At 61.8% G+C, this 56090-nt stretch carries 59 protein-coding genes (2 of these 59 running past the window's edge); 34 read left to right on the top strand and 25 right to left on the bottom strand.

Annotation, left to right across the window (positions count from 1 at the left end):
• The 16 genes from nuoF to SM766_RS08260 form a co-directional block, all read left to right on the top strand.
• Nucleotides 1-1072: the 3' portion of an NADH-quinone oxidoreductase subunit NuoF gene (gene nuoF / locus SM766_RS08335; protein ID WP_065273122.1), read on the top strand. Its footprint begins 227 nt before the window's first position; only the last 1072 of its 1299 coding nucleotides appear in the window; the start codon falls outside the window, past its left edge; the stop codon is at nt 1070-1072.
• A gap of 145 nt (nt 1073-1217) precedes the next feature.
• Nucleotides 1218-1571 carry a hypothetical protein gene (locus SM766_RS08330; protein WP_065273123.1) on the top strand — a complete coding sequence of 118 codons (354 nt, stop codon included), beginning with the start codon at nt 1218-1220 and terminating at the stop codon, nt 1569-1571.
• An 89-nt stretch (nt 1572-1660) separates the two neighbouring features.
• On the top strand, nt 1661-2071 hold the full coding sequence (locus SM766_RS08325) for a DUF5333 domain-containing protein (RefSeq protein ID WP_065273124.1): 411 nt from the start codon (nt 1661-1663) through the stop codon (nt 2069-2071).
• A gap of 3 nt (nt 2072-2074) precedes the next feature.
• Nucleotides 2075-4090: an NADH-quinone oxidoreductase subunit NuoG gene (gene nuoG / locus SM766_RS08320; RefSeq protein WP_368947489.1), complete on the top strand. Its 2016-nt coding sequence runs from the start codon at nt 2075-2077 to the stop codon at nt 4088-4090.
• Entirely contained in the window at nt 4087-4476 is a 390-nt protein-coding gene (locus tag SM766_RS08315) for a YNQ4 family lipoprotein (RefSeq protein ID WP_274831825.1), read from the top strand. Before nuoG ends, SM766_RS08315 begins: the two co-directional genes overlap by 4 nt.
• Nucleotides 4477-4482: 6 nt before the next feature.
• The gene (gene nuoH / locus SM766_RS08310) at nt 4483-5520 is read left to right on the top strand and encodes an NADH-quinone oxidoreductase subunit NuoH (protein WP_065273127.1); all 1038 of its coding nucleotides are present in this window, start codon (nt 4483-4485) and stop codon (nt 5518-5520) included.
• Nucleotides 5521-5522: 2 nt separating this feature from the next.
• Nucleotides 5523-6017, top strand: a complete 495-nt coding sequence (gene nuoI, locus SM766_RS08305) for an NADH-quinone oxidoreductase subunit NuoI (protein WP_065273128.1) — start codon at nt 5523-5525, stop codon at nt 6015-6017.
• Nucleotides 6018-6024: 7 nt separating this feature from the next.
• A complete protein-coding gene (locus tag SM766_RS08300; RefSeq protein ID WP_065273129.1) occupies nt 6025-6432 on the top strand; it encodes a carboxymuconolactone decarboxylase family protein in 408 nt (135 codons plus the stop codon).
• Nucleotides 6429-7031, top strand: a complete 603-nt coding sequence (locus tag SM766_RS08295) for an NADH-quinone oxidoreductase subunit J (RefSeq protein ID WP_065273130.1) — start codon at nt 6429-6431, stop codon at nt 7029-7031. The genes SM766_RS08300 and SM766_RS08295 overlap by 4 nt, the downstream gene beginning before the upstream one ends.
• Nucleotides 7032-7035: 4 nt before the next feature.
• Entirely contained in the window at nt 7036-7341 is a 306-nt protein-coding gene (nuoK, locus tag SM766_RS08290; protein ID WP_005624625.1) for an NADH-quinone oxidoreductase subunit NuoK, read from the top strand.
• A gap of 6 nt (nt 7342-7347) precedes the next feature.
• Nucleotides 7348-9453, top strand: coding sequence for an NADH-quinone oxidoreductase subunit L (gene nuoL / locus SM766_RS08285; protein WP_368947488.1), 2106 nt, complete (start codon nt 7348-7350; stop codon nt 9451-9453).
• On the top strand, nt 9453-11000 hold the full coding sequence (locus SM766_RS08280) for an NADH-quinone oxidoreductase subunit M (protein ID WP_368947487.1): 1548 nt from the start codon (nt 9453-9455) through the stop codon (nt 10998-11000). The genes nuoL and SM766_RS08280 overlap by 1 nt, the downstream gene beginning before the upstream one ends.
• 14 nt (nt 11001-11014) lie before the next feature.
• Nucleotides 11015-12454 (top strand): NADH-quinone oxidoreductase subunit NuoN, encoded by a 1440-nt coding sequence (gene nuoN / locus SM766_RS08275; RefSeq protein WP_065273133.1) that lies wholly within the window; start codon nt 11015-11017, stop codon nt 12452-12454.
• A gap of 70 nt (nt 12455-12524) precedes the next feature.
• The gene (locus tag SM766_RS08270) at nt 12525-13274 is read left to right on the top strand and encodes a biotin--[acetyl-CoA-carboxylase] ligase (RefSeq protein ID WP_368947486.1); all 750 of its coding nucleotides are present in this window, start codon (nt 12525-12527) and stop codon (nt 13272-13274) included.
• Between the two features lie 13 nt (nt 13275-13287).
• The gene (locus SM766_RS08265; protein WP_274828795.1) at nt 13288-14076 is read left to right on the top strand and encodes a type III pantothenate kinase; all 789 of its coding nucleotides are present in this window, start codon (nt 13288-13290) and stop codon (nt 14074-14076) included.
• Nucleotides 14066-15736, top strand: coding sequence for a ribonuclease J (locus tag SM766_RS08260; RefSeq protein ID WP_368947485.1), 1671 nt, complete (start codon nt 14066-14068; stop codon nt 15734-15736). Before SM766_RS08265 ends, SM766_RS08260 begins: the two co-directional genes overlap by 11 nt.
• Before the next feature lie 86 nt (nt 15737-15822).
• Here SM766_RS08260 and SM766_RS08255 read toward each other — a convergent pair whose 3' ends face one another.
• The 8 genes from SM766_RS08255 to SM766_RS08220 form a co-directional block, all read right to left on the bottom strand.
• Nucleotides 15823-15996, bottom strand: a complete 174-nt coding sequence (locus tag SM766_RS08255) for an RSP_7527 family protein (RefSeq protein ID WP_274831831.1) — start codon at nt 15994-15996, stop codon at nt 15823-15825.
• Between the two features lie 221 nt (nt 15997-16217).
• The gene (locus SM766_RS08250) at nt 16218-17723 is read right to left on the bottom strand and encodes a DEAD/DEAH box helicase (protein WP_368947484.1); all 1506 of its coding nucleotides are present in this window, start codon (nt 17721-17723) and stop codon (nt 16218-16220) included.
• A 201-nt stretch (nt 17724-17924) separates the two neighbouring features.
• Nucleotides 17925-18818, bottom strand: a complete 894-nt coding sequence (locus SM766_RS08245; protein ID WP_368947483.1) for a glycosyltransferase family 2 protein — start codon at nt 18816-18818, stop codon at nt 17925-17927.
• 178 nt (nt 18819-18996) lie between these two features.
• On the bottom strand, nt 18997-20604 hold the full coding sequence (locus SM766_RS08240; RefSeq protein ID WP_065273138.1) for a peptide chain release factor 3: 1608 nt from the start codon (nt 20602-20604) through the stop codon (nt 18997-18999).
• Between the two features lie 166 nt (nt 20605-20770).
• Entirely contained in the window at nt 20771-21520 is a 750-nt protein-coding gene (locus SM766_RS08235; RefSeq protein ID WP_368947482.1) for a hypothetical protein, read from the bottom strand.
• Nucleotides 21521-22177: 657 nt separating this feature from the next.
• A complete protein-coding gene (locus SM766_RS08230; RefSeq protein ID WP_368947481.1) occupies nt 22178-23044 on the bottom strand; it encodes a hypothetical protein in 867 nt (288 codons plus the stop codon).
• A 58-nt stretch (nt 23045-23102) separates the two neighbouring features.
• Nucleotides 23103-23369, bottom strand: a complete 267-nt coding sequence (locus tag SM766_RS08225; protein WP_368947480.1) for a hypothetical protein — start codon at nt 23367-23369, stop codon at nt 23103-23105.
• Between the two features lie 206 nt (nt 23370-23575).
• Nucleotides 23576-24589, bottom strand: coding sequence for a Hint domain-containing protein (locus tag SM766_RS08220; RefSeq protein WP_368947479.1), 1014 nt, complete (start codon nt 24587-24589; stop codon nt 23576-23578).
• 215 nt (nt 24590-24804) lie between these two features.
• On the opposite strand from SM766_RS08220, the gene SM766_RS08215 reads away from it, so the two are divergent.
• From SM766_RS08215 to SM766_RS08200, 4 genes are all read left to right on the top strand, one after another.
• Nucleotides 24805-25584 carry an SDR family oxidoreductase gene (locus tag SM766_RS08215; protein WP_274868058.1) on the top strand — a complete coding sequence of 260 codons (780 nt, stop codon included), beginning with the start codon at nt 24805-24807 and terminating at the stop codon, nt 25582-25584.
• Between the two features lie 4 nt (nt 25585-25588).
• Entirely contained in the window at nt 25589-26716 is a 1128-nt protein-coding gene (locus SM766_RS08210) for a DNA alkylation repair protein (RefSeq protein WP_368947478.1), read from the top strand.
• 171 nt (nt 26717-26887) lie between these two features.
• A complete protein-coding gene (locus tag SM766_RS08205) occupies nt 26888-28261 on the top strand; it encodes a sodium:proline symporter (RefSeq protein ID WP_368947477.1) in 1374 nt (457 codons plus the stop codon).
• Nucleotides 28262-28324: 63 nt separating this feature from the next.
• The gene (locus SM766_RS08200; protein WP_065273144.1) at nt 28325-29434 is read left to right on the top strand and encodes an ABC transporter ATP-binding protein; all 1110 of its coding nucleotides are present in this window, start codon (nt 28325-28327) and stop codon (nt 29432-29434) included.
• A gap of 21 nt (nt 29435-29455) precedes the next feature.
• Here the strand turns inward: SM766_RS08200 and SM766_RS08195 are convergent, their stop codons facing one another.
• The gene (locus tag SM766_RS08195) at nt 29456-29848 is read right to left on the bottom strand and encodes a GFA family protein (protein ID WP_368947476.1); all 393 of its coding nucleotides are present in this window, start codon (nt 29846-29848) and stop codon (nt 29456-29458) included.
• A 195-nt stretch (nt 29849-30043) separates the two neighbouring features.
• Here SM766_RS08195 and SM766_RS08190 point away from each other — a divergent pair, with 195 nt between their 5' ends.
• Nucleotides 30044-30655, top strand: a complete 612-nt coding sequence (locus SM766_RS08190; RefSeq protein ID WP_368947475.1) for a hypothetical protein — start codon at nt 30044-30046, stop codon at nt 30653-30655.
• Here the strand turns inward: SM766_RS08190 and SM766_RS08185 are convergent, their stop codons facing one another.
• Complete coding sequence (locus SM766_RS08185) at nt 30656-31342, bottom strand: helix-turn-helix transcriptional regulator (protein ID WP_368947474.1); 687 nt, start codon at nt 31340-31342, stop codon at nt 30656-30658.
• Between the two features lie 33 nt (nt 31343-31375).
• Nucleotides 31376-31696 (bottom strand): hypothetical protein, encoded by a 321-nt coding sequence (locus SM766_RS08180; RefSeq protein ID WP_065273148.1) that lies wholly within the window; start codon nt 31694-31696, stop codon nt 31376-31378.
• A 221-nt stretch (nt 31697-31917) separates the two neighbouring features.
• On the opposite strand from SM766_RS08180, the gene SM766_RS08175 reads away from it, so the two are divergent.
• The 13 genes from SM766_RS08175 (at nt 31918) to SM766_RS08115 (ending at nt 43925) form a co-directional block, all read left to right on the top strand.
• On the top strand, nt 31918-32133 hold the full coding sequence (locus tag SM766_RS08175) for a twin-arginine translocase TatA/TatE family subunit (RefSeq protein ID WP_274828764.1): 216 nt from the start codon (nt 31918-31920) through the stop codon (nt 32131-32133).
• Nucleotides 32134-32139: 6 nt separating this feature from the next.
• A complete protein-coding gene (gene tatB, locus SM766_RS08170; protein ID WP_274831848.1) occupies nt 32140-32613 on the top strand; it encodes a Sec-independent protein translocase protein TatB in 474 nt (157 codons plus the stop codon).
• Complete coding sequence (gene tatC / locus SM766_RS08165) at nt 32610-33533, top strand: twin-arginine translocase subunit TatC (RefSeq protein WP_274831849.1); 924 nt, start codon at nt 32610-32612, stop codon at nt 33531-33533. The genes tatB and tatC overlap by 4 nt, the downstream gene beginning before the upstream one ends.
• A gap of 109 nt (nt 33534-33642) precedes the next feature.
• Nucleotides 33643-34794: an MHYT domain-containing protein gene (locus SM766_RS08160; RefSeq protein ID WP_368947473.1), complete on the top strand. Its 1152-nt coding sequence runs from the start codon at nt 33643-33645 to the stop codon at nt 34792-34794.
• Between the two features lie 393 nt (nt 34795-35187).
• Nucleotides 35188-36042: an FAD binding domain-containing protein gene (locus SM766_RS08155; RefSeq protein WP_368947472.1), complete on the top strand. Its 855-nt coding sequence runs from the start codon at nt 35188-35190 to the stop codon at nt 36040-36042.
• 11 nt (nt 36043-36053) lie between these two features.
• Entirely contained in the window at nt 36054-36545 is a 492-nt protein-coding gene (locus SM766_RS08150) for a (2Fe-2S)-binding protein (RefSeq protein WP_368947471.1), read from the top strand.
• Entirely contained in the window at nt 36542-38956 is a 2415-nt protein-coding gene (locus SM766_RS08145; protein ID WP_368947470.1) for an aerobic carbon-monoxide dehydrogenase large subunit, read from the top strand. The genes SM766_RS08150 and SM766_RS08145 overlap by 4 nt, the downstream gene beginning before the upstream one ends.
• A 43-nt stretch (nt 38957-38999) precedes the next feature.
• Entirely contained in the window at nt 39000-39866 is an 867-nt protein-coding gene (locus tag SM766_RS08140) for an AAA family ATPase (protein WP_368947469.1), read from the top strand.
• Nucleotides 39863-41050: a vWA domain-containing protein gene (locus SM766_RS08135; RefSeq protein ID WP_368947468.1), complete on the top strand. Its 1188-nt coding sequence runs from the start codon at nt 39863-39865 to the stop codon at nt 41048-41050. The genes SM766_RS08140 and SM766_RS08135 overlap by 4 nt, the downstream gene beginning before the upstream one ends.
• An 8-nt stretch (nt 41051-41058) precedes the next feature.
• Nucleotides 41059-41913, top strand: a complete 855-nt coding sequence (locus tag SM766_RS08130; protein WP_368947467.1) for an XdhC family protein — start codon at nt 41059-41061, stop codon at nt 41911-41913.
• A 104-nt stretch (nt 41914-42017) separates the two neighbouring features.
• Nucleotides 42018-42470, top strand: coding sequence for an SRPBCC family protein (locus tag SM766_RS08125; protein WP_065273159.1), 453 nt, complete (start codon nt 42018-42020; stop codon nt 42468-42470).
• Nucleotides 42471-42674: 204 nt separating this feature from the next.
• Nucleotides 42675-43517, top strand: coding sequence for an ATP-binding protein (locus tag SM766_RS08120; protein WP_274831858.1), 843 nt, complete (start codon nt 42675-42677; stop codon nt 43515-43517).
• Between the two features lie 3 nt (nt 43518-43520).
• The gene (locus SM766_RS08115) at nt 43521-43925 is read left to right on the top strand and encodes a GFA family protein (protein ID WP_368947466.1); all 405 of its coding nucleotides are present in this window, start codon (nt 43521-43523) and stop codon (nt 43923-43925) included.
• Nucleotides 43926-43956: 31 nt separating this feature from the next.
• Here SM766_RS08115 and SM766_RS08110 read toward each other — a convergent pair whose 3' ends face one another.
• The 14 genes from SM766_RS08110 to alr all read right to left on the bottom strand — a co-directional run.
• Nucleotides 43957-45162 carry a peptidoglycan DD-metalloendopeptidase family protein gene (locus SM766_RS08110; RefSeq protein WP_368947465.1) on the bottom strand — a complete coding sequence of 402 codons (1206 nt, stop codon included), beginning with the start codon at nt 45160-45162 and terminating at the stop codon, nt 43957-43959.
• Nucleotides 45163-45323: 161 nt separating this feature from the next.
• The gene (locus tag SM766_RS08105; RefSeq protein ID WP_065273163.1) at nt 45324-45971 is read right to left on the bottom strand and encodes a protein-L-isoaspartate(D-aspartate) O-methyltransferase; all 648 of its coding nucleotides are present in this window, start codon (nt 45969-45971) and stop codon (nt 45324-45326) included.
• Nucleotides 45968-46753 (bottom strand): 5'/3'-nucleotidase SurE, encoded by a 786-nt coding sequence (gene surE / locus SM766_RS08100; RefSeq protein WP_368947464.1) that lies wholly within the window; start codon nt 46751-46753, stop codon nt 45968-45970. Before surE ends, SM766_RS08105 begins: the two co-directional genes overlap by 4 nt.
• Before the next feature lie 362 nt (nt 46754-47115).
• Nucleotides 47116-47766: an SDR family NAD(P)-dependent oxidoreductase gene (locus SM766_RS08095; protein ID WP_368947463.1), complete on the bottom strand. Its 651-nt coding sequence runs from the start codon at nt 47764-47766 to the stop codon at nt 47116-47118.
• A 54-nt stretch (nt 47767-47820) separates the two neighbouring features.
• Nucleotides 47821-48087, bottom strand: a complete 267-nt coding sequence (locus SM766_RS08090) for a hypothetical protein (protein ID WP_065273165.1) — start codon at nt 48085-48087, stop codon at nt 47821-47823.
• 121 nt (nt 48088-48208) lie between these two features.
• A complete protein-coding gene (locus tag SM766_RS08085) occupies nt 48209-48751 on the bottom strand; it encodes a DUF2199 domain-containing protein (protein ID WP_274828742.1) in 543 nt (180 codons plus the stop codon).
• A gap of 148 nt (nt 48752-48899) precedes the next feature.
• Nucleotides 48900-50357, bottom strand: coding sequence for an amidophosphoribosyltransferase (purF, locus tag SM766_RS08080; protein ID WP_370570395.1), 1458 nt, complete (start codon nt 50355-50357; stop codon nt 48900-48902).
• Nucleotides 50358-50575: 218 nt separating this feature from the next.
• Nucleotides 50576-51253 (bottom strand): Hint domain-containing protein, encoded by a 678-nt coding sequence (locus SM766_RS08075; RefSeq protein WP_368947462.1) that lies wholly within the window; start codon nt 51251-51253, stop codon nt 50576-50578.
• 399 nt (nt 51254-51652) lie between these two features.
• Entirely contained in the window at nt 51653-52207 is a 555-nt protein-coding gene (locus tag SM766_RS08070) for a CvpA family protein (protein WP_065273168.1), read from the bottom strand.
• Between the two features lie 42 nt (nt 52208-52249).
• Nucleotides 52250-53617 (bottom strand): DNA repair protein RadA, encoded by a 1368-nt coding sequence (radA, locus tag SM766_RS08065; protein ID WP_368947461.1) that lies wholly within the window; start codon nt 53615-53617, stop codon nt 52250-52252.
• Nucleotides 53618-53892: 275 nt separating this feature from the next.
• Nucleotides 53893-54342, bottom strand: coding sequence for a paraquat-inducible protein A (locus SM766_RS08060; protein WP_368947460.1), 450 nt, complete (start codon nt 54340-54342; stop codon nt 53893-53895).
• 198 nt (nt 54343-54540) lie between these two features.
• Nucleotides 54541-55287, bottom strand: coding sequence for an ABC transporter ATP-binding protein (locus SM766_RS08055; protein ID WP_347509983.1), 747 nt, complete (start codon nt 55285-55287; stop codon nt 54541-54543).
• Nucleotides 55284-56066, bottom strand: a complete 783-nt coding sequence (locus tag SM766_RS08050; RefSeq protein ID WP_065273172.1) for an MlaE family ABC transporter permease — start codon at nt 56064-56066, stop codon at nt 55284-55286. Before SM766_RS08050 ends, SM766_RS08055 begins: the two co-directional genes overlap by 4 nt.
• Nucleotides 56063-56090, bottom strand: the 3' end of a protein-coding gene (gene alr / locus SM766_RS08045; RefSeq protein WP_368947459.1) for an alanine racemase. 1010 nt of this gene lie beyond the right edge of the window; 28 of the gene's 1038 nt are visible here — the last part of the coding sequence; the start codon falls outside the window, past its right edge — the gene reads right to left on this strand; the stop codon is at nt 56063-56065. The genes SM766_RS08050 and alr overlap by 4 nt, the downstream gene beginning before the upstream one ends.

Raw genomic sequence — 56090 nt, 5'->3', positions numbered from 1 at the left:
CCCGGCCTATCTGGTGATCAACGCGGATGAATCCGAACCCGGCACCTGTAAAGACCGCGAAATCATGCGTCACGATCCGCATACGCTGATCGAAGGTGCGCTGATTGCCTCTTTCGCAATGAACGCCCACACCTGCTACATCTACCTGCGCGGCGAATACATCCGCGAGCGCGAGGCCCTGCAGGCGGCCATCGACGAATGCTATGACAAAGGTCTTCTGGGCAAGAACGCTGCCGGATCCGGCTGGGACTTTGACGTCTTCCTGCACCACGGTGCCGGTGCCTATATCTGCGGCGAGGAAACCGCCCTGATCGAAAGCCTTGAAGGCAAGAAGGGCATGCCCCGCATGAAGCCACCGTTCCCGGCGGGCGCGGGTCTTTATGGCTGCCCGACCACGGTGAACAACGTCGAATCCATCGCCGTCGTTCCCACCATCCTGCGCCGCGGCGCTGAATGGTTTGCGGGCTTTGGTCGCCCCAACAACGCGGGCACCAAGCTGTTCGCGATCTCGGGCCACGTCAACAACCCCTGCGTCGTCGAAGAGGCGATGTCGATTTCCTTCGAGGAACTGATCGAAAAGCATTGCGGCGGCATTCGCGGCGGCTGGGACAATTTGCTGGCGGTGATCCCGGGTGGTTCCTCGGTGCCTTGTGTGCGCGGTGAAAACATGCGCGATGCGATCATGGATTTTGATTACCTGCGCGGTGAGCTGGGTTCCGGCCTTGGCACTGCGGCGGTCATCGTGATGGACAAGCAGACCGACATCATCAAGGCGATCTGGCGTCTGTCCAAATTCTACAAGCACGAAAGCTGCGGCCAGTGTACACCCTGCCGCGAAGGTACCGGCTGGATGATGCGCGTGATGGATCGTCTGGTCAAAGGCCAGGCGGAACCGGAGGAAATCGACATGCTGTGGGATGTGACCAAGCAAGTTGAAGGCCACACCATCTGCGCCCTTGGCGACGCGGCTGCATGGCCGATCCAAGGCCTGATCCGCAACTTCCGCGAAGAGATCGAAGACCGCATCAAGGCGCAAAAGTCGGGCCGCATGGGCGCGATGGCGGCTGAATAATAATAAAAGACAGGCAGATAGCAGATCCCATGATGAGCAATTTTACCCTCACAATGACATCCGGCCAGGCAGGCGTTTCTGCCCGGGCGGCTGTGCTTTGTCTGGGGGCATGGGGTCTGTGCAGCTGCGACGGGGAGGGGGCACGATGAACCGGAAACTGAAATCCGCAGGTGTCCTGTTGCTGTCTGCGGCAGTGCTGGCTGGCTGTGGCAGCTCTTTCAGCGACCGCACGCTTTATGATGGCGTAGCGTTCAAGGCGAAGGCGAAACCGGTGGACAAGAAGGTCACGCGGGCCGATTTCCGTGTCGAGGTCTCCAAGGCGTCGCAATCCTTCAAGGGCGCGCGTATGGCTGCGCATCACGCTGGCGTCACCTATTGCCTGAGTGAAGCCGGTTACGGCACCTCCGACATCATCTGGGACGTGGATCCCTACGACCCCGAGGCCGAGCTGCGCCTTGATGGCGACACCGCGATTTTCCACGGGACCTGCGACACGTGATCGGTATGGCCTCATATCCTGGCCCGGCGTTATTGCATAACGACGCAGGCTCCCCGTTCCATTGGCGCTCCGCAAAGAAGGAGAGTCATGTGAAACGGGTTGTTCTGTCATTTGTGTCCGCTGTCGCGCTGGCGCTGGTGCCATCGTCGCTGCTGGCGAAGCCGCCGCTGCGCTCGGTCGCGGAAATCGAAGAACCGCTGTTTGCCGTCGCTGTCGCCAAAGAGATCGCCGATCACTGCGACAGCCTGAGTGCGCGATTCTGGAAGGGCGCCGGAGAGTTGCGACGCCTGCGCGCGCGGGCCAATGACCTTGGCTATTCGGACACTGAAATCCGCGCCTACATCGGCTCGGACACGGAAAAGGCCCGGATGCGGGCAAAGGGAGAGACGCTGTTTGCAAGCCGTGGCGTCTCATACGGAAAACCGGAATCCTTCTGTGCGTTCGGACGTACGGAAATTAAGAACAACAGCGCGATCGGCGTTTTACTGAGGGCGAAATAGACCATGTCTGACCTCCGCAAGATCAACATTGACGGAACCGAGATTGAGGTGGACGGGGCCATGACCCTGATCCAGGCGTGCGAGGAGGCCGGGGTAGAGATCCCGCGTTTCTGCTATCACGAACGCCTGTCCATCGCCGGCAACTGCCGTATGTGCCTGGTCGAAGTCGTTGGCGGCCCGCCCAAGCCCGCAGCCTCCTGCGCCATGCAGGTCCGCGATCTGCGCCCCGGCCCCGAGGGTCAGGCACCGGTGGTAAAAACCAATTCACCGATGGTGAAGAAGGCCCGCGAAGGCGTGATGGAGTTCCTCCTGATCAACCACCCGCTCGATTGCCCGATCTGCGACCAGGGCGGCGAATGCGATCTGCAGGATCAGGCGATGGCCTATGGCGTCGACTTCTCTCGCTTCCGTGAAGCCAAGCGTGCCGTGGATGATCTGGATCTGGGACCGCTGGTCGGCACCGCCATGACCCGTTGCATTTCCTGCACCCGCTGCGTGCGTTTCACCACCGAAGTCGCCGGCATCACCCAGATGGGTCAGACCGGTCGCGGCGAAGATGCGGAGATCACCTCCTACCTGAACGAGACGCTGGATTCGAACCTGCAGGGCAATATCATCGATCTTTGCCCGGTTGGTGCGCTGACTTCGAAACCCTATGCGTTTACCGCCCGCCCCTGGGAGCTGACCAAGACCGAAACCATCGACGTGATGGACGCGCTTGGCTCGAACATCCGCGTGGACACCAAGGGCCGCGAAGTCATGCGGATCCTGCCGCGCAACCATGACGGCGTGAACGAAGAGTGGATCTCTGACAAGACCCGTTTCGTCTGGGACGGTCTGCGTCGCCAGCGTCTGGACAAGCCCTATGTGCGTGTTGATGGCAAACTGCGCCCCGCCACATGGCCCGAGGCGCTGGATGCCGTGGCAACTGCAATGAAGGGCAAGAAAGTTGCCGGTCTGATCGGCGATCTGGTGCCGGTCGAGGCGGCCTTTGCTCTGAAACAACTCATCGAAGGTCTGGCCGGTTCGGTGGAATGCCGCACCGACAATGCGCGCCTCGCCATCGGAAACCGTTCGGCCTATGTGGGCACTGCGGCGATTGAGGATATCGACGCGGCGCAGGCGATCCTGCTGGTCGGCACCAACCCGCGCGACGAAGCGCCGGTTCTGAACGCCCGTATCCGCAAGGCCTGGCTGAAGGGTGCCAATGTGGGGCTGATCGGCGCCGCTGCGGATCTGACCTATGATTACGAACACATCGGCACCGACCGCGCTGCGTTGGACGCTGCTGTGGCAAACGCCCATGACATTGCGGATAAGGCGCCGGTCATCATCGTGGGGCAGGGCGCCCTGCGTGAGGCGGACGGTCTGGCCGTGATGGCCAAGGTTCAGGAGCTCGCCGCCAAATCCGGCGCCAAGGTTCTGGTACTGCACACCGCCGCAGCCCGTGTTGGCGCGATGGACATCGGCGCCGTGACCGAAGGCGGCATGGCCGCAGCCATCGATGGCGCCGAGGTGATCTACAACCTGGGGGCGGATGAAGTCGAAATCGATCCGGGTGCCTTCGTTGTCTATCAGGGCAGCCACGGTGACCGCGGCGCACACCGCGCCGACGTGATCCTGCCGGGCGCAGCCTATACCGAAGAAAACGGTCTTTTCGTCAATACCGAAGGTCGGCCGCAGCTGACCTTCCGCGCGGGGTTCGCACCGGGCGAGGCGAAGGAAAACTGGGCCATCCTGCGCGCGCTGAGCGCTGAGCTGGACGCGAAACTGCCTTACGACTCGTTGGCGCAGCTGCGTCAGGCGATGGTCGGCGAAGTTCCGCATCTGGCGAAGGTGGGTGAAGTTATCGAAAACGAGGTTGTCGCGCTCGACGGCGAACCGCTGGGCAAGGCCGACTTCCTGCCTGCGGTGAAGGACTTCTACCTGACCAACCCGATTGCACGTGCATCGCAGCTGATGGCCGAACTCTCGGCCGCAGCAAAAGCCCGTAAGACAGACAAGATCGCGGCCGAGTGATCCGCGCGGCGCTCATATCGTCCTTGCTGCTGGGGGCCTGCGCGCAGGTGCCCGGTACCGGCGTGGCAGACGGGTCCACCCCTGAATACAAAGGGGTCGAGACCAGCCTGCTGAACGGCGATCTGGTGCGTTTCAACGTTGCTATGTCCGGTGCCCGCTCCGAGGCGGACCTGGATGACTATGCCGAATGTGCGGCCGCGCAATATGCGCTGATCCGGGGCTACGGCTTCGCGCGTCACGTGCGCACAAAAATGAAACAAGAGGGTGGCGTTCAGACTGCAGATGCTGTCTACACCATCTCGCCCTCCCTCCCGCGCGGTCTGCGCACCATCGACGCTGAAGTCGTGGTCGCCGACTGTGAGGCAAACGGAATACCCACGGTGTGAGGACCTATGGCTGAATTCTTTAACACCCCAGGCGGCATCGCCATTCTGATACTGGCGCAAGTGCTTGCAGTTGTTGCCTTTGTCATGATTTCGCTTTTGTTCCTCGTCTACGGGGACCGCAAGATCTGGGCGGCGGTGCAGATGCGCCGGGGCCCCAACGTGGTGGGCGTCTACGGCCTGCTGCAATCGGTGGCCGACGCGCTGAAGTACGTCGTCAAAGAGGTCGTCATTCCGGCGGGGGCGGACCGCAGCGTCTTCATTCTGGCGCCGCTGACATCCTTCGTCCTGGCGATGATCGCCTGGGCGGTGATCCCGTTCAACGATGGCTGGGTCCTTTCGGATATCAACGTGGCGATCCTGTATGTCTTCGCGGTGTCCAGCCTTGAGGTTTACGGCGTCATTATGGGTGGCTGGGCCTCGAACTCGAAATATCCGTTCCTTGGCTCCCTGCGCTCTGCCGCGCAGATGATCTCTTACGAGGTGTCGATTGGCCTGATCATCGTTGGTGTGATCATCTCGACCGGTTCGATGAACTTCAGCGAAATCGTGCGCGCACAGGATGGCAACGCAGGCCTGTTCAACTGGTACTGGCTGCCGCACTTCCCGATGGTCTTCCTGTTCTTCATCTCGGCGCTGGCTGAAACCAACCGGCCGCCGTTCGACCTTCCCGAAGCGGAATCCGAACTGGTTGCGGGCTATCAGGTTGAATATTCGGCAACGCCGTTCCTCTTGTTCATGGCCGGTGAATATATCGCCATCTTCCTGATGTGCGCGCTGACCACGCTGCTGTTCTTTGGCGGCTGGCTGTCCCCGATCCCGGGTCTGCCTGATGGCGTCCTTTGGATGGTTGGAAAGATGGCCTTCTTCTTCTTCCTCTTTGCGATGGTAAAGGCGATCACCCCGCGCTACCGCTATGACCAGCTGATGCGCCTTGGCTGGAAGGTCTTCCTTCCCTTCTCGCTGGTTTGGGTGGTCTTCGTCTCCTTCGCTGCAAAATTCGACTGGTTCTGGGGTGCCTTCGCACGCTGGACAACTGGGGGCTGATCATGACGCAGATCGATTACACCCGCGCCGCCAAATACTTCCTGCTGCAGGATTTCTGGCAAGGCATGAAACTGGGCCTGAAGTACTTCTTCGCGCCCAAGGCCACCCTCAATTACCCGCACGAAAAGGGGCCGCTGTCGCCCCGCTTCCGCGGTGAGCACGCGCTGCGTCGTTATCCCAACGGCGAAGAACGTTGCATTGCGTGCAAACTCTGCGAGGCGGTTTGCCCCGCTCAGGCGATCACCATCGATGCCGAACCGCGTGAAGACGGCAGCCGCCGCACCACGCGTTACGACATCGACATGACCAAATGCATCTACTGCGGTTTCTGTCAGGAAGCCTGCCCGGTGGATGCGATCGTGGAAGGGCCGAATTTCGAATTCGCCACCGAGACCCGCGAAGAGCTGTTCTACGACAAGGAAAAGCTGCTTTCGAACGGGGAGCGCTGGGAAGCCGAGATCGCCCGCAACCTGGAAATCGACGCCCCGTACCGGTGAATGAGAGATGAGCGAAACCAAGAACCCCTTTGAGGCCATGATGGCCCAGGCCCACGAGATGGCCCGGGCTCTCAATCCCGGCCTTGAGCATTTCTCGCCCAAGGGGTTCGAGGCGCTTTGGCCGACCATGCCCAAAGAGGCGATGGAACTGATGTTCGGCAGGACCGTCAACAAGGACGGTCTGGACGCCAAGACCCGGCTGCTTCTGACGCTGGCCGGGCTGACCATGCAGGGCGCGCAGGCGGATACCGCCGTGCGCCAGACCGTGCGCCACGCTTTGGAGGCGGGCGCGAAGAAACAAGAGATCGTTGAAACGATCGGACAGATGTCGGTCTTTGCCGGCATTCCGGCCATGACCCGCGCGCTCGAGCTGGCGCAGGAGGTCCTGGACGACAAAAGGGACGATGAGACATGAGCGTTTTTGCCTTCTACCTCTTCGCCATCAGCGCCATCACCGGCGGGCTGTTCACTGTGATCAGTCGCCAGCCGGTACACTCGGTGCTGTGGCTGATCCTGGCCTTTATTTCCTCGGCCGGGTTGTTCGTGCTGCTGGGGGCGGAGTTCGTCGCCATGCTGCTGGTCATCGTCTACGTGGGGGCGGTCGCTGTTCTGTTCCTCTTCGTGGTGATGATGCTGGATGTGGATTTCGCCGAGCTGAAAGCGGAGATGGCGAGGTACATGCCGGTCGCGCTGCTGATCGGCCTTGTCATCCTGATGCAGTTCGTCATGGCCTATGGCGCCTGGGAAAGCGCGCCGCTGGCATCCGAGCTGCTGGCGCAGCCGACTCCGACGGATACCCACAACACCGAGGCGCTTGGCCTCATCATTTATGACCAATATTTCCTTCTGTTCCAGTTGGCGGGCCTGATCCTGCTGGTGGCCATGATCGGCGCCATCGTGCTGACCCTGCGCCATCGCAAGGACGTGAAGCGTCAGGACATCGTCGCACAGATGATGCGTGACCCGGCCAAGGCGATGGAACTCAAGGACATCAAACCGGGGCAGGGGCTGTAAGGCAATGATCGGACTTGAACATTATCTCACCGTCGCGGCGACACTGTTCGTCATCGGCATCTTCGGACTGTTCCTGAACCGCAAGAACGTGATCATCCTGCTGATGAGCATCGAATTGATGCTCCTCGCGGTGAACATCAACCTTGTGGCCTTCTCCAGCTTCCTTGGGGATCTGGTGGGGCAGGTCTTTACCCTGTTCGTGCTGACCGTGGCCGCCGCTGAGGCCGCCATTGGCCTGGCGATCCTGGTTTGCTTCTTCCGCAACCGCGGCACCATCGCCGTGGAAGACATCAACGTGATGAAGGGCTAAAGCGTTATGGAAACCATCCTTCTCTTTGCCCCGCTGGTCGGGGCGGTGATCTGCGGCTTTGGCTGGAAGTTCATCGGCGAAAAGGCCGCCACCATCACGGCGACGGGCCTGCTGTTCTTCTCGGCGATCCTGTCCTGGATTACCTTCCTGTCCTTTGACGGGACCACGCAGCACATCGAAATCATGCGCTGGATCGAAAGCGGCTCGCTTTCGACCTCCTGGGGCATCCGGCTGGACCGGCTGACTGCGATCATGCTGATCGTGGTGACCACGGTTTCCAGCCTCGTGCACCTCTACTCCTTCGGCTACATGGCCCATGACCCGCAGTGGAAAGACGGCGAAAGCTACAAGCCGCGCTTCTTTGCCTACCTGTCCTTCTTCACCTTCGCGATGCTGATGCTGGTGACCTCGGACAACCTGGTTCAGATGTTCTTTGGCTGGGAAGGCGTCGGCGTTGCCTCTTACCTTCTGATCGGTTTCTACTACCGCAAGCCTTCGGCCAATGCCGCTGCGATGAAAGCCTTCATCGTCAACCGTGTCGGTGACTTCGGCTTTGCGCTGGGTATTTTCGGCCTGTTCTTCCTGACCGACAGCATCAGCTTTAACGACATCTTCGCGGCCACGCCCGAGATTGCCGAAACACAGCTCAGCTTTCTCTGGGGCGAGTGGAACGCGGCAAACCTGATCGCGATCCTGCTGTTCATCGGTGCCATGGGTAAATCGGCGCAGCTGATCCTGCACACCTGGCTGCCGGACGCGATGGAAGGCCCGACGCCTGTGTCGGCCCTGATCCACGCCGCAACCATGGTGACCGCTGGTGTCTTCCTGGTCTGCCGCATGTCGCCGCTGATGGAAGTGGCGCCGCAGGCGACTATGTTCATCACCGTGCTGGGTGCCACGACGGCCTTCTTTGCCGCCACCGTGGGTCTGGTTCAGACCGATATCAAGCGCGTCATCGCCTATTCCACCTGTTCGCAGCTTGGCTACATGTTCGTGGCCGCAGGCGTGGGCATGTATTCGGCAGCGATGTTCCACCTGTTCACCCACGCCTTCTTCAAGGCCATGCTGTTCCTTGGCGCGGGTTCCGTGATCCACGCAATGCACCATGAACAGGACATGACGAACTACGGTGGTTTGCGCAAAAAGATCCCCTATACCTTTGCTGCGATGATGATCGGTACGCTGGCCATCACCGGTGTTGGTATTCCGCTGACGCATTTCGGTTTCGCTGGCTTCCTGTCCAAGGATGCGATCATCGAAAGCGCCTATGCAGGTGGATCCATGTATGGCTTCTGGCTGCTGGTAATCGCTGCTGCGATGACCTCCTTCTACAGCTGGCGCCTGATCTTCCTGACTTTCTATGGCAAGCCGCGTGGCGACAAGCACACCCATGATCACGCGCATGAAAGCCCGATGGTCATGCTGATCCCGCTGGGTGTTCTGGCGCTGGGTGCGGTCTTCTCAGGCATGGTCTGGTACAACAGCTTCTTTGGTCACACCAATCAGGTCGGCAAGTTCTATGGCATTCCCTACGCTGAGGCTTCGGCTGAAGGCCACGGCGACGCCCATGGCGAAGCTGCAAACGGTCATGGTGCTGCAACCGATGGCCATGGCGATGCTGCCAAGGGTGAGCATCACTATGTCTTCACCGGCAACCCGGGTGAGGGGGCTCTGTACATCGCGCCGGACAACCATGTCCTGGACGATGCCCACGCGGCACCGTGGCAGGTCAAGACCGCGCCCTTCATTGCGATGCTGGGCGGTCTGATCCTGGCGCTGTGGTTCTATATCTGGAACCCCTCGCTGCCCGCACGTCTGGCCGAGCAGCAGCGTCCTCTGTACCTGTTCCTCCTGAACAAGTGGTACTTTGACGAGCTGTACGATGCGATCTTTGTCAAACCCGCCCTGGCGATCGGCCGCTTCTTCTGGAAGAAGGGCGACGGCAAGACGGTTGACGGTTTCCTGAACGGTGTGGCTCTGGGCATCGTGCCCTTCTTCACCCGTCTCGCTGGCCGGGCCCAGTCCGGCTTCATCTTTACCTATGCCTTTTGGATGGTGCTGGGCATTGCCGCCCTTGTCACCTGGATGTCGATCGGCGGAGGAGCGCACTGATGGACAACATCCTTTCTATTATCACCTTTATCCCGGCATTTGCGGCGGGCCTGATGGCCCTGTTGCTCCGGGGAGAGGATGAAGCGGGTCAGCGCAACGCCAAATGGATCGCGCTTCTGGCGACAACGATCACCTTCCTGGCGTCGGTCTATATCTATGTGAACTTTGACGCCACCAACACGGGCTTCCAGTTCGTGGAAGAGGCCGACTGGATCTTTGGTCTGAAGTACAAGATGGGTGTCGACGGTATCTCGGTACTCTTCGTGCTGCTGACCACATTCGTGATGCCGCTGACCATTCTGGCCAGCTGGAATGTCACGGTCCGCGTCAAGGAATACATGGTGGCCTTCCTGTTGCTTGAGACCCTGATGCTGGGCGTCTTCATGGCGCTGGATCTGGTGCTCTTCTACCTGTTCTTCGAAGCGGGCCTGATCCCGATGTTCCTGATCATCGGTATCTGGGGCGGCAAGGAGCGGATCTACGCCTCCTTCAAGTTCTTCCTCTACACCTTCTTCGGTTCGGTCCTGATGCTGGTGGCCATGGTGGCGATGTACGCTGACGCGGGCACCACCGACATCGAGACCCTGCTGACCCACAGCTTCTCGGCCGCGAGCTTTGACGTGCTGGGTATCCATGTGGTGGGCGGCATGCAGACGCTGATGTTCCTGGCCTTCTTCGCCTCCTTCGCGGTGAAGATGCCGATGTGGCCGGTACACACCTGGCTGCCGGATGCGCACGTTCAGGCGCCGACCGCAGGCTCGGTCGTGCTGGCAGCGATCATGCTGAAGATGGGCGGCTATGGCTTCCTGCGCTTCTCCCTGCCGATGTTCCCGGTCGGATCGGACGTGATGACTGATCTGGTGCTCTGGATGTCCGCTATCGCGGTTGTCTACACCTCGCTGGTGGCGATGGTGCAGGAGGATATGAAGAAGCTGATCGCCTACTCGTCGGTCGCGCACATGGGTTTTGTGACCATGGGTATCTTTGCGGCCAACCAGCAGGGCGTAGACGGTGCGATCTTCCAGATGCTGAGCCACGGTTTCATCTCGGCTGCGCTGTTCCTTTGCGTTGGCGTGATCTACGACCGTATGCATACCCGTGACATCGACGCCTACGGCGGCCTTGTGATCCGGATGCCTGCCTATGCGCTGGTCTTCATGTTCTTCACCATGGGCAACGTCGGCCTGCCGGGCACTTCGGGCTTCATTGGTGAATTCCTGACCCTGATGGGCACCTTCCAGAAGAACACCTGGGTTGCGGCTGTTGCTGCCACTGGCGTGATCTTCTCGGCGGGCTATGCGCTGTGGCTCTATCGCCGTGTGGTCTTTGGCGATCTGATCAAGGAGAGCCTCAAGACCATCAAGGACATGGATGCCCGCGAGCGGTTCATCTTTGCGCCGCTGGTGGTGATGACGATCCTTCTGGGCGTCTACCCGTCGCTTGTCACCGATATCATCGGCCCGTCGACTGAGGCTTTGATCTCGAATTTCAACCATTCTCTGGCTGCCGCTGACACCTCGTCGGCGACCCAGATTGCTTCGCACTAAGGGAGCCAAGGCAGATGATCCAAGCTGATCTCTCCGTCGTCCTGCCAGAGATTATTCTGGCTGTTTACGCAATGCTGGCGCTGCTGGCGGCGGTTTACACGGGCAAGGACAAGCTGGCCGCGACGCTGGTCTGGTCCACCGCAGCCCTGATGGTCGCCCTGGCGGTCTGGATCGCAACCGGCGGCAATGGCACGCACGAGGCCTTCGGCGGTATGTTCGTCGATGATGGCTTTGCCCGCTTTGCCAAGGTTCTGGTTCTGATCGGCGCCGCAGCCGTGCTCGTGATGGGACAAGAGTACATGTCGCGCCGCGGCATGCTGCCCTTTGAGTATCCGATCCTGGTTGCGCTCAGCACCGTGGGGATGATGGTCATGGTGTCGGCGGGCGACCTGATGGCGCTTTACATGGGGCTGGAGCTGCAATCGCTCGCGCTTTATGTGGTTGCAGCCTTGCGCCGCGACAGCGTGAAATCGACCGAAGCGGGCCTCAAGTACTTCGTGCTGGGCGCACTGTCTTCCGGTCTGCTGCTCTATGGCGCCTCGCTGGTCTACGGTTTTGCCGGTACCACGAAATTCGCCGGTATCATTCAGGTGGCAGAGCATAACCACATGTCGCTGGGCATGCTGTTCGGCCTCGTCTTCCTGATCTCGGGCATGGCGTTCAAGGTCTCGGCCGTTCCGTTCCACATGTGGACCCCGGACGTTTACGAAGGTTCGCCGACGCCGGTTACCGCCTTCTTCGCCACCGCGCCCAAGGTTGCTGCGATGGGTCTGTTCGCCCGTGTTCTGCATGATGCATTCGGCGGTGCGGTTACCGACTGGCAGCAGGTCATCGTGGTTCTGTCGGTTCTGTCGATGTTCCTCGGCGCCATTGCCGCCATTGGACAGACCAACATCAAACGCCTGATGGCCTTCTCCTCGGTCGCGCATATGGGGTATGCGATGATCGGTCTGGCAGCGGGTACCGAACAGGGGGTAACCGCGATGCTGGTTTACCTGGCCATCTACGTCACCATGAACATCGGCACCTTCTCCTTCATCCTGATGCTGGAAAAAGACGGCACACCGGTCACCGATATCAACGCTCTGAACCAGTTCGCATCGCGCGAGCCGGGCAAGGCGCTGGCGGTGCTGATCCTGATGTTCTCGCTGGCCGGTGTTCCGCCGATGCTGGGCTTCTTTGCCAAGCTGGGCGTGTGGCAGGCGGGTGTTGATGCGGGCCTGATGGGGTTGGTTGTGGCCTCGGCTGTCGCCTCGGTTATTGGTGCCTTCTACTACCTACGTATCGTGTTCTACATGTACTTCGGCTCCGGCGAAGGTGAGGTCGAGATCAAAGGATCTCCGGTGCTGACGCTGGCGCTGATGGGATCGGCTGCGCTGATGCTGATCGGGGTGGTCTACCAGTTCGGTATCGACGGGGCAGCGGCTGCTGCCGCCGCAACGCTTGTAAATTGATCTGTCGTTCAGACAGTGTCGGAAGGCCCGGTCACATGACCGGGCCTTTTGTGCGTAAAGGTGGAGGCGTTTGATGACCTGGCCGACGGGATATGGGAAACGGGTTCTGCCCGAGGTGGACAGCACCCTGGACGAGGCAGCGCGGATCGTCGGTGAGCTTCAAGGCCCCGAGTGGATCCTGGCGCTGCGTCAGACCAAGGGACGCGCCCGCCGTGGCCGCGACTGGAAAGATCCCAAGGGCAATTTCGCAGCCACGCTGGTGATCCGTCCCGAAGGTACGGCGTCGCAGGTGGCGTTGCGCAGCTTCGTAGCCTCTCTGGCGGTCTATGACGCCTGCGAGTCCCTGACGGGACGCAGCGAAGGACTGGCGCTGAAATGGCCCAATGATGTGCTCCTGAACGGTGGCAAGCTGGCCGGTATCCTGTTGGAAAGCGTCGGACAGGGCACAGGCGTCAGCCACCTGTCCATCGGGATCGGGGTGAACCTGATGGAAACACCGATGAAGGAATGGTTGGAGCCCGGCGCCGTGTGGCCGGTTTCGCTGCTGTCGGAGACCGGTATTCAGGTCGCGACAGAGGATTTCCTTGAGGCGCTGGCTGCGGCCTTTGCCCGATACGAGGAGCAATTCGTAACCTACGGGTTTGAACCGATCCGTACCGCCTGGCTGGCCCGCGCGGCCAAGCTGGGTGAGGTCATCACGGCACGCACCGCAACGTCGGAAACCGAAGGCACGTTTGAAACGGTGGACGCCAGTGGCAACCTTGTCCTAAACACCGCCAAAGGCCGCATTTCGATCCCGGCCGCGGATGTCTATTTCTAGGAAGGACAAGCCCATGCTTCTGGCCGTCGATTGTGGCAATACCAATACCGTCTTCTCGATCTATGACGGAGAGCAGTTCATCGGCATGTGGCGCACCGCCACCGATTGGAAACGCACCGCGGATCAGTATTACGTCTGGCTCAACACGCTGATGCGGCTACAGGGGATCGAGGCGGATATCACCGACATGATCATCTCCTCTACTGTGCCGCGGGTGGTGTTCAACCTCCGTGTTCTGGCGGACCGCTATTTCAACACCCGGCCCCTTGTGGTTGGCAAGCCCGATTGCCTGCTGCCGGTCGAAGTACGCGTGGATGAAGGCACCGCCGTGGGGCCGGACCGTCTGGTCAATACGGTGGCCGGCTTCGATCACTACGGTGGCAATCTGGTGATGGTCGATTTCGGTACTGCGACCACCTTTGACGTGGTGGCCGAAGATGGTGCCTATGTCGGAGGCGTGATCGCCCCCGGCGTGAACCTTAGTCTTGAGGCTCTGCATCAGGCGGCCGCTGCGCTGCCCCATGTGGACATCTCTAAACCGCAAAAAGTCATCGGCACCAATACCGTGGCCTGCATGCAATCTGGCGTGTTCTGGGGCTACGTGGGGCTGGTGCGAGAGATATGCACCCGCATCAAGGAAGAGCGCGGTGTGCCTATGAAAATCATATCAACAGGCGGGCTGGCGCCTTTGTTCCAGCAAACGGCGGATCTGTTTGACGCATTCGAGGACGACCTCACGATGCATGGCCTACAGGTCATCCATAAATACAATAAGGATAACGGTACTCCGAATGAGCACTGAACGATTGATCTATCTGCCCCTTGGCGGGGCAGGTGAAATTGGCATGAACGCCTATGTCTATGGCTATGGTAAACCGGGCAAGGAACGGCTGATCCTGGTGGATCTGGGCGTTGCGTTTCCGGATATGGAGACCAGCCCGGGCGTGGACCTGATCATGCCCGACATCACCTGGCTGAAGGAACGCGTTGACCAGCTTGAGGCGATCTTCATCACCCATGGTCACGAGGACCACATCGGGGCGGTCTCGCATCTCTATGGGGATCTGCGGGTTCCGGTCTACGCGCGCGCCTTTACTGCCAACCTTGCCCGCCGCAAGATGGAAGAGCGCGGCCATGATCCCAAGGTGGTGCAGACCGTATCGGCATGGCCCGAAGTCACCAAGCTCGGCCCCTTCACCGTTGGTGTCGCGCCGATGTCCCACTCCATCCCCGAAAGCGGCGCATTGGTGATCGACAGCCCGGCTGGACGGATCGTGCACACCGGCGATTTCAAACTGGACCCGAACCCGTTGGTCGGTGAGGCTTTCGATCCGCAGATGTGGACGGAAATTGCCGCGCCGGGCGTGCAGGCGATGGTCTGCGATTCCACCAACGTCTTCTCGGCTCATCCTGGGCGCTCTGAATCCGAACTGGCGCCGGAGATTACCAAACTGATCGAGAGCGCAACCGGTATGGTTGCTGCCACCACCTTTGCCTCCAACGTTGCGCGAGTGAAGACCCTTGCTGAGGCGGGCGAGAGGGCAGGGCGGTCGATCGTCCTCTTGGGCCGTGCCATGCTGCGCATGGTTGAGGCCGCCGTGGAAACCGGTGTGCTGAAGGATTTCCCCAAGGTGATCCAGCCTGAGGATGCGCAGGAACTGCCGCGTGACAACGTGATGCTGATCACTACCGGTAGCCAAGGCGAACGCCGGGCGGCAACCGCGCAGATGGCACGCGGGAAGTATCGGGGGCTTGAGCTGAAGGCCGGTGATCTGTTCCTGTTCTCCTCGAAAACCATTCCGGGGAACGAGAAGGGCGTGATCCGCATCATGAACCAGTTCTCGGAGCGCGGCGTCGACGTCGTAGATGACAGCTCGGGCCTGTACCACGTGTCGGGCCATGCCAACCGTCCCGACCTTGAACAGCTGCACGCGCTGGTCAAACCGAAGATCTTGGTGCCGATGCACGGCGAACACCGCCACCTGCGCCAGCATGCGCGCATCGCTGAGGAAAAAGGCTATGCCAGCGTTGTGGCGGTGAACGGCACCATGCTGGATCTTTCCGGTGATCAGGGGCCGAAGATCGTCGACTATGTGGACACCGGCCGGACCTATCTGGATGGATCGGTCAAGATCGGCGCGCTGGATGGCATCGTGCGTGACCGGATCCGCATGGCGCTGAACGGCCACGTGGTGATCACGGTGATCCTTGATGAAGAAGACGAACCACTGGGAGAGCCCTGGTGCGATATCAAAGGCCTAGCGGAGACCGGAACATCCGATGCGGCGCTGGCTGAGGTGATCGAAGAGGACCTGAACCAGTTCCTGATGCGCGCCGGTGCCAAGACCCTGCGCGACGATGACAAGCTGGAAGGCGAGTTGCGCCGTGTGGCGCGTCAAACCGCGAACAACGAGATCGGCAAGAAGCCTGAAGTAACAGTGGTGATCAGCCGTATGCGCTGATCCCTCCTTGTCAAAGACTGAAAACGAAAACGCCCTGACTGGATAAGTCAGGGCGTTTTTGTGAGCGGTGGTATTCGAAAGTGCGATCAGGCGTGGCGCGGGCGGTGCACCAGTGCGGTAATCTTGTGGACGGCGCCGCCGATGCGTGCCACCACGGCGCGCAGCATGTTGCCCATTGCCGCGCTGCGCATTGCATGGGCACGCTGCTCGATGGCCTGGATGTCCTGTGCGGTGAGCGGGGTGTTGTCGAACTGGGTCATTTAACTTTTCAACCTATGAGATGTGTCTGTCTTGCTTGCGGGTGACATAGTCCCCTGCGGCGGGTTTGACATCCGGTCAAATGGTCAATGCCGCCATGCTGCAGGTGCAAAGCAAGTCACCAAGCCGCGAATGATCGGTTGGCAGGCGCCGTAGGGGAGAACGAAAAACGGCTGCATCCCATTCAGGATGCAGCCGTCAAAACTGTCAAAGTGCTGATGCGTCAGCTAGCGCGGCGTTCGTCAAAGGACAGCGCGATAAAGCTGGGCATGTGATCGCCCATGCCTACAACCTTGCGGTCGTCACGGCGGTCCTGCTTGCCTCCACGGCCACCACGCGATTGTTTCGCTGGCTTTTCAGCATTGGCCGATTTGTCGCCAGAGCGGGACTGGGGTTTTGGCGCGGTTGCTGTGTCCGTATCCGCGTCTGCTGCCTGATCTGCCTTTGCATCCTTGGGCGCGTCCTGACCCTTGTCCGTCGATTTGCCACGACGGCTGCGGGTCGGCTTGGGCTTGCTTGCGGCTGTATCATCCTTGCCTGCGTCCACAGCATTTTCGGTGGATTTGCGGCTGGGTGCCTTTTTAACAGGGTTTTCCAAGCGGGCGATGGTCTTTTGAACCAGGCTTTCGACTGCATCCAGCGCCTTTTCATCGCGCGGGGTGCAGATGGTAATCGCCTTGCCCTCACGACCGGCGCGGCCGGTGCGGCCAATCCTGTGCACGTAGTCTTCGGCGTGGCCGGGAACGTCGTAGTTGAACACATGGCTGACGCTGGGCACGTCGAGGCCGCGCGCAGCCACGTCCGAAGCCACCAGAATGCGCAACTGGCCCTCACGGAACCCATCAAGGGTTTTGGTCCGCTGGCTTTGATCCAGATCGCCGTGAATGGGCGCGGCGTCATAGCCGTATTTCTTCAGCGACTTTGCCACCACATCCACGTCCATCTTGCGGTTGCAGAAGATGATCGCATTGGTCAGCTTTTCGCCTTCCTGATCGATCAGCGCGCGCAGAACCTTGCGCTTTTCGCTACCTTCGCGATCCTTGCGGGAGGCTTTGAATTCCACAACGGCCTGTTCGATGGTTTCCGAGGTCGTCGCCTGGCGGGCTATTTCGATCCGCTCGGGGTTCGACAGGAAGGTGTTGGTAATCCGCTCGATCTCCGGCGCCATGGTGGCCGAGAAGAACAGGGTCTGGCGGGTAAAGGGCGTCAGGCCAAAGATGCGTTCGATATCGGGGATAAAGCCCATATCGAGCATCCGGTCGGCTTCGTCCACCACCATGACCTTCACATCAGAGAGGATCAGCTTGCCGCGTTCGAAATGGTCAAGCAGACGACCGGGCGTTGCGATCAGAACGTCGACGCCCTTGTCGATCAGCTGGTCCTGTTCCTTGAAGCTGACGCCGCCAATCAGCAGGGCCTTGGTCAGTTTCAGGTGCTTGGTGTAGGTGTCGAAGTTTTCAGCAACTTGTGCTGCCAGCTCGCGCGTGGGGCAGAGCACCAGGCTGCGCGGCATCCGCGCACGCGCGCGACCGCGGGCGAGCATCGTGATCATCGGCAGAGTGAAAGAAGCGGTCTTCCCGGTGCCGGTCTGGGCGATCCCCAGAACGTCGCGTCCCTCCAGCGCGGGCGGAATCGCTCCGGCCTGGATCGGGGTGGGGGATTCATACCCGGCTTCCTCAATTGCCTTGAGGACCTTGGGGTTCAAGTTCAGATCGGTGAATTTTGTCATATGCGTCCGTTTTTGCGGACACTGACCAGGCCCGCGCGTGTGTGAGTCAGCCGGTTTCGCAAGGTCATGCGGTTTGGCAGCTTCCGGCTTCGGGGCGGACTTAGCAAAATACGGGTGCACCGTCAATTGAAGGCTGATTTTGCAGGAAAAAACGCGGTTTTTCGCGCTCTTTCGGTGCATATTTGCAGAGTTTATCGCCCTTTAGGCGAATTTTGGAAAATGTTTGGTGCGTTTCTCCGCGAGGCGCAGTTCACGGATTCGCAGGCAGCCTTCCTGTTCAAGCCGCGCCCGCAGTTCCGCGCTGTCGGCGCAGGTCTCCTCAAAAAAACCGCGCAGACCGTCGGTACCCTGTTCCGCTTCGATGGCCGAGAGGAGTTCGTGCAGATTGATACCGCCCTTGTCGCGGGGCCGGGCTGGTTTCAGCTCGGATCGGTAGGAGCCCTGCTTCAGCCGGTAGCTGTAATGCGACAGCCAGCTGTCCCAATCCCGGGCGTGAAGATGGCACAAGTCGACATCCGGCAGGACCACTTGGCTGGGATTTTCCTCCCCGTCCACGAAGAAATTGTGGATGCGCAGCTTGCCCTCTTCCATGCCGGGACGGACGAAAAGCTTGCCTTGGGTATGGCTGAGAAAGCCGCTGAGCAGATGCTCGCCATAGGTGGGATAAAGCTGCCCGGCCCGGGCACCTCTGTCGCTACCACGGGGGATTTGCGTCTTGAAGGCAGAGCCGTCGCCTCCGGCCAGGCTTTCAATCGGGTACGCGCGCGCGCAGAGAGCCGTTTCGGGCTGGCGCGCCAGCACCTGTGACAAGGGCTCTTTGGACCAGAGGAATTCATCCACATCCATATGGATCAGCCAATCCAGCCCCTTGCTCTGACGTCTGTAGGCGCGGGTGGCATTCAGGGTTTGCCGGACCTGGTGCTTGTCAGGTTTGCCTCCCTTGCGCCGCTGCGCCCAGGAGGCATCATCGCAGTCGAAAACCCGGATCTTCGGGTGCTGCGCCAAGAGATCGCGTGCCTCGGGGCAGGGGGCATCAAGATAGAGGAAAAGCCGATGCGCGCCTGCGTCGAGATGATAGGCGGCAAAGTTCAGCACATCCTTGGCCTGGGCCTTGATGGTGCTGACGATACCCCATGTCTGTGTCGGCGAATGTGTCAGGGCAGCCTCTTAGAACGGCGGTTCAGCAGGACGGCGCAGTCGGCGGTCGTCTCCAGATCACCGCCGGTCTGGAAACGCGCCCGGGCCATGTTGAACCGCCCGGGCATTGATGGTGTTAGACCATCATTTCCTTGGTCGCGGTCAGTTTCAAGTCCGGATAATCCCGCTCCACCCGGTCGATGTCCCATTGCAGCCGCGTCAGGTAGACGGTGTCGCCGTCATGGTCTGTCGCGATGTGCTGCTTGTTGGCGTTGATGAATTTCTCCACCGCCGGTTTTTCCCCGGAGACCCAGCGGGCCGAGGTAAACTGAGAGGGCTCAAAACGCACTGGCAGGCCGTATTCCATCTCGATCCGGCTGGCGAGCACTTCGAACTGCAAAGCCCCCACAACGCCGACGATGAAGCCGGAGCCGAAGGAGGGTTTGAAGACCTTGGCGGCGCCTTCCTCTGCGAATTGCATCAGCGCCTTTTCCAGGTGCTTCGCTTTCATCGGATCGCCCGCCCGCACGGTCTGCAGCAGTTCCGGCGCAAAGGAGGGGATACCGGTCGCCCGCAGGGCCTCGCCTTCGGTCAGCGTATCACCAATCCGCAGCTGGCCGTGGTTCGGAATACCGATGATGTCACCCGCCCATGCCTCTTCCGCCAGTTCCCGGTCCGAAGCCAGGAACAGCACCGGGTTCGAGATCGCCATGGGCTTCTTGGTGCGCACGTGGGTCAGCTTCATGCCGCGTTTGAAATGGCCCGAGGCCATGCGCACGAAGGCGACGCGGTCGCGGTGCTTGGGGTCCATATTGGCCTGTACCTTGAAGACGAAGCCGACGACCTTCTTTTCCTCCGGACAGACCTGGCGCGGGCTGGCCTTTTGCGGCTGCGGCTCGGGGCCGTATCGGCCGATGCCATCCATCAGTTCCTTCACCCCGAAAGAGTTGATCGCAGAGCCGAACCAGATCGGGGTCATATGACCCTCCAGCACGGATTGCGGGTCAAGGGTTGGCAACAGCTCCTTGGCCATCTCCACCTCTTCCAGGAACTTTTCGAGCAGATGCGCAGGCACGTGTTCTGCCAGTTTCGGATCGTCCAGCCCTTCGATCGAGATGCTCTCGGCAACCTTGTTGCGGTCGGCGCGGTCCATCAGCTCCAGCCGGTCACGCAACAGGTCATAGCAGCCGATGAAATCGCGCCCGACTCCGATGGGCCAGCTGGCGGGGGTCACGTCAATCGCCAGCATCTCCTGGATTTCGTCAATGATCTCAAACGTGTCGCGGCTTTCCCGGTCCATCTTGTTACAGAAGGTCAGGATCGGCAGATCGCGCAGGCGGCAGACTTCGAACAGTTTCTGCGTCTGGCTCTCGACACCTTTGGCGCCGTCAATCACCATCACCGCCGCATCCACCGCCGTCAGCGTCCGGTAGGTGTCCTCGGAAAAGTCCGAGTGGCCGGGCGTGTCCACCAGGTTGAAGCGGAAACCGTCGAAATCGAACGACATGGCCGAGGCCGAAACCGAGATGCCCCGGTCCTTTTCCATCTGCATGAAGTCCGAGCGCGTGCGCCGCGCTTCGCCCTTGGCGCGCACCTGACCGGCCATCTGGATCGCGCCGCCATAGAGCAGGAATTTCTCGGTCAGAGTGGTCTTGCCCGCATCCGGGTGCGAGATGATCGCAAAGGTGCGGCGCCGCGCGATTTCGGGCGGCAGTTCGGGGCGGTTTGTGACGGAATCCAGCATGAGCGCGCGTATATCAGGATTGCGGGTCGAGGCAAGAAAAACAGGCGGGCCCCTACGTGCACTGGGCATACACCGGGTCGATTGCATGTCCCGGCAACCCTTTGTCAAAATGTCTAACTTGCGTGCGCCGCGTCTCGGGGAGGTTTCAGCCCGACGTCACCCTCTTTCAGCGCACGACCTTCAACCCCACAAGTGCTTGTGAGACAGCGCTGCGCAGCGCCAATGAACAATGCGAACGTACAAGTTGCTTCTCGCTGGTCGAAAAATTGGCCCAATCTTTGGCTTGCAAGTTACCTGGAATGACAGATCGACCGCTTACCTGTTTGCCTTCAACAACTTGACTGCCAGTCGCGGGATCGACCAGAGATGCGGTGAGGCCAACTGTGCAGGCATTCTCCCCGATAAGCGCTTTATTTACTGCAGGGTTGCGAACCCACAGGACAAAACGCGGTTGGTATTTTTCACCTTTGGCTTTTTCAGCACTTGCGATGGCGCCGATTGCAAATAGCCCGCCGCCGAGGGCAAAGAAGTCGCGTCCGGGATTGTAGTTCTGGCCCAGAATATCTAGGGGCGTTTGCTGAAGTACGATGACGGCGCCGGTCTTCTGCGCCGCTGCGCCAGTGTGCGAGGGAACGTTTGCGACGACTGCGCCTGTCGGGGTGAGTTGTTCCCTTACAAAACCGCCCGTCGCCGATGCGGCGTTCCATCCCAATTTGCCGTCAATCGGCTGTGGCTCGGCGAATGCAGCGTCCCAGTAAGTCGACACAACATTATCACTGATTTGAGTGACTAGGCCGATTTTTGAATACTGCGCTTGCGCATCACTCGGAATACCGACCTGGGTCGTATCCAAGCACCCGGTTAAACTCAGGGCTGCGACCACGCTGAATAGTCGGATGAGGCTTTTTGCTTCCATGACCTTTCCCCTTTCGGTTCCGCGCGCAAAGCATTCTGAACCGACCTACAGATACAGGCCTTGATCCGTATCATGGCAAAAGTACGGAAATGGCATCGCACCCACCCTTTGGAGAGGGGCGCGTCCGCGGCATCAACGCGGTGCTGCGCATCTACTGGATGGCACTGCTATCGGGCCACTTCCAGGCGCACGAGAGGGACGACACCATCCTGCGCATCGCGCTGAATGCGCAACGCAGGCAGAGGGAGGAGTGGGACGAGAGGGAGAGGCGCAGAGAGTGAGGGGCGGCAGGCTGCACAAACTCGCCATTCGCATGTGGTACGGCATCCACTATGTTATGGCTCCGGTTTCGTGTTCTGATTTTCGCGAGACCGGACGTTCAGATATGCAGCATCGACTGCGGCAATTCCACATTTGGTGCTGAGGTCAGCGCCGCGAAAAAAATGGTGTCCCTTGATCTGATGCACGGGGCGAAGAGAAATGTTCTTTTCGTTCATTTCCCATACGCCCAAGGCCTTCGCCGAGCGCCTGTTCGCCGCAACCGACACCCAGGCTGCGCCATCTGAAAGCTCCGCGGGGATGTCGATTGTTCCACCTGCGCCAATCGGCAGGGCTCCGGTTCCGGCTGATTGAATGTCCAGGGCTGGTCAGCACGTGTCAGCTGTGGCCGTAGTAGGTTTCGGGGTCCACAAGACCCCCATCTTCCGTCGCGATATAGAACACGCCATCTTTCACTTCGCCGAGCTTGCCGTATTTTGAATGCGTGACCTCGAAGTCATTCAATGTGACGCGACCGTCCTCATCAAAGCTTGTCGAGGTTTCTACTGTGATACCAAAGTCGCGGGTCAATTCCGACGCAAGCACATCGTACCACATGCCGGTGGCTTTCAGGTCGTGAGCCTGTTTTTCATTATTTTTTCTAATGTCTTCCGAAGACATCCCATCAACAATGCCTTCGATCATCTCCAGGGGCGTGTTGGCCGAAGCATACACCACTGAGTGCCCTGATGACGCATCTTCAAGCTGAACTTCAAACTTGTTTCTAGGGAAGTTCGCCTGATTGGCAGCGGTAATCATATCACCCAGCCGTGTCGCAGCAGCCAAAATTGCGTCCTCACGAGTCTCATAAGCCCTCATGCCCGGTTGCTGAGCCTTCGCCATGGAATGGGCCGTGTAGAGCCCCAAAGACAGACGGTTCTTGTATCCGTTCTCCGCCTGGAACGCATCGGACTCTGCCTGTCTTGCATAGGCATCGGCGAACATTTTGGCGCGCTGTGCAGGATCTGTATACTGCATCCCGTAGGTACCGCCTTCCTTCGGAATTCCGGTTTTTGCGTCTGCCGATGCGCCGGACTCGCCTGCAATTGCAGCACGTGCAATCCTGCTGATGGCGATTTTCAGGGCCTGATCGGAGCCTGATGGCGCGGCCAGTGAGTTTTTTGATGCCTCAATACTGTTTTGGCGTGTCCCTGCGGTATCAAAAAGGGAGAGCGTATTCGCGTTCAGGGATTGATTGATAAGCATGGTGACCTCTAAATGTCTCAAAGCATTGAACCATTCTGGCATCGGGAGGTTTAAAAAATCATCCAGATTTAAACACGTATAGGTGGAATATTATTGCAATTTTAGAGAATGTAATGCCGTTTAAAACGACGATGCAATGGTTCTGCACAAACTCAAAACCTGCGTTGGACAGAGTGGCTAGATCAGCGCCTGCAAGCAAGATGCTGGTGCCATCAACCGTGAACTCAACACCCTCCAAAGTTTGCGTGATCGCAAGATCGTTTATGTCGATTGCGGTGGTTCCAAACAGCCGAATGAAGCCTTCTCCATCGGCGAAGTCCGTCACGACGTTGGTGCCATGGTTTTTGGAGAAACGAAGTGTCTAACATCAGCGTCCGCCATCTGAGCACCGCCTATACAGCAGTTTCAACAGATGTCTTCTTCGACGGACCGCAGTGCAGCACCAGAGGGGGGCGATCAATGACAGGTTTGGGCCGGGTCGTCGAAGTTTGCAACTGTCGCTAGCTGAGCACGGCTGACCAGGGCGGACGGCTACCGCAGCGACGCCCTCTTCAACAGCTCCACCAGATCCGGGCGGTCCAAGAGCGGGCTTGGCACGTCCAGCCCGTGGCTGTCGCGGCGCTGGGGCGGGATGGACCCGTCTGCGATCCGCTGCAGCAGGCCTGGGGGAAGGGCGGGTTCGGTCACCGGGTCCAGGAACAGGCTTTCGGCGGCGATGCCCTCGGCATAGACGATGTGATGGCGGTCGAACAGCAGCTGGAAATAATCCACGAACCCGCCGTCCTGCACCACTACGCTGTCTCCGTTCACCAGATGGCGGGCGGCGACCAGTAGTTCCGGCGTTCCCGCCCCCAGCGCATCGTGGCGTTGGTAGACCATCAGCCGGTGATCGGGGCTGACCAGCAGGTCGCGGGCGTTGTTGAGCGTACCCTTGCGGATCAGGATCGGGGCCATGGCGCCGGTGGCGCGGCTAGTGGTCTGACCGATCCAGCGCAATTCCTGCACACCATCATCGCGGGTCAGGATGCGGTCCCCGGGGCGCAGATCCTCGATCGGTTTCTGGGCGCCGGTGGCGAGGGTGATATGAGTGCCCCGGGTAAAGGCGATCGAGGCCATCTGCGCCAGTCGCGCCCGGGCCGGCGCGCGCTCGGCCTTCAGAAGCGTATATCCGGTCTGCGGCATCAGCGGCGCCATCGGCACCAGGTAGACCGCGGCGATCAGCCCTTCGGCATCGACCTCCACCATCACCAGCGCATCCACATTGGGACCGGCCTCGGCCATCAGGGTGAGCGCGCAGTCAAGATGCAGCGCGGCGCCGGGCTGGCCCAGCTCGCTGTCTTCGGCGAGGGTGAAACTGCCATCACTGGCGCTGGCCACTGACAGGCGTCGCGGGGCTGTGGCGCCGGGGGCGAGCATATAGACATCGTCCAGCACCAGATCCTCCAGCACCCCCAGCGGATCGCCCATATTGGCGCCGGTCTCCACCAAAAAGGCGGCGGCGGCATGGGCCGGGATGGATCGGATCGCAGTGCGGTCGGCTGTCACGGTATGGCTCGTCTGTGCAAAGAAGGGGCGGCGCGGGCGCCAGCGGTTGGTTTAACCTATCCGGGAAATATGGCACGAAACAGACGACAACGGACAGAATTTCTGACCCGTGATCACGACATAGGTGATCATGGCGGGGGCGGGAAGGCTGGTCAACGGCGGGCGCAGAGTGCACAGTCTGCGCCGGAAACGAAGAATCCAGATGGAGGACGAACATGGAACTGGGAATTGCAGGCAAGCGCGCATTGGTCTGTGCCAGCAGCAAGGGTCTGGGGCTTGGCTGTGCCGAGGCGCTGGCCGAAGCCGGGGTCAATCTGGTGATGAACGCACGCGGAGAAGAGGCGCTGCTGGCGGCGGCGCAGACCATCCGCGATACCTATGGCGTCGAGGTCGAAACCGTGGTGGCAGACGTGACCACCGCCGAAGGCCAGCAAAAGGTGCTGGAGGCCGCAGGCGCGGCCGACATTCTGGTGACCAACGCAGGCGGCCCGCCCCCCGGCATGTGGTCGGACTGGGAGCGTGACGATTTCATCAAGGCGCTGGATGCCAATATGCTGGCGCCGATCGCGCTGATGAAGGCGCTGCTGCCCGGCATGATGGAGCGCGGCTGGGGCCGGGTGGTCAATATCACCTCGCAATCGGTGAAGGCGCCGATTGCGGTGCTGGGCCTGTCGAATTCGGCGCGCGCTGGTCTCACCGGCTATGTTGCGGGCACTTCGCGGCAGGTCGCAGGCAGCGGTGTCACCATCAACAATCTGCTGCCGGGCATTCACGCAACCGACCGTGCCGTGTCGCTGGACACCGGCGTGGCCGGGCAAAAGGGCATTTCCATCGAAGAGGCCAAGTCCCAGCGGGAGGCGACCATTCCGGCGGGCCGCTATGGCACCCGGCAGGAGTTCGGCGCGGCCTGTGCCTTCCTCTGCTCGCAGCATGCGGGCTTTATCGTGGGGCAGAACATCCTTCTGGATGGCGGCGCCACCAATATGACGCTGTAACGCGATGGCCAGTGGTTTTTCCTTGAAGGACCAGTTGTTTAATCCGGAAAAGACCCGCTATCTGGCGGGTCTTTTTGCGGCCTGTGACCCGGGTTTCGACGCGCCGGGGTTCGAGGCGCAGGTGAACGCCCGCCTGCCGGAGCTGGAGTTGAAACAGAGGATCGACTGGATCGCCGAGGTTCTGGGGCAGCATTACGCTGCGCCCTTGCCCGAGGTCGCGCCACTGCTGCGCGCGGCCCTGCCGCCGCCGCTGGACCCGGGCAAAAGCGACGATGATTTCGGCGATTTCATCTTTGCCCCCTTGGGCGAATTTGTCGTGTCCAAGGGTCTGGAAGCGCACCCGGATCTATCACTGGATCTGCTGGAGGCGCTGACGCAGCGGTTTTCCATGGAATTCGCCATTCGACCCTTCCTGAACCGCTGGCCCGATCTTACGCTGGAGCGGATGCAGGAGTGGGCCGGGCATGACCATTACCACGTGCGGCGGCTGGTCAGCGAGGGCACGCGCCCGCGTCTGCCCTGGGGTCTTGGGATCGGGCTTGATCTGCGGGCGCCGCTGCCGCTGCTGGGCCAGCTGCACCGGGATGGCACGCGCTTTGTCACCCGCTCGGTCGCCAACCACCTGAACGACATCGCCAAGAAAGAGCCGGGTCTGGTGGTCGAGACCCTGCGCCGCTGGGGCGAGGCCGGACAACAGACGGGCAAGGAAATGGACTGGATCACCCGCCATGCCTGCCGTGGACTGGTGAAGGCGGGGCACCCGGGCGCACTGGGCCTTCTGGGATATGATCCGGAGGCGCCGGTGGAGGCCAGGATCACGCTGCAAAGCGCAACGGTGCCCATCGGCGATGCGCTGTCCTTCTCTGTCGATCTGACGGGGCCAGCGGAGCAGCCGGTGCTGGTCGATTACCGGCTGCATTTTCAGCGCCCCGGTGGCAAAGCTTCGGCCAAGGTGTTCAAGCTGAAACAGGCAAAGCTCGTGCGTGGTGCTCTGAAGCTGAGCAAGGCACATAAACTGAAAGGGGATGCCACCACGTTCAAACTGGTGCCCGGGCCGCATCGGCTGGAGCTGCTGGTCAATGGCAATGTGCGGGCGGAGGCTGCGTTCGACCTGCTGCCACCGGGGGAGTAATCGGCAACAACCCGGGATGATTGAATATCCGGCGCAACGGCCGCCGAGGGTGCCTGTTTTGCGCGCAGGTCACCCAGTTTGTCCCTGACACCGCTTCACATTCCTGTGGGCAATATGGTGCGGTAAGGGCCTGCCTGCTACGCCGAGCCCATCAAAACGGGGATAACGATCATGCAGGCCATCGCCATAACCACCATCTTTGCCGTTATCATATTGCTCAGCCTCTACTATGCGCCGCGCAAGGCCACCGTGGGCGGGTTCTTCGGCGGTCAGTCTGACCGGGGAGAGGCGCCGACCCTGTGGACGCTGGTGCTGTCACAGGTGACCACATGGATCTTCGCGCGCTCGTTGATGAACGCCGCGATCCTGGGCTTTTACTACGGCATCGCGGGAACTCTGGCCTATGCGGCCTACTACGGATCCTTTCTGACCGGCGGCTATATCGTTGGCCGGATGCGCGCACAGGGTGCGACATCGGTGCAATCCTGGCTGGCGGAGCGTTTCGGCGCCACGGGCACCACCGCCTATAATCTGGTGATCGCACTGCGCCTGTTGTCCGAAGTCTTTGCCAACCTGCTGGTGGTCGGGCTGATCTTTGCCGCCGCCCTGCCGGATGTGGCAGGGGCCGAGACAACCGCCATCCTGGTGGTTGGTGTGCTGGCGCTGGCCTATTCCGCATGGGGCGGGCTGTCGGCGGCGCTGCGCACCGATGTGATCCAGATGTCGCTCTTCCTCGTGGTCTTTGGCGCCGCCTTTGTGGCGCTGATCCTGCGCCCGGGCTTTGAGATTTCTGCGGTGATGACCGCGCCGGGGGCGGCGGGCGCCCACAACGGCTGGGTGCTGCTGGTGGTGGCCGCGCTGCAGGTCTTCTCTTACCCGGTGCATGATCCGGTGATGATGGACCGCGGCTTTCTTGCCGATCCCGCCACCACCCGCAAAAGCTTTTTGCATGCCTTCTGGATTTCGGCGCTTTGCATCATCGCCTTTGGCTTTTTCGGCATTCAGGCTTCCCTTGAGGGCGCGGAATACGAAGGCCAGCTGTTGGGGACATGGGCGACTATGCTGCCGGGCTGGGTTTTCGTCATGCTGATCGTGTCGCTGCTGGTTTCGGCGCTCTCGACGCTGGATTCCGCGCTCAGCTCGGCCGCGCGGCTGGTGGTCGAAGAACTCCGCCTTGCGCCGCGCAGCCTGATGGGCGGCCGCATCGCCATGGTGGTCTTTGCCGCTGCTGGTGGCGCGCTGACGCTTTGGGGCAACAAGACGCTGTTTGATGCCGTGGCTGTATCCGGTACCGCCTCGATGTTCCTGACCCCGGTGCTGGTGGCGGGGCTTCTGGGCAAACGTCAGGTGGCGACTTGGGCCTATCTGGTCAGCTTTGGTGCGGCCATTGTCGGCGCTGCGGCCTATATGTTCCGCGATGCGCCGGGCATCTCGGGGCTGCTGTACGATGGGCACAAATACGAGCAGCTTTTGCAGATCTGCGTGATCGTGCTGGTGGTCGGCTTTGCCGCAGTGGCACGCGGCAGCCGCAGGGTTGAAGCCTGACAGGGGGGCTGCTACATCTGCGCCAAACCCGATGAAAAGCGTCGGAGACAGCCCCGAGGCCGCATGAACACTGCCCCTGCCGAACTGCTCAGCACCATGGCCCCGCCACGGCTGGAAATCCGCAATATCAAGCGGTTCTTCGACGGGCGCCCGGTGGTCGACGATGTGTCCCTGCAAATTCAGGCGGGGCAGGTGACCTGCCTGCTGGGCCCGTCAGGTTGCGGTAAATCCACCACTCTGCGCATGATCGCCGGGGTGGAGATGCAGGACGAGGGCGAAATCTATGTCGATGGCAAGCTGATCTGCGACACGGTGTTCCGTGTCCCGCCCGAGCGGCGCGAGATCGGCCTGATGTTTCAGGACTTTGCCCTGTTCCCGCACCTGAGCGTCGCGGATAACGTCGCCTTTGGTCTGAAAGGGCCGAAAGATCAGAAACGCGCCCGGGTCGAGGAGCTGCTCGCCAAGGTGTCGCTGTCGAAATACATCGACGATTACCCGCACCAGCTGTCGGGCGGCGAACAACAGCGCGTCGCACTGGCCCGCGCCCTGGCGCCGCGTCCGCGTATCATGCTGATGGATGAGCCGTTTTCGGGCCTTGATAACCGTCTGCGCGATGGCATCCGCGACGAGACGCTGACGCTTTTGCGCGAAGAAGACACGGCAGTCCTGCTGGTGACGCACGAGCCGGAAGAAGCCATGCGCATGGCCGATGAGATCGCCCTGATGCGGGGCGGGCGGATCGTACAGCAGGGCGCGCCCTATAACGTCTATACCCGCCCGGTCGACAAGGCGGCGGTGGCTTTTTTCAGCGACGTCAATGTGCTCAACGCGCAGGTGAACGGCGCGCTGGCGCAGACGCCATTCGGCCAGTTCCTGGCTCCGGGCGTGCCCGATGGTACCGATGTGGAGATCGTCTTTCGCCCGCAGCACGTGCGCATTGATTTCGACCGCGCGGGCAAAGGTCCCTTGCCGACCCCCAGCGACGGCGTTCCGGCGCGCGGTGTGGTCGAACGGGCGCGCTTTCTTGGCCATGAAAGCCTGGTCGAGTTCCGCATGGATTTTGACGGATCGCTCCTGAAGGTGACGGTGCCCAACGTGTTCCTGCCCGAAGTGGGCCGCGTTCTCTGGCTCACCGTCCCGCGCAACCGGTGTTTCGTCTTCCCAAAGGGGTAGGGAACTGCTCCGTCTTTGGCGTTATGTCGGTGCACCGTCGTATTGCGGGGCATCGTCGCAAATCTCGTACCAATCGGCCTTGTCAGCGACGAACTCGTGAAACTGATTGCGGACGCCGATATCGCCATCCAGCGCGCTTGCCGCGATTGCGATACGCTCGTCCTCGGCCAGGATTTCCCCTAGCGAGGTGCCGCAGCTCTTGCAGAAACAGCGGATGAATTTGAAGGGCAGCTCAGGCGTGTAGGTGGTGACCTGATCCTTGCCCTTGATCCATTGCACGTCTCCGGGCCGCACAAGCACGATGGCGCTGGTGCCGACCTTGCGGCAGCGGGAGCAATGGCAGGTGCCCATCATCGGCGGCTGCACGGTCAGTTGAAATTGTACCGCGCCGCAACAGCAGCTTCCCTGGACCATGTGATGTGCCTTCCCGCGTGATGAACTGGGCAAACGCTAGGGGAACAGCTGCAAGGCTGCAATATATGGGCGGGTGGGGCTGAGGTGACTTTCCCGTGAAGCGCGCGCACCGGCGGGCCGAGCCGCCCCACGGGGTGACGTCTTGAACCGATGTTTCTGCCGTTGTCTTATACTCGGGCACGGGAGGCACAGAACATGCCGGAAGAGCTAGAGACCGAACCAGAGATCCCGCCTTGGGCCGCCAGAAATTTGCGTGGGGTGCGCCTGATTGCCCATCTCACTTGGCTGGGAGGCCTTGGGGCGATCTATGCAACAGGGGGGCTGGTCTGGATCACGTTGCAGAACGCCGGGTTGTCCATGGTGTCCTGGTCGCGGGGCGTGTCCCTGTTCATACCCGTCGCGTTGTTTCACGCCGTGCCGCTGATCGTGCTCGCCCTTGTGGAGATTTCGGCCTGCAAGGCGGCAATCCGCGGGCGTAAAAGCAAGTGGCGAGAGTATGTCCTCGCGGTTCTGGTGCCCGCTGTTTCGGTTGCCGAGCCAAAGGATGCGGGCAGGCTATGGGCTGCGCTTTCGGGCGCTGGCCTGCTGTCGGTCGTCTGGGTCTGCTATTCGCTGTCCACCCTTGCCTCCTATCAGGGGCCGGGCGGCTTTGCCGAGGCGGTGATCATGACTCTTGCCCTGTTTCCGCTGACCCTTGGCGCGCTGATGTTGCATGTTGCACTGGCTGCGGCCATCGGCGGGGCGCTGGGCAGCGGCATCTATGTGCTTGTCCGCCGCCGCGGCAGAAACCAGGACAAAGGTGAGTAATCAGCTCTCCTCCTTGTCGCGGTAGGGATCGTAATCCGACAGCCGCTTGCCCGGCTCATCGACGAACAACTCGGGCAGGGCGGTGGCCTCTTCGATCAGATCGACGCGGAAGACACGGAAATCCTCGCGCGCTTCGCACCAGGCGGTGAGGGTCCAGACACGGCCCCAGTATTCCATGTGCAGCGGGCGGATTTTGCGCCGGGTCATTTCACCATCGATGCGGCGATAGGTGATCTGCAGCTTCTGGCGCGCCTTGATCGCTGCCCGCAGGGTGGGCATCTGGGCAAAGCCCCGCGCCGCATCGGCAAAGGGGTAGACGGCGAATTTCCAAGCATCCGCCTCGGCGATGGTCTCGGCAGGCAGCACCGCGTCCACCTTGGCCGCCAAGGACTGCGCGGCGGATTTGAGGCCCGGATCGGCGGCTTCGGCGACGATGGCCATGCCAAGGTTCAGCGCCTCCAACTCTTCCGGGGTTAGTGTGAGGGGCGGCAGGGTGATTGCTTCGCGCACCATATAGCCGACGCCGCGCTCCCCTTCGACCGGCACGCCTGAGGCCACAAGCGTGTCCATGTCGCGGTATATGGTGCGGGTGGAAACCTCCAGCCGTGCGGCGATGTCCTGCGCGCGGTGCAACTTCCCGTCGCGCAGGATCTGGATGATTTCAAAAAGGCGGTCGGTACGGCGCATGATCCTAGCCTTGGCCCGCGCCGCACCGTTAGGTCAAGCCGCCATCTGCCACAGGATGTCTTCGTGGCGCATGTCGATGCTGCCGGGCTCAATCGCCTCCATCAGCGCCGCGGCAAAGGGCTGCTTGGGAAAGGCCTCTGCCGCCGCCATGGCCGCCGCGTGATCGCGCCAGACCACGTGATCGCTCCAGCGGCCGTCGGCGCCGCAGCTGAGACGGCGGAACATGAACCCCGGCTGCGCCCGCACGAAGGCTTCGCTTTGCCGGCTGATCTCGACAAAGGCCGCCGGGGTGATTCCGTTCGCCAGGGTGAAGGTAACGATTTCGGCAACCGGAGTGGTCTGGGTGTCTGTCATATCGGTGTCTCCTTATTGATGTGACAGGCTGGACCTAGCAGGGGGCAACTGACATAAACCTGTCAGTTGTGTTTGGGCGGATGTGGATTTCAGTAATTTTTACCCTGCCTGAGCCCCCCGACAGCCTGCCAGATCTATGCGGCAGCGCGGCGCGTCCGTAAAAATGGGGATGACAGACAAAACCGGTGCGGATGGGCACCGGATAAGAAGGAGACACTCACATGCTTAACAATATCGGCCTTCCGGGCATTCTGCTGATCGCCGTCGTGGTTCTGGTCCTGTTTGGCCGCGGCAAGATTTCCTCGCTGATGGGCGAAGTGGGCAAGGGCATCACCGCCTTCAAGAAAGGCGTGAAAGACAGCACCGAGGAACTGGAGCAGGACGCCGCTGCCGACGCCAAGGACATCACCCCCGAGACCGAAAAAGACAAGGCGTAATCCGCCATGTTCGATCTTGGGTGGACCGAACTCATGGTGGTCGGGATCGTTGCGCTGATCGTGGTCGGTCCCAAGGATCTGCCCGTGCTGTTCCGCAACGTCGGCCGCTTCGTGGGCAAGGCCAAGGGCATGGCCCGTGAATTCAGCCGCGCGATGAATGACGCCGCCGATGAGGCGGGCGTCAAGGATATGGCGCAGGGGCTGAAGGCAGCGACCAATCCAGTTGGCACGGCCATGGACGGTGTCAAAGAGGCGGCGCAGGATATGGCCAAATCGATTGACCCGACCAAATTCGATCCGGACAGCGAAACCGGAAAGCTGGCCGCCGAACGCGCCGCCGATGCCAAGAAGATCCAGGAGGCCACCGCCCGCGCCGCATCTGACCGCCAGGCTCGTGAGGCCGAAGAGGCCGCAGCGGCAGCGGAAGCGGCCAAGGCAGGTGCCGGGGAGCCGGATCAAGACAAAGAGACCAAATCATGAGTCAAACGGATGATATCGAGGACTCCACGGCGCCGCTGATCGAGCATCTGGCAGAGCTGCGCACCCGCCTGATCCGGGCGGTGGGGGCCTTTATCGTCGGGATCGTGCTGGCCTTTACCGTGGCCGAACCGATCCTGCAGTTCCTGCTGGGGCCGATCGAGGCCACCCTGCGCGAGCTGGGCGACCCGTCGCCGACGCTGCAATATACCAGCCCGCAGGAATACCTGTTCACGCTGTTCCGGATCTCGATGGTCTTCGGCTTTGCCTTGTCCTTTCCGGTGATCGGCTTTCAATTGTGGCGGTTCGTGGCACCCGGCCTTTACAAGACCGAGAAGAACGCCTTCTTGCCGTTCCTGATCGCGGCGCCGGTGATGTTCCTTCTGGGCGCATCATTTGCGCATTTCGTCGTCACCCCGCTGGCGATGGCCTTTTTCCTTGGCTTTGCGGATGTGTCGTCGATCTTTGCCAACTTGCTCTCAGGTGCGGTTGACGAGCTGCCGACGGATGCTGCGGTGGTGCCGGAAACGGCTGACGGAGTGCGCATCACCTTCTTTGGTAAGGTGAACGAGTCGCTGGACATCACGCTGAAGTTCATCATGGCCTTTGGCCTGTGTTTCCAGCTGCCGGTTCTGCTGACGCTGATGGGCAAGGCCGGTCTGGTCAGCGCCGAAGGTCTGGGATCGGTGCGCAAATACGCAGTCGTGGCCATTCTGGTGCTGGCTGCGCTGGTGACGCCGCCGGATGTGATCACCCAGCTGATCCTGTTCACGGTTGTCTATGGGCTTTACGAGATTTCGATCTTCCTGGTCAGCCGGGTCGAGAAGAAACGCGAAGAAAAGCTGCGCGAAGAAGGCTATTACGATGACGAGGATGAAGAGGATCCTCTGATGGCCGAGTTCGACGAAGACGACGACAAGTGATCAACTGACAGAACATCAAGGCGCGCCCTCCGGGGCGCGTCTTTTTCTATGCGCGGGTGAAATTTTGCGGATATGCTGACGCAGTGCTGCATGGGGAAGGGAGGCCCTTTTGCTCGACTACAGTCATAACAGCCTGTTTGTTCTGGCATCTTTAGCCATTGCCCTGATCGCGGGGTTTTCCGGCCTGTCGCTGACGCAGGGCGCCTCGCAGATGTCGGCGCCGGTGCGCAAGATCGTGGTCTCGGCGGCGTCGGTGATCCTGGGCAGCGGCATCTGGTCGATGCATTTCGTGGCCATGCTGGGGCTGGAGCTGCCGGTGGCCTATTACTTTGATCCGCTGGTGACGCTGATTTCGGCGCTGACGGCGATCCTGTTCATGGGGCTGGCGCTGCTGATCGTGCATTTCGGCACCCGGACACGAGGCAAGATCATGCTGGCCGGGGTCATCATGGGCAGCGGCATTGCGGCGATGCATTACATCGGAATGTCGGGGATGGAGCTGTGCGTGCCAAGCTATACTCCGGCACAGATCGCCATGGCTTTTGTCTCCTCCATCGCGCTCAGTATTGCGTCGTTTCAGGTCTCCTATGGCCACCGCAGCGCCCGTAATATCGTGCTGGGCACCTTTGGCTTTGGCATCGCCGTTTTTGCCGTGCATTTCATCGCCATGGCGGGCACAGGTTTCACCCAATCTGCGGAATACACCACCTTTGTGCCGCCAATGAGCCGGGGCGTGCTGGCTTTTGGGGTCACTCTGTCGGCCTTTGTGCTGTCGGGCAGTTTCCTGCTCAGTGGCGCCACCTTTGCCACCCGGCTGAGCGGGGAGGGAACTGCGCAGACCGGGCAGGCTGACGTGCAGCCGCCTGTGGCTGAAGAAATCGATCCGGCGGCGACCGGGCCAGAAGCGGAGGTCGCCGAGATCCCGCAGGAGGCGCGTATACCTTACGAATCCGATGCGCGCACCCATTTCATCAGCCCGGACAGCGTGTCGGCCATCCGCGCCGAAGGTCACTACACCGTGCTCTACAGCGGCGAGGCGAAGCTATTCTGTCCCTGGTCAATCTCAGAGGCCGAAACCCGCACCGCCACCGGCAGTTTCATCCGCACCCACCGCAGCTATCTGGTGAATCTGGCGCATGTCACCAGTTTCGAGCGCAAGAAGGACAACGGCGTGTGTTACTTCGATGAAACCCCTGCGCTGCCCAAGGTGCCTGTCAGCCGCTCCCGCCTGAGCGAGGTGCGGGCAAAGCTGGGCATGTAGCGGAGGGCAGGGCAGGGCGCCTGCGGTTCTGCCTGCATCCTCCAGCCCCCCTCCAACCCCCGGACGGGTCTGGCGGCTTTTCATTGGCTGACTTTTGGGCCCGGAACCATTGGGCGTCACAGCGCAGCCCAACACCTCCCTATCTGACACTCCCGAATGGGCCGTGACGGGACTCTGCTTATTGCGCCGGACATCTGCGATTTGCCGCCGCGACTCGTGCTGCATGTTCTGGTTGTGCCTGGCGGCGAAATCCCATGTCTGACGGGGCTTTCGCAACTCGTGCAGCCCATTCGCATTTCGTGAACGCAACCTCGGCGGTCGTTCCCGCAGCCTCGCCCCAGGGCGGCAGCGGCGCCTTTACTATCCGCAATCCGGAATTCAGGGAGGAAACGGATGATACCCTCAGAGTTTGAATACCACCGGCCGGGCAGTATCGACGCGGCCCTGGCGGTATTGCAGGAACACGGCGACGATGCCCGTGTCCTGGCGGGCGGGCACAGCCTGATCCCGATGATGAAACTGCGCATGGCCGATGTACCGCATCTGATCGACCTGCAATCCATCGCCGAGCTGAAAGGCATCGCGGTGGATGGCGGCACCGTCACAATTGGCGCGATGACCACCCAGCATGAGCTGATCACCAATGATGACCTGGTTAGAGCAGCCCCGATCATGCGGGAGGCGGCCCTGCTGATCGCCGATCCCCAGGTGCGCTATGTGGGTACCATCGGCGGCAATGTGGCCAATGGCGATCCGGGCAACGACATGCCGGGGCTGATGCAGTGCCTGGATGCCACATTCACCCTGCAAGGACCGGATGGCACCCGCGAGGTACAGGCGCGTGACTTTTACGAGGCCGCCTATATGACCGACCGCGAGGATGACGAGATCCTGACCGAGATTTCCTTTGCCGTGCCAAAGGGCGGGCAGGCCTACGAAAAGCAAAAGCGCAAGATTGGCGATTACGCGACGGCCGCTGCGGCCGTGATCCTGGAAAAGGCGGACGGCAAGGTCGCCTCCGCTTCGATTGCAATGACCAACCTCAGCGACACGCCGGTTTTTTCGGCGGATGCGGCGGCGGCCCTGGTGGGCACCGATTGCGGCGCCGATGCCATGGCAGATGCAGTCACGGCCATGCTGGGCGACATCGACCCGACCGAGGACAACCGCGGACCGGTTGAGTTCAAGAAACACGTGGCTGGCGTCATCCTGCGCCGCGCGATTGAGCGCGCATGGTCGCGGGCCTGAGGGAGGACACCATGGGAAAACAAATCATCACCCTGACGGTGAACGGCGAAAAGCACGAGGTCGCCGCCGAGCCGCGCGAGCTCTTGGTGCACACCCTGCGCGAGAGGCTGAACCTCACTGGCCCGCATGTGGGCTGCGAGACCTCGCATTGCGGCGCCTGCACCGTCGATATCGACGGTAAGTCGGTGAAATCCTGCACCATGTTCGCCGCCCAGGCAGATGGCGCCGAGATCACCACCATCGAAGGCATCGCTGCGCCCGATGGCATGCACATCCTGCAGGAAATGTTCCGCGAACATCACGGGCTTCAGTGCGGCTTCTGCACCCCCGGCATGATCACGCGGGCCTATCGCCTGCTTCAGGAGAACCCCAACCCGACCGAGGAAGAGGTCCGTTTCGGCATCGCAGGCAACCTTTGCCGCTGCACCGGCTATCAGAACATCGTCAAGGCGATCCTCGCCGCTGCGGCCGAACTCAACGCATCCAAGGAGGCCGCACAATGAAGGATCTGGAGGACCGTCAAGAACGGATCGACAATCTCAAGGGCATGGGCTGCTCGCGCAAGCGGGTCGAGGATGCCCGGTTCACCCAGGGCAAGGGCAACTACGTCGATGACGTCAATCTGCCGGGCATGCTGCACGGGGATTTCGTGCGCTCGCCCTATGCCCATGCGCGGGTGAAATCGATCAATATCGATGCCGCCATGGCGCTGGATGGCGTGGTTGCGGTGCTGACCGCCAAGGATCTTGAACCGCTGGCCCTGCACTGGATGCCCACCCTTGCGGGCGACAAGCAGATGGTGCTGGCCGATGGCAAGGTGCTGTTCCAAGGGCAGGAGGTTGCCTTTGTCGTGGCCAAGGACCGCTATATCGCCGCCGACGCGGTGGAACTGGTCGAGGTGGAATACGAGGAACTTCCGGTTCTGGTGGATCCCTTCGAGGCGCTGCAATCCGATGTCGTCCTGCGCGAAGACATCAAGGACGAAAAAGAGGGCGCCCATGGCCCCCGCCGCCATCACAACCACATCTTCCTCTGGGAAGAGGGCGACAAGGAGGCCACCGAGCAGGTGATCGACGAGGCCGAAGTGGTCGCCGAAGAGATGGTCTATTACCACCGCACCCACCCGTGCCCGCTGGAGCCCTGCGGCTCGGTTGCCAGCATGGACAAGATCAACGGCAAACTGACCCTCTGGGGCACCTTCCAGGCGCCGCATGTGGTGCGCACCGTGGCCTCGATCCTGTCGGGTATCGAGGAACACAACATCCGCGTGATCTCGCCCGATATTGGCGGCGGCTTCGGCAACAAGGTCGGCGTCTATCCGGGCTATGTCTGCTCTATCGTTGCGACCATCGTCACCGGCCAGCCAGTGAAGTGGATCGAGGACCGGATGGAAAACCTGATGGCGACTGCCTTTGCCCGCGATTACTGGATGAAGGGCAAGATCAGCGCCACCAAGGAGGGCAAGATCACCGGGCTGCAGTGCCATGTTACGGCGGACCACGGCGCGTTCGATGCCTGCGCCGACCCGACCAAATTCCCGGCTGGTTTCTTCCACATCTGCACCGGATCTTATGACATTCCGGTCGCCTATGTGGGCGTTGACGGTGTCTACACCAACAAGGCACCGGGCGGCGTGGCCTATCGCTGCTCTTTCCGGGTGACAGAGGCCGCTTATTTCATCGAACGCATGATCGAAGTGCTTGCGATGGAATTGAACATGGACGCAGCCGAACTGCGCCGGATCAACTTCATCAAGGCCGATCAGTTCCCCTATCAGTCTGCGCTGGGCTGGGAATATGACTCCGGCGATTATCACACTGCCTGGGACAAGGCGCTGGCCGCTGTTGGTTATGATGATCTGCGCAAGGAACAGGCGCAGCGAGTGGAGGACTTCAAGGCCGGTAAGACGCGCAAGCTTCTGGGCATTGGTCTGACGCATTTCACCGAGATCGTTGGCGCGGGTCCGGTGAAGAACTGCGATATCCTTGGCATGGGGATGTTTGATAGCTGTGAGATCCGCATTCACCCAACGGGCTCGGCCATCGCGCGCCTTGGCACCATCAGCCAGGGGCAGGGGCACGCGACCACATTCGCGCAGATCCTTGCGTCGGAAATCGGTCTCTCGGCCGACAGCATCACCATCGAGGAAGGCGACACCGATACGGCACCCTATGGTCTGGGCACCTATGGTTCGCGCTCAACTCCGGTTGCCGGTGCGGCGACCGCCATGGCAGGGCGCAAGATCCGCGCCAAGGCGCAGATGATCGCGGCCTACCTCTTGGAGGTGCATGACAACGATCTGGAATGGGACGTGGACCGGTTCGTGGTCAAGGGTGCGCCCGAGCGCTTCAAGACCATGAAGGACATCGCCTATGCGGCCTACAATCAGGCCATCCCGGGCGTCGAGCCGGGGCTTGAGGCGGTGAGCTATTATGATCCGCCCAACATGACCTATCCCTTTGGCGCTTATATCTGCGTCATGGAGGTGGACGTTGACACCGGTGAGCATGAAATCCGCCAGTTCTACGCACTGGACGATTGCGGCACCCGGATCAACCCGATGGTCATCGAAGGCCAGGTCCACGGCGGCCTGACCGAGGCGCTCGCCATCGCCATGGGGCAGGAGATCGCCTATGACGATATGGGCAACTGCAAGACCGGCACCTTGATGGATTTCTTCATCCCGACCGCCGTTGAGACGCCGCATTACACCACCGATCACACCGAAACCCCCAGCCCGCATCACCCGATCGGAGCAAAGGGCGTGGGCGAAAGCCCGAACGTGGGCGGTGTTCCGGCCTTCTCCAACGCCGTGCATGACGCCTTCCGTGCCTTTGGTTTGCGCCAAAGCCACATGCCTCACGATCACTGGCGGATCTGGAAGATCGCGAGCGATCTGGGCCTGCACGGATAAAGGGAGAATGGGGGGCCGTTTCGGCGGCCCTCCTGTTGCAATCATGACCTATCTCGACCTTCAGAAAGACCTGGCAGAACAAGGCTATGTCGCCTCGGATGATCTGGCGATGGCGCTGCATCTTGCGGTGACACTGGGCCGTCCCCTGCTTCTTGAAGGGGCTGCCGGTGTCGGCAAGACCGAGGTCGCCCGCGCCCTGTCTGCGGCGCGCGACACGCGCCTGATCCGGCTGCAATGCTATGAAGGGCTGGACGCGGCTCAGGCGATCTATGAGTGGAATTACCAGCGCCAGCTGCTGGCGATCCAGGCCTCCGGCAAGACAGGAAAAGAGGCCGAGGCGCAGATTTTCTCTGAAGACTACCTTTTGGAACGCCCGCTGTTGCAGGCGATCCGTCAGGACACGCCCCCGGTGCTGCTGATTGACGAAATCGACCGCGCCGATGAAGAATTCGAGGCCTACCTTCTGGAGGTTCTCGCTGATTTCCAGATCACCGTGCCGGAACTTGGCACCCTCACGGCCAAAAGCCGCCCGCTGGTGATCCTGACGGCAAACGGCACCCGCGATCTGTCGGATGCGCTGCGCCGGCGTTGCCTTTACGCCCATGTGGACTACCCCGACCGCAAGACTGAACTCGCCATTCTGGACGCCCGCTGTCCGGGTCTTAGCGCCCAGCTGGCCGGGCAGATCGTCGGCTTTGTGCAGGACCTGCGCAAAGAAGATCTGGTGAAGAAACCCGGCGTGGCCGAGATGCTGGATTTTGCCGCTGCGCTCTCTGGCCTTGGTGTTGCAGACCTCACCGAAGACCCCGCCGCCCTGATGGCGGCCATGGCAACCTTGCTGAAGACCGAGGCCGACCGCGCCGCGGTTCCGGCAGAGGTCGCCCAGCGGCTGGCGGGGCACGCCGCATGAGCCGGGTGACCAAATTCGCGGGCCGCGATCCCGGCCCCGGTGCGCGGGTTGCGGGCTTCATGGCGCATCTGCGTGCCCATGGCTTTGCGCTGGGCGTGGCGGAAACCGGCACCGCGCTGGCGGCCCTTGGCGCGGTAGAGGCGAGCGATCCGTCAGAGGCGCGCGCCGCCCTGCGTGCCGTCTGCGCTGGCCGCGCCGAGGATGTGGAACGCTTTGATGCGCTCTTTGACAGTTTCTGGATGGATGCGGGCCGCGTGCGGCAGAAGACCGTGCCCAGCGACAAGGCAAACAAGAATGATGACATGCGCTCCTCCCGCAAGGACGCAGGCGAGACAGAGGCAGAGGGTGCAGGCAAGATCCACGCCCCCGGCGGCAGTGGCGGCGGCGAGGTGGAAAGCGACGGCACCGGGCGGCTTGTCGCGTCAGATGTGAAGAACCTGATGAAGAAGGATCTGCGCGATTTTGTGGATCCTGAAGACATCCGCAAGGCCGAAGCGGTTGCCCTGCGGCTGGGGCAGGCCCTGCGCGACAGACGCTCCCGCAGGCGCAAGGCGGCGCGGCGGGGCAGGGCGGTGGATTTTCGCCGCACCATCCGCAAGGCCGTGGCCACCGGTGGCGTGCCCCTGCGGCTGGCCCGGCGCACCCGTCCCGACCGCCCCGTGAAGATCGTTGCCCTGTGTGATGTGTCGGGATCGATGCTGGTCTATGCGCGCCCCTTTCTGGCCTTTCTGGCGGGGCTGATGCGGGCCGATGCAAATTCAGACGCCTATCTCTTTCACACCCGCCTTGTGCGCATTGCTGATGCCCTGCGTGAAGAGGACCCGATGCGCGCGCTCAACTGGGTGACGCTGATGGCCGAGGGCATCGGCGGCGGCAGCTGCATCGGCGGCGCGCTCCAGCACTTCGCGGCGACCTATGCGCGCCGCTTCGTCGATGGACGATCAGTGGTGATCATCCTGTCAGATGGCTACGACAGCGACCCGCCCGAGCACATCGCATCGGCTCTGGAGGCACTGAAGCGGCGCGGCTGCCGGATCGTCTGGCTGAACCCGCTGAAGGGCTGGAAGGGCTACGAGCCGATTGCGCGCGGCATGGCGGCAGCACTGCCGTATTTGGATCTGTTCGAGGCGGCCAACACGCTGGAGGCACTGGCCAGCCTCGATCAAAAACTGGGGGCGATATGAGTTTCATCATGGCAGGACATTCATCACTGGGACCACGCCTGGAACAGGATCTGGCCCGCGAAACCGAGGCACGGCGCAGCGCCGGCGAACCCTTTGCCATGGCGACCGTGGTGCGGACCGTGGCGGCGACCTCGGCCAAGCCGGGCGCCAAGGCGCTGATCGATGCGCAGGGTGAGATCGTCGTCGGTTTCTTAGGCGGGGGCTGCGTGCGCGGTGCCGTGGCCCGCGCCGCGCGAGAGGCGATCGAGACTGGCGCGCCGCAGCTTCTGTCGATTGGACCGGAAGAATTGCTCGCAGAGGCGGGCGTCAGCGCGGGCGAGGAACGCGACGGCATCAAATACGCCCGCAACGGCTGCCCCAGTAAGGGTGTGCTGGACATCTTCGTGGAACCCGTGCTGCCGCTTCCGGCGCTGGTGGTCTGCGGCTCCGGCCCGGTGGCGCAGGCGCTGGTGGAGCTATCGGCGCGGTTCGAATTCGACCGCACATTATGCCTGCCGGGGCCGCAGGATGTGGACCTGCCCATGCCCGACCGGGTGGTGGAGCATTTCGACGAACACCCGATCTGGGACAGCGCCCCCTTCGTGGTGGTCGCGACCCAGGGGCGCGGGGACGAGGCGGCGCTCCGCCGCGCGCTGATGCAAAAGGCGCGCTATATCGGCTTTGTTGGTAGCCGCCGCAAGTTCGCCACCCTGTCGCATCGTCTTCAGGACAAGGGTGTGTCGCCTGAGGCTCTTGCCAGCGTAAAGGCGCCCGCAGGCGTTGATATCCACGCCATCAACCCGGATGAGATCGCGCTGTCGATCCTTGCCGAACTAGTGCAACGCCGCCGGGCGCTTCAGCGCGGGGAGGCAGCAGATGCGTGATCTGATCCGCAGCCTATGGCGGCGTATTTTCCCCGAATTGAGTGATGCGCAGGCCAAGCTCCTGGCCTCCGTCAAATTCCCCTGTTGCTAGAAGGAAAACGAGCATGGAACTGAGCGACGAAATCTTCATCAACGCCCCGCGAGACGAGGTTTACGCGGCCCTCAACGACCCTGAGGTGCTGCAAAAGGCGATCCCCGGCTGCGAGGAGCTGATCAAACATTCCGACACCGAGCTGGAGGCCAAGGTGGTGCTGAAAATCGGACCGGTGAAGGCGAAGTTCTCAGGGCAAGTGACCCTCTCTCCCGATGCCCCGCCCGAGCGGTTCTCGCTGACAGGTCAGGGCAATGGCGGCGCGGCGGGCTTTGCCAAAGGCGGTGCCGAGGTGGTGCTGACCGAACAGGATGGCGGCACCTTGCTGACCTATACAGCCAAGGCCGATATCGGCGGCAAGCTGGCACAGCTCGGCAGTCGCCTGATTCAGAGCACGGCCAAGAAGCTGGCTGCCAAGTTCTTCAAGAGCTTTTCCGAGGAAATGGAAAAAGCCGAGGCGGCCTGAAACACCGGTTGTCCGGCAAGAGGCAGGGCGAGCAAGAGGTAGAGTGCCAGCAGGTAAGTAGCCCGACATGGGCACCAGAACCGAGAGAAGAGAGGGGGCGGCGCGCATGTGTCGCCCCCTTTGCTGCGCCGCTCCCCGGCAAAGCATCTTGTTGCTAGGGTCGGAACATGGTTTGTCATGCGCAACAAAATGACGGAGGACCCGATGAACGAGGATGCATTGACGCGCATTGCCGAGGCTTTGGAGCGGATGTCGCCCGCACCGCTGGCGGCCCCTGATTTCGATGCGGCTCCGGCCTTTGTCTGGCACGTGGCACCGGACCGTCTGGCGCCGGTCGAAACGGTGAACCGCGTCGATCTGGATCTTCTGGTGGGGATCAACCGTTCGCGCGATACGCTGCTGGAAAACACTCGCCGTTTCGCCGAAGGGTCCGCCGCCAACAACGCCTTGTTGTGGGGCGCGCGGGGCATGGGGAAATCAAGCCTTGTCAAAGCGATACACGGCAGCCTTGTTGCGGAACACCCGGATCTGAAACTGGTGGAACTGCAGCGCGAGGATCTGCCCTCGGTGGCGCGGCTGTTGAACCATCTGCGCGGCTCCTCGAAACGTTTTGTGCTGTTCTGCGATGATCTGTCGTTCAGCCATGATGACCAGCACTACAAAAGCCTGAAGGCTGTGCTGGATGGCGGTATCGAAGGGCGCCCGGAGAATGTGGTGTTCTACGCCACCTCGAACCGGCGTCACCTGATGCCGCGCGACATGATCGAAAACGAACGCTCCAGCGCCATCAACCCCTCCGAAGCGGTGGAGGAAAAGGTCTCGCTCAGCGACCGGTTCGGACTGTGGTTGGGCTTCCACCCGTGTGATCAGGATGAATACTTGGAGATGATCGAAGGCTACTGCACCGCCTACGGTGTTACCGCCGATCCCGAGGTGATCCGCGCCGAAGCCATCGAATGGCAGGCGACGCGCGGGGCGCGCTCGGGGCGGGTGGCCTGGCAGTATTTCACCGATCTGGCCGGGCGTCATGGCGTCACGCTGAGCTGAGCCGTGGCAGAGGCGCAGGCAGAGTTTTCCGCCGGGTGCCTGTGCGGCGCGGTACGTATCACCGCGCGGGGCAGGCCGCGCCGGGTGGGGATCTGCCATTGCCTTGATTGCCGCAAACACCACGGCGCGCTGTTCTATGCAGCCGCCGTGTTTCCTGAAGAAGCGGTGTCTGTCAACGGAGAGACCGGCGCCTATGAGGGGCGCCATTTCTGCCCGCGCTGCGGCTCATCTGTCTTTGCCCGCACGGATGATGAGATTGAGCTGCATCTCGGCGCGCTGGACGCGCCAGACCAACTGGTGCCGGAGTATGAGCTCTGGACCCGGCGCCGGGAAAGCTGGCTGCCTGAGTTTGCGCAGATGCAGCACTTCGCGGGTAACCGGGAGGGCGGTCAGTCCGACGAAGACTGACCGCGCAGGGGCTGACGCCGCGGGACAAGAGTCAGTTCAGATAGGGCAGCGGATCCAGGCTTTCATAGCCATTGCGGACCTCGAAATGCAGGAAGGCATCGTCGCCATCGCGCAGTTTGGCAATGGGCTGGCCACGGGTGACCTTGTCGCCCTTCTTCACCGAGATATCCGTGACATTCACATAAAGCGTCAGCAGCTTGTTGGAGTGACGCACCACGATGATCGGGATGTTCTTTGAATCCTTGGTGATCGCGGCGACGGTACCGGCATCTGCAGCCATGACCGCAGCGCCCGGCGCCCCGGCGATATCGATGCCTTCGTTGCGCCCTTTGGAATAGGTCGAGATGATCTTGCCCTGCAGGGGATAGGCCATGGCGGCGTCATTCTTGCGCGTCGGCTCCGGCACCTCGACCTTGGGCAGCGGGGCGACCTCTTCCGCAGCCGGGGCGATATCCTCATCCGGTAGCGGTTTGGTGGCGCTCGGCGGTGTTGGCGTGGCGCTGCCTGCGCCGGGCAGGGTGGTTTCTGCGGCAGGCTGTGTCGGCGCGCTCTGATCCTTCAGCGGGATCAGCAGATACTGACCTTCGCGGATGGAGAAATCACTGCCCAGACCGTTCCATTCGGCCAGCGCCTTGACCGGCACCTGATAGAGGCGCGAGATCGTATAGGCGGTTTCACCGCGCACCACCTTGTGACGCACCGGCTCGGGGCCGTCCTGCACCTCGGTCGGGGCCGGGCGGGGCGTCGGTTTCAGCTCGGTTGTGGTGACCGATCCGGGGTTGGGCGATGTTTCGGGGGCCTGGTCGATGGCCTGTCCAGCCAGCGAGGCGATGTCGACGCCGCCGGGCTGGGCGGTTCCTGCCGTTACCGGCGCATCGGGCGCGCGGCGCGGCAAAGCCAGAACCTCGCCTTTGCGCAGGGTATCTCCCGGCTGCATGCCGTTGAAGCGTGCCACTTCCCCTGCAGGCAGGCCGATCCGGGTTGCCACATCAGCCACCGTATCGCCGCGCTGGGCGACGGCCACTTGATAGGAGGGATAGGTGATCAACCCGCGCGCATCCGGAGCCGGGCGGTCGCTGGTGGCGCTTTTGGCTGCTGAAGTGGTGTTGAAGGCGCCGATCTGCCCCCTCAGGTCATAATCCAGCGGCCCATCACAGGCGGCAAGTAGGGCAGCGACTGGCAATATCGCCAGGGTCTTTGCCACGCGTCGGGACAGGATGGGGGCGTTCTGTGTCATCTCGCTCTCCTCGGAACACGTCATTTGGAGCTGGCGCCCGTGCCGGTTCGGATCAGGAAGCTCCGGGCAGGGCCGCAACGTCGGCGTCTTTTGTTGTTCACTGCGACAGAGCAGGGTCCGGGAAAGGAGGCATTGCCCTGATGCGGTGGCTTTTCCCCTATCTACGTGTCTTTTCCCAGGCCCTCAAGAAGGGGCACGAAGCGAACCGGGCGCAATTCGTCATATTCAAGGCCGGTTTCGGACTTGCGCACCCGGATCAGCGTTTGCACCGTGTCCGACTGGCCCACCGGAACGATCATGATGCCACCGGGTTTCAGTTGCGCCAGCAGCGGGCCGGGCGGATCCTCGGCGGCGGCGGTGACGATGATGCGGTCAAACGGCGCCTGATCCGGCAGACCATGGCTGCCGTCGCCCACCAGCGAGGTGATATTGGGCAGGTGCAGCGCATCAAACAGGGCCCGGGCCTCACGCACCAGCCGGGCGTGGCGGTCGATGGTATAGACCCGGCGCGCCAGTTTCGACAGGATTGCCGCCTGATAACCAGAGCCGGTGCCGACCTCCAAAACCGTGTCGCGCGGCGAAATCTGCGCCGCCTGCGTCATCAGTCCAACAACCGACGGCTGCGAAATCGTCTGGCCGCAGGCGATCGGCAGCGGCATGTCCTCATAGGCGCGTTCGGCAAAGATCCCGCGCACAAAAGGGCCACGGTCGATCTGCTCCATGGCCTCAAGGACCTGACTATCGGTGACCCCGCGGGAGCGGAGCGCAAAAAGGAACTGCATCTTGGTTTCAGGGTCGGGTGCGGTCATTCCAGAACCTTGAGCGCGTGGAGGGCGTCATGGGCGGTCAGGTCCGCGCGCATAGGGGTGACCGAGATATAGCCGTCCAAATTGACCGAAGCATCGGTGTCCGGCGCGGTGTGCACGTGCTGATCACCGCCCTTGATCCAGACGTAGCGCCGCCCGTTCGGCGATTGCTGCTCCTGGGCGGAAAACCGCGTGCCATGGCGCATGCCCTGGGCCACGGCGCGGGCACCCTTGACCGCGGCGGCGGGCACCGGCGGGAAGTTGATGTTGTAAAACAGCCGGTAGCCTTCGGCTGGCTCTTGCGGCGTGGCCTTCAGGATGTCGCGGATCAGCGCGGCGCCATGTTCGGCAGAGGCTTCGAACGGGTTGTTGAGCTGCGCGTTATGCGGCCCGAAATACTGTGACAGCGCCATCGCCGGAATGCCCTGCAGCGCCGCTTCCATGGCGCCGCCAAGGGTGCCGGAATAAAGCGCGTTCTCGGCGGAATTGTTGCCGCGGTTGATCCCCGACAGCACCAGGTCCGGCATCACATCTTCCATTGCCACGTGGACGCCCGCCAGCACGCAGTCGGCAGGGGAGCCTTCGGTGGCAAAGCGGCGCTCGCCCAGCTGGCTCAGCATCGAGGGGCGGGTGTAGCTGATGCAGTGGCCGACGCCGGATTGCTCGAACGCGGGGGCAACGGTCCAGACTTCCCCATCTGGTCCGGCAACCTCATGCGCAATGGCTTCCAGAACCGTCAGCCCCGGAGCGTTGATCCCGTCGTCGTTGGTAACCAGAATGCGCATCACGTTCCCCTGTCTTGGTTTTGATCTGAATAGGACGTGGGGAATGAGGGGGCAAGTCTTTCACGGAAGGCCTGCGCGCGAAGTGAGGAACGGGGCAAAGGCGCCACAGCTTGCCACAGGCTAGGTCAGGTTTCACCAGCACCCGGGATGGCTCCCGCCTGCTTTGGGTCCATCCTGCGAATGCCTCCGCACAGTTGGGCCGGGCAGGCTGACGCCTGCGGGGCAGGAGGAGCGGACGGGATAAGGCGTAACCACGCCGCGGCGCAGGCGCGGCGCCCGGCCCAACGCCGATCCGTATATCTGTGATATGAGAGAGCGGGGGCGGGAGCCGCGATTTGGCTGGTTCCCGCTGATGCTGTCGCTTAGTCGTCGTTCAGGATCAGGGGCAGCAGGCGCGCGGCCTCATCCTGTACTGGTGTCAGCGCCTCGCGATCTTCACCGGGGAAGAAACGTGCGCGCAGGGCGGTGGGCATCGGCTGCGGCTGCAAGATCTCGACCCGCGGACCAGTTTTGACGCTTTCGGCCTGCCAACTGCGTGCCAGCGCCATCTGCGCGGTCTTGGTTGCGCCATAGGCGCCAAAGAATTTCTCGCCACCGCGCGAATCGTCAAAGAATACCGCCCGCCCGGTCTGTCCCAGCAGTGGCGCCACATAGGGGATCAGCACCGAGGTTGCGGTAGCGTTCACCGCAACTGATTTTTCCCAGTCCTTGGGCGCTACAAATGGCGCCGGGCTGAGCGGGGCTGCGTGGATGGCGGTATGCAGCCAAAGGTCCAGCTGGCCCCAACGGTCGTGGATGCCGCGGCAGAGGGTTGCCATGGCCTCGGGGACGGTGATGTCCATCGGCGCCAGCGTGGCGCTGCCGCCCTTGGTCTTGATCCGGTCGTCTAGCTCTTCCAGAGCGCCGGTGGTGCGGGCCACGGCAACGATGTGATGCGTCGGGGCAAGCGCCTCGGCCAGAGCGGCGCCAAGGCCGCGCGATGCGCCGGTGATAAGAGCAAGTTTCTGTGTCATGTCCGCCTTTTGGGCCTGTTGAGGCATCGGGTCAAGGGGCTGATGCGCGGCAGATTAGCTGCCGGGCATGGTCATCTGCACCGTGGTATTGCCGGAGCGGATCAGCAGGCCGCGCTTGTCGATAGCGATGATCTCGGACCGACCGAGGCGCTGCCCGGTGGTCACCTTGCGGGTGCGCCCACCGGGAAACTGCACCAGCGCCGACAGATTGTCTTCGGAGCCGAAAATACCAAGGAGGGCGATGCGGCCCTCGGGGGCCTCTACGTGCTGCGTTGCGGTTGCGGCCACCTGGGCCGGTGTCGATGTACGTGTCTTTGTCATTCGGAGTGTTTGCTTTGCAAGCTTGGTGGAAGTCGTCCGCCCGGATGGCCCAGGCAGCGGGCCAGTCACGGCGGATGGTCGCGTCGTGGTGTCGGGCCGCCCCACGGGGCGGTATCAGGGATCAGGAGTCATAGACGAGAGAGGGCAGGTCGTGGCCATAGGCGTAGAGAAGCTCCAACAGTTCTTCGAGCTGCACGCCAGTCTGCTGCAGCCGGGCCAGGGCGTTGTTGGACTCCGAGACTTGCAGTTCGGGGTATTCGCCTTCAGGGCGCATATGCAGCATGCAGGCCACCGGGGTGCCGCTTTCGGGCGGAATGGCATTGGCAAGCCAGGCCGGGCGGCTGCCCATGCTTTCGGTTTCGCGCATGTCGAACAGGTCGAGATAGGCGTCAAAGTCATCCTCGTTGAGGCTGGCCCATGTGCCCAGCAGGAATTCTGCGCCACGGCTGTCGGCCAGCGGCAGGGCCAGAACGGCGCGCACAAAGCGTAGTTTGCCATAGCGGCAGAAATCCTCGGTCAGCACATCGCCGCGCTCTTCCAGCACCGCGGAGTTGTCCTGTACCACCAGATCATCGGGGCACACGTCTGGCCGGTCGCAACTGAGGCTCAGCAATTGCGCAAAGGTGGCACCGCAACAACGGCACTGGCGCGCAGAGGTCAGCATTCGGGCAAGATGGGCGTCCAAGGAATGGCCTTTCGTGGTCTTCGGGTCGTGGTCTTCGGCTTGTGCCGTCCGGACGGTTGTCCGGAACCATAGGAAAGGGCGCCGATCACACGGATCAGCGCCCTCCCTATATCTGTTCGCGGCTCTCTTACTCTGCTGCGGGCTTCATTTCAAACCCCCGGTCGATCATATCCGACGGGGTGACCGGGTATTCACCCGAGAAGCAGGCGTCGCAGTATTGCGGGCAGGCTTTGTCGCGGCCCTGGAACTGACCGACGGCGCGGTACAGACCATCCAGCGAAATGAACTTGAGACTGTCCACGGCCAGGTGCTCGGCCATCTGTTCCTCGCTCATCGAGGCAGCGAGCAGCTTGTCCCGGTCCGGGGTGTCGACACCGTAGAAACAGGGCCACGCAGTGGGCGGAGAGGCGATGCGGAAGTGCACCTCCTTGGCGCCGGCATCCAGGATCATCTCCTTGATCTTGCGCGATGTTGTGCCGCGCACGACGGAATCGTCCACCAGGATGACCCGCTTGCCCTCGATCAGGGCGCGGTTGACGTTCAGCTTCAGACGCACGCCCATATTGCGGATCTGTTCGGTCGGCTCGATGAAGGTCCGGCCCATGTATTGGTTGCGGATGATCCCCATCGCATAGGGGATCCCCGATTCCAGCGAATAGCCGATTGCCGCCGGTGTGCCGCTGTCAGGCACCGGGCAGACGAGGTCGGCGTCGACCGGGTTTTCCTTGGCAAGTTCCCGCCCAATCGCCTCGCGGGTTTCATAGACCGAGCGGCCACCGAGAATCGAATCGGGGCGCGAGAAGTAGACATGTTCGAAGATGCAGAACTTCGACGGCTGGGGACGGAAGGGGAAGTGGCTTTGCACACCCTCGTCGTTGATCACCACCATCTCACCCGGCTTGATCTCGCGGATGAACTCGGCACCGATGATATCCAGCGCGCAGGTTTCCGAGCTGAGCGCGTAGCCATCACCAATCTTGCCGAGGACCAGCGGGCGCACGCCCAGCGGGTCGCGCACACCAATCAGCTTGGTGCGGGTCATGGCGACGACGGAAAAGGCGCCTTCGACCTTGCGCAGGGCTTCTTCCATGCGGTCGGGGATCGACCGCCCCATGGAGCGCGCCATCAGATGGATGATGCATTCGCTGTCCGAGGAGCTTTGGAAGATCGAGCCACGCTCGATCAACTCGCGGCGCAGGGCGTTGGCATTGGTGATATTGCCGTTGTGGGCAATGGCGGCGCCGCCCATGGCGAATTCGCCAAAGAAGGGCTGCACGTCGCGGATCGCGGTCTGGCCTTTGGAGCCGGCGGTGGAGTAGCGCACGTGGCCGATGGCCAGCGGGCCGGGTACCGTGGCCATCACATCCTGCGAGGTGAAGTTGTCGCGCACATAGCCAAAGCGGCGCACGCTGTTAAAGCCCTCGACAGGATCATGGGAGACGATCCCGCCTGCCTCCTGGCCGCGGTGCTGCAGGGCGTGCAGGCCGAGGGCGACAAAATTGGCGGCGTCCTGAACGCCTACGACGCCAAACACACCGCATTCTTCGCGGAGTTTGTCGTCATCAAAGGGGTGTGCGGGTGGCATCTGCGGCATCGGCAAGGCGTGTGGCTCCGAATCCGGGATTGAGTGATGGCCCTCACATAGTGCCTTAGGCAGCGGATGTCATCAAAGGATCACAATTGAATTCGGCAAAGCTTTATTTGTCGCGCCCGGTTACTGCCCGGATAAAAGGCGAAGTCTGGGGCGACATCCGTGGCAAACCGCAGCATCCTGTGGTCGAAAGCCGGGGTAACACTGGCGCTTTAGGCCGCCAGAGCTGGGGAAAAAATATCGTTGAAGGGCGCGGGAAAGCGTGCGTCTTCGCTGCCCATGCCGGTCAGGGCCAGGGCGCGGCCGTCTTCGCTGGCCAGAACCTGACGCACTTCGCTGAGCGACAGTTCGCAGAAGGCGCCGTCAAGGCCACCGTCACCAGCCAGAACCAGCATGCCGCTTTCGGCCCAGAGCAGTTCTTCTTCGTCGCAGGTGATGTGAATGCGGCCGATGCTTTCCGGCGCTGCGGCCTTGATGCCTTTGTGACCCGACAGGGAGATCAGCTTGGCCGTGATGAGCGGCACACCGAACAGGCGCTCAGCCGCGTCCAGTTCCAGCGCAACGGTCAGATCGGCGGGCAGAAGAAGGTCGGTGTCATTGCCAAGGGCGCCAGCGGGCACATGCATCAGGGTGGTGAGGCGCGGCACCGCGTGGCTCACGTCTTTCACTTCCTGCGCGCCGCCATCATAGGTGTAGATCATGTCGCCGGGCTTGACGTCGCGGGCCTGTACGAAACCACGGTCGGTTTCAACCAGGGTCGAGGGCAGGAAACCGCCGCTGCGGCTCTGCGCCGGGGTGTCCTGCAGGGGGGCGCTCTGGAACATCGGAAAATCCAACAGCATGTCCACCGGCTGGTAGTCAGCGAAAGAGTTGAAATGATCCAGAAACATGTCGTGTCCCTTCTGAGTGATAGTGGCTTTCTGCCTGTCGTTGATCCTATGTGGCCCCCGAATTGGGCCGAAAATGGGGCAAGGGTGCGGCCAATTTAGAATTTGAACGATTTTCTGGGGACAAAACGGCGATTTTGGCTGGAATTGTTAACGATTTACCCGTGTAGAGACAGGTTTTGTTAACTTTTAACCCTTGTCAGCGGGTGAAATTCAAAAACGTGACTGGGGCGTGATTCCAGGCGCCCAGTTCAGACGCGAATCGACGTACAAAACGTGCAACGGCGCGGAGTGAGGGCAAAATGTGCGCGGGGTTGGGGGGTATGATTTTGATATAAAAGCAAAAAGGACGCCCATAGGGCGCCCTTTCATAACCATTCACAGTGCTGCGATGGCCGCGTGTCAGCCTTCGCAAGCGCCGATCAGGGCCTCATACTGCTGAGTGACCCAGCCAAGCGCCTGCTCGGGATTGCGCGCTTCGATCTTACCGATCATGCGTTCGAACACGACAGCAGAGCGGCTTTCGTCAACAATGGTAAAGCTTTGACCGGTCATCACCACATTGTAGAGGAAGAAGGCGATGGCCACCAAAAGGATGCCGCGCAGCACCCCGAAGAAGAAGCCAGCCCCCTGATCCAGCCCGCCAAGCGCGGAGCGTTGTACCAGCGAGGCAAATAGCGGAGTAAAGAAGGCGGCGACAATCAGCGCCAGGGCAAAGACGGCAGCAAAGGCTGCGATGATCGAGAGTTCGCAACTGTCGGCGATGAATTCACCCAGCACCGGGATTTCCGCCATCAGGGGTTCGACCTGCGGCGCAAACATGAAGGCCAGCACGCCCGCGGCAACCCAGCCGGCTATTGCCATCGCTTCGCGTACCAAGCCGCGTGAATAGGCAAGCAATGCCGATACAATGATGACCAGGGCCACGACCCCGTCGATAATGGTGAAACCTTCCATGTCCCTCGCCCGTTAGCCCGCAGTAAAATTCTTTCGGCGACTTTAGCCGGCCCCGAAGAATTCGCCAACAAAACCGGTTAGATCACTGACCTTGCGCTGGGAAAGGCCTTTCACGGATACGGATTTGCCGCCGCCGGGGGCAATGGCTGAGGTGAAACCAAGTTTTTGCGCCTCTTTCAACCGGTTTTCGGTCTGAGGCGCTGGTCTGAGGGCACCAGATAGTGAGATTTCTCCGAATATTGCGGTATCGGCGGGAAGTGGCGTATCCTCGCGGGCACTCAGCAAGGCCGCAGCCACCGCCAGATCGGCAGCAGGCTCTGAGATTTTCATGCCGCCTGCGACGTTCAGATAGACATCAAGCCCGGCAAAGGGAATGCCGCAGCGCGCCTCCAGAACCGCAAGGATCATCGCAAGGCGCGATGAGTCCCAGCCCACCACGGCGCGGCGCGGCTGCGAATGCGGCGATGGGGCGACAAGGGCCTGCAGTTCCACCAGAACCGGCCTGGTGCCTTCGATACCAGCAAAGACGACTGAGCCCGGCGAGGGCTGACCGCGTTCGGAGAGGAACAGGGCCGAGGGGTTGATCACCTCCGAAAGGCCGGCACCGGTCATTTCGAAGACGCCGATCTCATCCGCGGGGCCAAAGCGGTTCTTCACCGCGCGCAGGATGCGGAACTGGTGACCACGCTCGCCTTCGAAATAAAGCACGGTATCGACCATATGTTCGACCACGCGGGGACCGGCAATTTGGCCTTCCTTGGTGACATGGCCAACCATGATGATCGAGATGCCATTGGATTTGGCAAAGGTCGTCAACTCATGCGCGGCGGCGCGCACCTGGCTGACCGAGCCCGGCGCGCTGTCGACGTGGTCGGCCCACATTGTCTGAATGGAATCGATGATGGCGAGCTGCGGACGTTCAGCTTCCAGCGTGGTCAGGATATCGCGCAGGTTGGTTTCGGCGGCGAGCTTTACCGGCGCCTGTGCAAGGCCAAGCCGCTGCGCGCGCATACGTACCTGGGCGCTGGCTTCCTCGCCGCTGACATAGACGGTTTTGACGCCTGCCTCGGCAAAGCGCGCAGCGGCCTGAAGCAGCAGGGTCGACTTGCCGATGCCGGGATCGCCGCCGACCAGAATGGCCGAGGCTGCGACCAGCCCGCCGCCCAGCACCCGGTCGAGTTCGCCAACGCCGGAATGGCTGCGTGGTGGCGGGGTTTCCTCGGTCGCGAGATCGGTGAGCGGGATGGTCCTGCCGCGCCGCATGCCGAGGGATTTCTTGGCCGGGCCGCCGGAGGAGAGGCCCTTGTCCTCGGTTATGGTGTTCCATTCGCCGCAGCCTTCGCAGCGGCCGGACCATTTGGAGAAGCTGGCGCCACAGGCCGAGCAGAAGAAGGAAGATGATTTTGCCATGCGGCTGTTCTGCCTCATGTTCAGGTTTTGTTCAAGCCTGGAAGGCGGTGCTCCCGCCCGTCGCGCGATCCCCTTTGGGGATCCGCTCCGGTTGGGCCGGGCACCGCGGCAGCGGTGCCGTTGGGTAAGGGGGCGCCGCTGTCGCGGCGCGGAAGATTTGCTGGGGAAGCGCTTCAGGGGCAGGTCTGCCCTGAAGGCGCGATTTCGAGTGTGTGAGTGATCAGATCCGCGTCAACGATCTGCGACCTTGCTGCGCAAGGCGGCGCGGGGCGCCGTCATTGACCCGGATCTGATCGGAGGTGGCGTTCGGTGAGGAGGCCGAGTGCGATGGAGGCGAGGATGCAGGCGGAGAACATGTAGAGGCCCCAGCCGGTCTCTATCGTGACATAGCCGATGCCTTTGGCAATGGTGATATAGAGCGCGATGAGGAAGATATCGGCCATCGCGAGCTTCCCCAGGACATGCAGCACCGGCTGGGCGCGGGGATCGAGCAGGTGCCATTGCACCAGCGCAAGGCCGATGGTCTTGAGGTAGGGCGCGAAGATGGCAAAGAAGGTCACCAGCAGCGCCAGTATCACGTCGCTGCCCCAGAGGGATTGCAGGCCGGTGATGACACTGATTTCGGATAGGCCAAACATCGGCAAGAGGCCCGCGCGCATCAGAGGCGCAAACCAGGCGATGGGGTAGAGGATCAAGAGCGAGAGGGTGGTAAGGCGCAGGATCATGTGGGTCCGGTTCGGTGGCTTTGCCTAGATGTGTGCCCTTTGCCGCCGATTTGGAAGGGGAAAGGTGTTGAGCGTTCCCCGGCCGGGGCACCTGTGGCCCGGCCAGCGCCCGACCCTCCCCACGGGAGGGCGCTTATTGCGCCCACCCAAGGGCAGGCGCTGGCCTTGATTGGAGAGAATATCTTTCGGCGGGGATGTTCAGCGCACGGCCTCGATCGGACCCTCGGCGCGGCCGTGGATGAACTGGTCGAGGTAGGGATCGCCGCTGTCATCCATCTGGCCAACGGGGCCGGTCCACTTGATCACCCCGTCATGCAGCATCGCGATATTGTCGGCAATCGCACGCACCGAGGTCATGTCGTGGGTGATGGTCATGGCGGTGGCGCCCATTTCGACCACGATTTCACGGATCAGATCGTTGATGACGCCTGCCATGATGGGATCAAGGCCGGTGGTGGGCTCGTCAAAGAAGATGATCTCGGGCTCGGCGGCGATGGCGCGGGCGAGGCCGACGCGTTTCTGCATGCCGCCCGAGAGTTCGGCCGGCAGGCGGTCGGCGACATCGGGTTTGAGGCCGACGCGGCGCAGTTTCTCGACGGCGATCTCGCGGGCTTCCTCTGCGGGGCGTTTCAGCGCGCCGCGCATCAGGCGGAAGGCGACGTTCTGCCAGACGGGCAGGGAGTCAAACAGCGCACCACCCTGAAACAGCATGCCAAAGCGGGCGAGGAAGGCATCGCGGTCGCCTGCATCCGCCGGTTTGCCATCGACCAGGATGCTGCCGCTGTCGGGGTTGATAAGGCCGAGAACGCATTTCAGCGCCACCGATTTGCCGGTGCCGGAGCCGCCGATGATCACCATTGAGGTGCCTTTGGGAACCTCCAGCGTCATACCGCGCAGAACCTGGTTGGAGCCGAAGGCCTTGTGGACGTTGTCGAGCTTGATCATACCGAGAAGAAGACCCCCGTCAGCAGGAAGTTGGCGGCCAGGATCAGGATGGCAGCAGCCTCGACCGATCCTTTGGTGGCGCTGCCGACGCCCTGGGCGCCGCGGCCCGATTGCATGCCGTAATAGCAGCCCATCAGCGCTGCGATGGTGCCGAAGGCCGCGCCTTTGACCAGCGATGAGACGATGTCGAGCGTTTCCAGGAAATCCACGGTGTTCTTGAGGTAAGCCGCCGCGTTGAAATCGAGATTGTGCACCGCCACCGCGTAACCACCAGCGATACCGATGATGTCGCCGATACCCACCAGCAATGGCACGGTCAGGAAGGCCGCCAGCACGCGGGGGGCAACGAGGTATTGCATCGGATTGGTTGAGAGCGTCACCAGTGCGTCGATCTGCTCGGTCACCTTCATGGTGGCGATCTCCGCCGCGATGGAGGAGGTGACGCGGGCAGCGATCATCAGGCCGACCAACACCGGGCCAAGTTCGCGTACCATGCCGATGGCGACGATCTGGGGCACCACGGCCTCGGCATTGAAGCGCGCGCCACCTGCGTAGATCTGCAGCGCCAGCGCGCCGCCGGTAAAGATCGCGGTGAGCCCCACCACCGGCAGCGACAGCCAGCCGATGTGCAGAAGCGCCTGCAGCGTTTCCTTGCCGTAGAACGGCGGGCGGATCATGTGGCTGAGCGTCGAGAGCCCAAAAAGCGCGACCCGGCCGACAACTGCGAGCATGTGCAGAACCAGGCGACCGATACGGGCAAGAAGGGCGAGCGGGCTCATCCTTGGTAGGTCCGTGCGTAGCGC

Origin of the sequence: Pseudophaeobacter sp. A-200-2 (genome assembly GCF_041008815.1) — a bacterium.
Classification (GTDB): Bacteria; Pseudomonadota; Alphaproteobacteria; order Rhodobacterales; family Rhodobacteraceae; genus Phycobacter; species Phycobacter gallaeciensis_A.
The sequence above is the reverse complement of the archived record's forward strand: the minus strand, read 5'-3'. Positions and strand labels throughout refer to the sequence as shown.

Excerpts from the sequence above, each read along its gene's own strand:
- SM766_RS08095 (WP_368947463.1), bottom strand. The coding sequence starts at position 47,766 with ATGACACAGAAACTTGCTCTTATCACCGGCGCATCGCGCGGCCTTGGC.
- SM766_RS08300 (WP_065273129.1), top strand. The coding sequence starts at position 6,025 with ATGAGCGAAACCAAGAACCCCTTTGAGGCCATGATGGCCCAGGCCCAC.
- SM766_RS08265 (WP_274828795.1), top strand. The coding sequence starts at position 13,288 with ATGCTTCTGGCCGTCGATTGTGGCAATACCAATACCGTCTTCTCGATC.
- radA (WP_368947461.1), bottom strand. The coding sequence starts at position 53,617 with ATGGCAAAATCATCTTCCTTCTTCTGCTCGGCCTGTGGCGCCAGCTTC.
- SM766_RS08175 (WP_274828764.1), top strand. The coding sequence starts at position 31,918 with ATGCTTAACAATATCGGCCTTCCGGGCATTCTGCTGATCGCCGTCGTG.
- SM766_RS08060 (WP_368947460.1), bottom strand. The coding sequence starts at position 54,342 with ATGATCCTGCGCCTTACCACCCTCTCGCTCTTGATCCTCTACCCCATC.
- SM766_RS08230 (WP_368947481.1), bottom strand. The coding sequence starts at position 23,044 with ATGCTTATCAATCAATCCCTGAACGCGAATACGCTCTCCCTTTTTGAT.
- SM766_RS08050 (WP_065273172.1), bottom strand. The coding sequence starts at position 56,066 with ATGAGCCCGCTCGCCCTTCTTGCCCGTATCGGTCGCCTGGTTCTGCAC.
- SM766_RS08145 (WP_368947470.1), top strand. The coding sequence starts at position 36,542 with ATGAAGGATCTGGAGGACCGTCAAGAACGGATCGACAATCTCAAGGGC.
- SM766_RS08075 (WP_368947462.1), bottom strand. The coding sequence starts at position 51,253 with ATGTTTCTGGATCATTTCAACTCTTTCGCTGACTACCAGCCGGTGGAC.
- SM766_RS08295 (WP_065273130.1), top strand. The coding sequence starts at position 6,429 with ATGAGCGTTTTTGCCTTCTACCTCTTCGCCATCAGCGCCATCACCGGC.
- SM766_RS08150 (WP_368947471.1), top strand. The coding sequence starts at position 36,054 with ATGGGAAAACAAATCATCACCCTGACGGTGAACGGCGAAAAGCACGAG.
- SM766_RS08130 (WP_368947467.1), top strand. The coding sequence starts at position 41,059 with ATGGCAGGACATTCATCACTGGGACCACGCCTGGAACAGGATCTGGCC.
- SM766_RS08185 (WP_368947474.1), bottom strand. The coding sequence starts at position 31,342 with ATGCGCCGTACCGACCGCCTTTTTGAAATCATCCAGATCCTGCGCGAC.
- surE (WP_368947464.1), bottom strand. The coding sequence starts at position 46,753 with ATGCGCATTCTGGTTACCAACGACGACGGGATCAACGCTCCGGGGCTG.
- tatB (WP_274831848.1), top strand. The coding sequence starts at position 32,140 with ATGTTCGATCTTGGGTGGACCGAACTCATGGTGGTCGGGATCGTTGCG.
- SM766_RS08055 (WP_347509983.1), bottom strand. The coding sequence starts at position 55,287 with ATGATCAAGCTCGACAACGTCCACAAGGCCTTCGGCTCCAACCAGGTT.
- nuoK (WP_005624625.1), top strand. The coding sequence starts at position 7,036 with ATGATCGGACTTGAACATTATCTCACCGTCGCGGCGACACTGTTCGTC.
- SM766_RS08205 (WP_368947477.1), top strand. The coding sequence starts at position 26,888 with ATGCAGGCCATCGCCATAACCACCATCTTTGCCGTTATCATATTGCTC.
- SM766_RS08085 (WP_274828742.1), bottom strand. The coding sequence starts at position 48,751 with ATGCTGACCTCTGCGCGCCAGTGCCGTTGTTGCGGTGCCACCTTTGCG.
- SM766_RS08140 (WP_368947469.1), top strand. The coding sequence starts at position 39,000 with ATGACCTATCTCGACCTTCAGAAAGACCTGGCAGAACAAGGCTATGTC.
- purF (WP_370570395.1), bottom strand. The coding sequence starts at position 50,357 with ATGCCACCCGCACACCCCTTTGATGACGACAAACTCCGCGAAGAATGC.
- SM766_RS08195 (WP_368947476.1), bottom strand. The coding sequence starts at position 29,848 with ATGGTCCAGGGAAGCTGCTGTTGCGGCGCGGTACAATTTCAACTGACC.
- SM766_RS08155 (WP_368947472.1), top strand. The coding sequence starts at position 35,188 with ATGATACCCTCAGAGTTTGAATACCACCGGCCGGGCAGTATCGACGCG.
- nuoN (WP_065273133.1), top strand. The coding sequence starts at position 11,015 with ATGATCCAAGCTGATCTCTCCGTCGTCCTGCCAGAGATTATTCTGGCT.
- SM766_RS08090 (WP_065273165.1), bottom strand. The coding sequence starts at position 48,087 with ATGACAAAGACACGTACATCGACACCGGCCCAGGTGGCCGCAACCGCA.
- SM766_RS08260 (WP_368947485.1), top strand. The coding sequence starts at position 14,066 with ATGAGCACTGAACGATTGATCTATCTGCCCCTTGGCGGGGCAGGTGAA.
- nuoI (WP_065273128.1), top strand. The coding sequence starts at position 5,523 with ATGACGCAGATCGATTACACCCGCGCCGCCAAATACTTCCTGCTGCAG.
- tatC (WP_274831849.1), top strand. The coding sequence starts at position 32,610 with ATGAGTCAAACGGATGATATCGAGGACTCCACGGCGCCGCTGATCGAG.
- SM766_RS08200 (WP_065273144.1), top strand. The coding sequence starts at position 28,325 with ATGAACACTGCCCCTGCCGAACTGCTCAGCACCATGGCCCCGCCACGG.
- SM766_RS08125 (WP_065273159.1), top strand. The coding sequence starts at position 42,018 with ATGGAACTGAGCGACGAAATCTTCATCAACGCCCCGCGAGACGAGGTT.
- SM766_RS08190 (WP_368947475.1), top strand. The coding sequence starts at position 30,044 with ATGCCGGAAGAGCTAGAGACCGAACCAGAGATCCCGCCTTGGGCCGCC.
- SM766_RS08070 (WP_065273168.1), bottom strand. The coding sequence starts at position 52,207 with ATGGAAGGTTTCACCATTATCGACGGGGTCGTGGCCCTGGTCATCATT.
- SM766_RS08215 (WP_274868058.1), top strand. The coding sequence starts at position 24,805 with ATGGAACTGGGAATTGCAGGCAAGCGCGCATTGGTCTGTGCCAGCAGC.
- SM766_RS08105 (WP_065273163.1), bottom strand. The coding sequence starts at position 45,971 with ATGACCGCACCCGACCCTGAAACCAAGATGCAGTTCCTTTTTGCGCTC.
- SM766_RS08110 (WP_368947465.1), bottom strand. The coding sequence starts at position 45,162 with ATGACACAGAACGCCCCCATCCTGTCCCGACGCGTGGCAAAGACCCTG.
- SM766_RS08240 (WP_065273138.1), bottom strand. The coding sequence starts at position 20,604 with ATGCTGGATTCCGTCACAAACCGCCCCGAACTGCCGCCCGAAATCGCG.
- SM766_RS08255 (WP_274831831.1), bottom strand. The coding sequence starts at position 15,996 with ATGACCCAGTTCGACAACACCCCGCTCACCGCACAGGACATCCAGGCC.
- SM766_RS08280 (WP_368947487.1), top strand. The coding sequence starts at position 9,453 with ATGGACAACATCCTTTCTATTATCACCTTTATCCCGGCATTTGCGGCG.
- SM766_RS08210 (WP_368947478.1), top strand. The coding sequence starts at position 25,589 with ATGGCCAGTGGTTTTTCCTTGAAGGACCAGTTGTTTAATCCGGAAAAG.
- SM766_RS08180 (WP_065273148.1), bottom strand. The coding sequence starts at position 31,696 with ATGACAGACACCCAGACCACTCCGGTTGCCGAAATCGTTACCTTCACC.
- SM766_RS08250 (WP_368947484.1), bottom strand. The coding sequence starts at position 17,723 with ATGACAAAATTCACCGATCTGAACTTGAACCCCAAGGTCCTCAAGGCA.
- SM766_RS08135 (WP_368947468.1), top strand. The coding sequence starts at position 39,863 with ATGAGCCGGGTGACCAAATTCGCGGGCCGCGATCCCGGCCCCGGTGCG.
- SM766_RS08120 (WP_274831858.1), top strand. The coding sequence starts at position 42,675 with ATGAACGAGGATGCATTGACGCGCATTGCCGAGGCTTTGGAGCGGATG.
- SM766_RS08330 (WP_065273123.1), top strand. The coding sequence starts at position 1,218 with ATGAACCGGAAACTGAAATCCGCAGGTGTCCTGTTGCTGTCTGCGGCA.
- SM766_RS08235 (WP_368947482.1), bottom strand. The coding sequence starts at position 21,520 with ATGGAAGCAAAAAGCCTCATCCGACTATTCAGCGTGGTCGCAGCCCTG.
- nuoG (WP_368947489.1), top strand. The coding sequence starts at position 2,075 with ATGTCTGACCTCCGCAAGATCAACATTGACGGAACCGAGATTGAGGTG.
- nuoL (WP_368947488.1), top strand. The coding sequence starts at position 7,348 with ATGGAAACCATCCTTCTCTTTGCCCCGCTGGTCGGGGCGGTGATCTGC.
- nuoH (WP_065273127.1), top strand. The coding sequence starts at position 4,483 with ATGGCTGAATTCTTTAACACCCCAGGCGGCATCGCCATTCTGATACTG.